This window comes from Variovorax sp. Root473, from assembly GCF_001426505.1.
In the GTDB taxonomy this organism is placed as follows: Bacteria; Pseudomonadota; Gammaproteobacteria; order Burkholderiales; family Burkholderiaceae_C; genus Variovorax.
Window position 1 is genome coordinate 279240 of sequence record NZ_LMEV01000015.1, and the last position, 54718, is coordinate 333957.

At 69.2% G+C, this 54718-nt stretch carries 55 protein-coding genes and 2 pseudogenes (2 of these 57 only partly in view); 21 read left to right on the top strand and 36 right to left on the bottom strand.

Translation table 11 applies throughout. The features are described 5' to 3' along the window. Window positions 1-510: the 5' portion of a Dps family protein gene (locus ASD34_RS11015; RefSeq protein ID WP_056577008.1), read on the bottom strand. 75 nt of this gene lie to the left of the window's left edge; only the first 510 of its 585 coding nucleotides appear in the window; it begins with the start codon at window positions 508-510; the stop codon falls past the left edge of the window. 137 nt (window positions 511-647) lie between these two features. After that, on the bottom strand, window positions 648-1613 hold the full coding sequence (locus ASD34_RS11020) for a LysR substrate-binding domain-containing protein (RefSeq protein ID WP_056577011.1): 966 nt from the start codon (window positions 1611-1613) through the stop codon (window positions 648-650). A 415-nt stretch (window positions 1614-2028) separates the two neighbouring features. On the opposite strand from ASD34_RS11020, the gene ASD34_RS27520 reads away from it, so the two are divergent. Beyond that, window positions 2029-2187, top strand: coding sequence for a hypothetical protein (locus ASD34_RS27520; protein WP_157609677.1), 159 nt, complete (start codon window positions 2029-2031; stop codon window positions 2185-2187). A gap of 13 nt (window positions 2188-2200) precedes the next feature. On the opposite strand, the gene ASD34_RS11025 is transcribed toward ASD34_RS27520, so the two are convergent. The 6 genes from ASD34_RS11025 to ASD34_RS11050 are packed head-to-tail and all read right to left on the bottom strand — an operon-like array spanning window position 2201 to window position 8752. Continuing rightward, entirely contained in the window at window positions 2201-3937 is a 1737-nt protein-coding gene (locus tag ASD34_RS11025; protein WP_056577014.1) for an acetyl/propionyl/methylcrotonyl-CoA carboxylase subunit alpha, read from the bottom strand. A gap of 21 nt (window positions 3938-3958) precedes the next feature. Next, window positions 3959-5545, bottom strand: a complete 1587-nt coding sequence (locus ASD34_RS11030; protein WP_056577018.1) for an urea amidolyase family protein — start codon at window positions 5543-5545, stop codon at window positions 3959-3961. 8 nt (window positions 5546-5553) lie between these two features. Then, the gene (locus tag ASD34_RS11035; RefSeq protein ID WP_056577021.1) at window positions 5554-6324 is read right to left on the bottom strand and encodes a LamB/YcsF family protein; all 771 of its coding nucleotides are present in this window, start codon (window positions 6322-6324) and stop codon (window positions 5554-5556) included. Between the two features lie 34 nt (window positions 6325-6358). Next, window positions 6359-7036, bottom strand: a complete 678-nt coding sequence (pcp, locus tag ASD34_RS11040; protein ID WP_056577023.1) for a pyroglutamyl-peptidase I — start codon at window positions 7034-7036, stop codon at window positions 6359-6361. 10 nt (window positions 7037-7046) lie between these two features. Continuing rightward, window positions 7047-8003: a DUF979 domain-containing protein gene (locus ASD34_RS11045; protein ID WP_056577026.1), complete on the bottom strand. Its 957-nt coding sequence runs from the start codon at window positions 8001-8003 to the stop codon at window positions 7047-7049. A 5-nt stretch (window positions 8004-8008) separates the two neighbouring features. Further along, window positions 8009-8752: a DUF969 domain-containing protein gene (locus ASD34_RS11050; protein ID WP_056577028.1), complete on the bottom strand. Its 744-nt coding sequence runs from the start codon at window positions 8750-8752 to the stop codon at window positions 8009-8011. Between the two features lie 283 nt (window positions 8753-9035). On the opposite strand from ASD34_RS11050, the gene ASD34_RS11055 reads away from it, so the two are divergent. Together ASD34_RS11055 and ASD34_RS11060 are read left to right on the top strand one after the other, a co-directional pair. After that, complete coding sequence (locus tag ASD34_RS11055) at window positions 9036-9740, top strand: GntR family transcriptional regulator (RefSeq protein ID WP_056577031.1); 705 nt, start codon at window positions 9036-9038, stop codon at window positions 9738-9740. A gap of 47 nt (window positions 9741-9787) precedes the next feature. Beyond that, window positions 9788-10414 carry a LysE family translocator gene (locus ASD34_RS11060; protein ID WP_056577034.1) on the top strand — a complete coding sequence of 209 codons (627 nt, stop codon included), beginning with the start codon at window positions 9788-9790 and terminating at the stop codon, window positions 10412-10414. A 6-nt stretch (window positions 10415-10420) separates the two neighbouring features. Here the strand turns inward: ASD34_RS11060 and recG are convergent, their stop codons facing one another. The 3 genes from recG to ASD34_RS11075 are packed head-to-tail and all read right to left on the bottom strand — an operon-like array spanning window position 10421 to window position 14702. Further along, the gene (gene recG, locus ASD34_RS11065; protein WP_235510029.1) at window positions 10421-12529 is read right to left on the bottom strand and encodes an ATP-dependent DNA helicase RecG; all 2109 of its coding nucleotides are present in this window, start codon (window positions 12527-12529) and stop codon (window positions 10421-10423) included. Between the two features lie 11 nt (window positions 12530-12540). Further along, window positions 12541-14031 (bottom strand): TIGR01777 family oxidoreductase, encoded by a 1491-nt coding sequence (locus tag ASD34_RS11070; RefSeq protein ID WP_056577041.1) that lies wholly within the window; start codon window positions 14029-14031, stop codon window positions 12541-12543. Continuing rightward, window positions 14028-14702 (bottom strand): DUF4166 domain-containing protein, encoded by a 675-nt coding sequence (locus tag ASD34_RS11075; RefSeq protein WP_056577044.1) that lies wholly within the window; start codon window positions 14700-14702, stop codon window positions 14028-14030. Before ASD34_RS11075 ends, ASD34_RS11070 begins: the two co-directional genes overlap by 4 nt. Window positions 14703-14838: 136 nt before the next feature. Between ASD34_RS11075 and queA the strand changes: the two genes are divergently transcribed. Genes queA through ASD34_RS11090 form a run of 3 tightly spaced genes read left to right on the top strand, consistent with a single transcriptional unit; the run spans window position 14839 to window position 17884 of the window. Beyond that, window positions 14839-15882: a tRNA preQ1(34) S-adenosylmethionine ribosyltransferase-isomerase QueA gene (gene queA, locus ASD34_RS11080; protein ID WP_056577047.1), complete on the top strand. Its 1044-nt coding sequence runs from the start codon at window positions 14839-14841 to the stop codon at window positions 15880-15882. A 7-nt stretch (window positions 15883-15889) separates the two neighbouring features. Continuing rightward, a complete protein-coding gene (gene tgt / locus ASD34_RS11085) occupies window positions 15890-17062 on the top strand; it encodes a tRNA guanosine(34) transglycosylase Tgt (protein ID WP_056577050.1) in 1173 nt (390 codons plus the stop codon). Between the two features lie 36 nt (window positions 17063-17098). Continuing rightward, complete coding sequence (locus ASD34_RS11090) at window positions 17099-17884, top strand: SDR family NAD(P)-dependent oxidoreductase (protein WP_056577053.1); 786 nt, start codon at window positions 17099-17101, stop codon at window positions 17882-17884. Between the two features lie 73 nt (window positions 17885-17957). On the opposite strand, the gene ASD34_RS11095 is transcribed toward ASD34_RS11090, so the two are convergent. The 5 genes and pseudogenes from ASD34_RS11095 to ASD34_RS11115 all read right to left on the bottom strand — a co-directional run bounded on the left by ASD34_RS11095 (window position 17958) and on the right by ASD34_RS11115 (window position 22805). Continuing rightward, on the bottom strand, window positions 17958-18335 hold the full coding sequence (locus ASD34_RS11095) for a DUF3597 domain-containing protein (protein ID WP_056516779.1): 378 nt from the start codon (window positions 18333-18335) through the stop codon (window positions 17958-17960). 92 nt (window positions 18336-18427) lie between these two features. Then, window positions 18428-19540, bottom strand: coding sequence for a zinc ribbon domain-containing protein (locus ASD34_RS11100; RefSeq protein WP_056577056.1), 1113 nt, complete (start codon window positions 19538-19540; stop codon window positions 18428-18430). Between the two features lie 40 nt (window positions 19541-19580). Beyond that, window positions 19581-19772, bottom strand: a pseudogene (locus tag ASD34_RS11105) (DUF2145 domain-containing protein); the annotation flags it as partial. Between the two features lie 155 nt (window positions 19773-19927). After that, window positions 19928-21883: an MFS transporter gene (locus ASD34_RS11110; RefSeq protein ID WP_056577062.1), complete on the bottom strand. Its 1956-nt coding sequence runs from the start codon at window positions 21881-21883 to the stop codon at window positions 19928-19930. A gap of 64 nt (window positions 21884-21947) precedes the next feature. After that, complete coding sequence (locus ASD34_RS11115; RefSeq protein WP_056577064.1) at window positions 21948-22805, bottom strand: hypothetical protein; 858 nt, start codon at window positions 22803-22805, stop codon at window positions 21948-21950. Between the two features lie 140 nt (window positions 22806-22945). On the opposite strand from ASD34_RS11115, the gene ASD34_RS11120 reads away from it, so the two are divergent. Next, the gene (locus ASD34_RS11120; RefSeq protein ID WP_056577067.1) at window positions 22946-23680 is read left to right on the top strand and encodes a helix-turn-helix domain-containing protein; all 735 of its coding nucleotides are present in this window, start codon (window positions 22946-22948) and stop codon (window positions 23678-23680) included. A gap of 7 nt (window positions 23681-23687) precedes the next feature. On the opposite strand, the gene pyrF is transcribed toward ASD34_RS11120, so the two are convergent. The 6 genes from pyrF to ASD34_RS11150 all read right to left on the bottom strand — a co-directional run bounded on the left by pyrF (window position 23688) and on the right by ASD34_RS11150 (window position 28466). Beyond that, on the bottom strand, window positions 23688-24512 hold the full coding sequence (gene pyrF / locus ASD34_RS11125) for an orotidine-5'-phosphate decarboxylase (RefSeq protein WP_056577070.1): 825 nt from the start codon (window positions 24510-24512) through the stop codon (window positions 23688-23690). 32 nt (window positions 24513-24544) lie between these two features. After that, window positions 24545-25378, bottom strand: coding sequence for a uracil-DNA glycosylase family protein (locus ASD34_RS11130; RefSeq protein ID WP_056577073.1), 834 nt, complete (start codon window positions 25376-25378; stop codon window positions 24545-24547). Then, window positions 25375-25917 (bottom strand): ribosomal protein S18-alanine N-acetyltransferase, encoded by a 543-nt coding sequence (gene rimI, locus ASD34_RS11135; protein ID WP_056577076.1) that lies wholly within the window; start codon window positions 25915-25917, stop codon window positions 25375-25377. Before rimI ends, ASD34_RS11130 begins: the two co-directional genes overlap by 4 nt. Next, window positions 25914-26621: a tRNA (adenosine(37)-N6)-threonylcarbamoyltransferase complex dimerization subunit type 1 TsaB gene (gene tsaB, locus ASD34_RS11140; RefSeq protein WP_056577079.1), complete on the bottom strand. Its 708-nt coding sequence runs from the start codon at window positions 26619-26621 to the stop codon at window positions 25914-25916. Before tsaB ends, rimI begins: the two co-directional genes overlap by 4 nt. Beyond that, window positions 26614-27594, bottom strand: coding sequence for a DMT family transporter (locus tag ASD34_RS11145; RefSeq protein ID WP_235510030.1), 981 nt, complete (start codon window positions 27592-27594; stop codon window positions 26614-26616). Before ASD34_RS11145 ends, tsaB begins: the two co-directional genes overlap by 8 nt. 95 nt (window positions 27595-27689) lie before the next feature. After that, window positions 27690-28466 carry a DeoR/GlpR family DNA-binding transcription regulator gene (locus ASD34_RS11150; protein WP_056577086.1) on the bottom strand — a complete coding sequence of 259 codons (777 nt, stop codon included), beginning with the start codon at window positions 28464-28466 and terminating at the stop codon, window positions 27690-27692. Window positions 28467-28544: 78 nt separating this feature from the next. Here ASD34_RS11150 and ASD34_RS11155 point away from each other — a divergent pair, with 78 nt between their 5' ends. The 3 genes from ASD34_RS11155 (at window position 28545) to ASD34_RS11165 (ending at window position 32286) form a co-directional block, all read left to right on the top strand. Then, on the top strand, window positions 28545-29132 hold the full coding sequence (locus ASD34_RS11155) for a GDP-mannose pyrophosphatase (protein ID WP_056577255.1): 588 nt from the start codon (window positions 28545-28547) through the stop codon (window positions 29130-29132). Between the two features lie 7 nt (window positions 29133-29139). Next, window positions 29140-30561, top strand: coding sequence for a D-alanyl-D-alanine carboxypeptidase/D-alanyl-D-alanine-endopeptidase (dacB, locus tag ASD34_RS11160; protein ID WP_056577089.1), 1422 nt, complete (start codon window positions 29140-29142; stop codon window positions 30559-30561). Between the two features lie 129 nt (window positions 30562-30690). Next, window positions 30691-32286 carry an alpha/beta hydrolase family protein gene (locus tag ASD34_RS11165; protein ID WP_200937570.1) on the top strand — a complete coding sequence of 532 codons (1596 nt, stop codon included), beginning with the start codon at window positions 30691-30693 and terminating at the stop codon, window positions 32284-32286. Between the two features lie 38 nt (window positions 32287-32324). Here the strand turns inward: ASD34_RS11165 and ASD34_RS11170 are convergent, their stop codons facing one another. From ASD34_RS11170 to purE, 4 genes are all read right to left on the bottom strand, one after another. Then, complete coding sequence (locus ASD34_RS11170) at window positions 32325-33164, bottom strand: FkbM family methyltransferase (protein WP_056577092.1); 840 nt, start codon at window positions 33162-33164, stop codon at window positions 32325-32327. Window positions 33165-33252: 88 nt separating this feature from the next. Then, window positions 33253-34254 carry an L-threonylcarbamoyladenylate synthase gene (locus ASD34_RS11175; RefSeq protein WP_056577095.1) on the bottom strand — a complete coding sequence of 334 codons (1002 nt, stop codon included), beginning with the start codon at window positions 34252-34254 and terminating at the stop codon, window positions 33253-33255. Beyond that, a complete protein-coding gene (locus ASD34_RS11180; RefSeq protein WP_056577098.1) occupies window positions 34251-35447 on the bottom strand; it encodes a 5-(carboxyamino)imidazole ribonucleotide synthase in 1197 nt (398 codons plus the stop codon). Before ASD34_RS11180 ends, ASD34_RS11175 begins: the two co-directional genes overlap by 4 nt. Continuing rightward, window positions 35444-35989: a 5-(carboxyamino)imidazole ribonucleotide mutase gene (purE, locus tag ASD34_RS11185; RefSeq protein WP_056577101.1), complete on the bottom strand. Its 546-nt coding sequence runs from the start codon at window positions 35987-35989 to the stop codon at window positions 35444-35446. Before purE ends, ASD34_RS11180 begins: the two co-directional genes overlap by 4 nt. A 36-nt stretch (window positions 35990-36025) precedes the next feature. Here purE and ASD34_RS11190 point away from each other — a divergent pair, with 36 nt between their 5' ends. The 4 genes from ASD34_RS11190 (at window position 36026) to ASD34_RS11205 (ending at window position 39264) form a co-directional block, all read left to right on the top strand. Next, entirely contained in the window at window positions 36026-36946 is a 921-nt protein-coding gene (locus ASD34_RS11190) for a tetratricopeptide repeat protein (RefSeq protein WP_056577103.1), read from the top strand. A 132-nt stretch (window positions 36947-37078) separates the two neighbouring features. Continuing rightward, complete coding sequence (locus ASD34_RS11195) at window positions 37079-37387, top strand: helix-turn-helix domain-containing protein (protein WP_056577106.1); 309 nt, start codon at window positions 37079-37081, stop codon at window positions 37385-37387. 49 nt (window positions 37388-37436) lie between these two features. Beyond that, window positions 37437-38717 carry a type II toxin-antitoxin system HipA family toxin gene (locus tag ASD34_RS11200; protein WP_056577260.1) on the top strand — a complete coding sequence of 427 codons (1281 nt, stop codon included), beginning with the start codon at window positions 37437-37439 and terminating at the stop codon, window positions 38715-38717. Window positions 38718-38829: 112 nt separating this feature from the next. Next, window positions 38830-39264: an META domain-containing protein gene (locus tag ASD34_RS11205; protein ID WP_056577109.1), complete on the top strand. Its 435-nt coding sequence runs from the start codon at window positions 38830-38832 to the stop codon at window positions 39262-39264. Window positions 39265-39270: 6 nt separating this feature from the next. Here ASD34_RS11205 and ASD34_RS11210 read toward each other — a convergent pair whose 3' ends face one another. The 4 genes from ASD34_RS11210 to ASD34_RS11225 form a co-directional block, all read right to left on the bottom strand. After that, window positions 39271-40179, bottom strand: a complete 909-nt coding sequence (locus ASD34_RS11210) for a phosphoribosylaminoimidazolesuccinocarboxamide synthase (protein ID WP_056577112.1) — start codon at window positions 40177-40179, stop codon at window positions 39271-39273. 100 nt (window positions 40180-40279) lie between these two features. Beyond that, on the bottom strand, window positions 40280-41344 hold the full coding sequence (gene fba, locus ASD34_RS11215; protein WP_056577115.1) for a class II fructose-bisphosphate aldolase: 1065 nt from the start codon (window positions 41342-41344) through the stop codon (window positions 40280-40282). 74 nt (window positions 41345-41418) lie between these two features. After that, window positions 41419-42351 (bottom strand): alpha/beta hydrolase, encoded by a 933-nt coding sequence (locus tag ASD34_RS11220; protein ID WP_082548576.1) that lies wholly within the window; start codon window positions 42349-42351, stop codon window positions 41419-41421. Between the two features lie 44 nt (window positions 42352-42395). Continuing rightward, complete coding sequence (locus ASD34_RS11225; protein WP_056577121.1) at window positions 42396-42881, bottom strand: Lrp/AsnC family transcriptional regulator; 486 nt, start codon at window positions 42879-42881, stop codon at window positions 42396-42398. A 150-nt stretch (window positions 42882-43031) separates the two neighbouring features. Between ASD34_RS11225 and ASD34_RS11230 the strand changes: the two genes are divergently transcribed. Then, the gene (locus ASD34_RS11230; RefSeq protein WP_056577124.1) at window positions 43032-44048 is read left to right on the top strand and encodes a 1-aminocyclopropane-1-carboxylate deaminase; all 1017 of its coding nucleotides are present in this window, start codon (window positions 43032-43034) and stop codon (window positions 44046-44048) included. 68 nt (window positions 44049-44116) lie between these two features. On the opposite strand, the gene pyk is transcribed toward ASD34_RS11230, so the two are convergent. From pyk to ASD34_RS11245, 3 genes are all read right to left on the bottom strand, one after another. After that, window positions 44117-45565 carry a pyruvate kinase gene (gene pyk, locus ASD34_RS11235; RefSeq protein ID WP_056577126.1) on the bottom strand — a complete coding sequence of 483 codons (1449 nt, stop codon included), beginning with the start codon at window positions 45563-45565 and terminating at the stop codon, window positions 44117-44119. A 105-nt stretch (window positions 45566-45670) separates the two neighbouring features. Then, window positions 45671-46876, bottom strand: a complete 1206-nt coding sequence (locus tag ASD34_RS11240) for a phosphoglycerate kinase (protein ID WP_056577129.1) — start codon at window positions 46874-46876, stop codon at window positions 45671-45673. A gap of 91 nt (window positions 46877-46967) precedes the next feature. Continuing rightward, window positions 46968-47876, bottom strand: a complete 909-nt coding sequence (locus tag ASD34_RS11245) for a LysR family transcriptional regulator (protein WP_056577132.1) — start codon at window positions 47874-47876, stop codon at window positions 46968-46970. Between the two features lie 89 nt (window positions 47877-47965). Between ASD34_RS11245 and ASD34_RS11250 the strand changes: the two genes are divergently transcribed. From ASD34_RS11250 to ASD34_RS11275, 6 genes and pseudogenes are all read left to right on the top strand, one after another. After that, window positions 47966-48520: a VOC family protein gene (locus tag ASD34_RS11250; protein ID WP_056577135.1), complete on the top strand. Its 555-nt coding sequence runs from the start codon at window positions 47966-47968 to the stop codon at window positions 48518-48520. Further along, window positions 48513-49634 (top strand): alpha/beta hydrolase family protein, encoded by a 1122-nt coding sequence (locus ASD34_RS11255; protein ID WP_056577138.1) that lies wholly within the window; start codon window positions 48513-48515, stop codon window positions 49632-49634. Before ASD34_RS11250 ends, ASD34_RS11255 begins: the two co-directional genes overlap by 8 nt. A 7-nt stretch (window positions 49635-49641) precedes the next feature. Continuing rightward, window positions 49642-51294, top strand: coding sequence for an FAD-dependent oxidoreductase (locus ASD34_RS11260; RefSeq protein WP_056577141.1), 1653 nt, complete (start codon window positions 49642-49644; stop codon window positions 51292-51294). After that, the gene (locus tag ASD34_RS11265) at window positions 51291-51509 is read left to right on the top strand and encodes a DUF2783 domain-containing protein (protein ID WP_056577144.1); all 219 of its coding nucleotides are present in this window, start codon (window positions 51291-51293) and stop codon (window positions 51507-51509) included. Before ASD34_RS11260 ends, ASD34_RS11265 begins: the two co-directional genes overlap by 4 nt. After that, window positions 51506-52394, top strand: a pseudogene (locus ASD34_RS27085) (MBL fold metallo-hydrolase). The gene ASD34_RS11265 and the pseudogene ASD34_RS27085 overlap by 4 nt, the downstream one beginning before the upstream one ends. Window positions 52395-52439: 45 nt before the next feature. Continuing rightward, the gene (locus tag ASD34_RS11275; RefSeq protein WP_056577149.1) at window positions 52440-53414 is read left to right on the top strand and encodes a Bug family tripartite tricarboxylate transporter substrate binding protein; all 975 of its coding nucleotides are present in this window, start codon (window positions 52440-52442) and stop codon (window positions 53412-53414) included. Window positions 53415-53430: 16 nt separating this feature from the next. On the opposite strand, the gene ASD34_RS11280 is transcribed toward ASD34_RS11275, so the two are convergent. The 3 genes in view from ASD34_RS11280 to fmt are tightly spaced (each overlapping or abutting the next) and all read right to left on the bottom strand, a layout consistent with a single transcriptional unit that may run on beyond the window. Continuing rightward, window positions 53431-53769 (bottom strand): AzlD domain-containing protein, encoded by a 339-nt coding sequence (locus ASD34_RS11280; protein WP_082548577.1) that lies wholly within the window; start codon window positions 53767-53769, stop codon window positions 53431-53433. Continuing rightward, window positions 53766-54506: an AzlC family ABC transporter permease gene (locus tag ASD34_RS11285; protein WP_056577152.1), complete on the bottom strand. Its 741-nt coding sequence runs from the start codon at window positions 54504-54506 to the stop codon at window positions 53766-53768. Before ASD34_RS11285 ends, ASD34_RS11280 begins: the two co-directional genes overlap by 4 nt. Next, on the bottom strand, window positions 54506-54718 hold the 3' end of the coding sequence (fmt, locus tag ASD34_RS11290; protein ID WP_082548578.1) for a methionyl-tRNA formyltransferase. It continues 744 nt past the right edge of the window; the window shows 213 of its 957 coding nt (coding positions 745-957); its start codon lies beyond the right edge, outside the window; its stop codon occupies window positions 54506-54508. Before fmt ends, ASD34_RS11285 begins: the two co-directional genes overlap by 1 nt.

Genomic DNA, 54718 nt, shown 5'->3' on the forward strand with positions numbered 1-54718 from the left:
GGTCGGGTCGTCGCCAGCCTCTTCGGCCACCGGGATGAACTCGCGTGCGATGCGCGACACGGTTTCGTGGCCCTTCACGAGGATGCGCACCATCTCCATCGCCTTGGGCGGATTCAGCGGCACGTCGGGCACGGTGGCGATCTTGCTGAACTCGGCGTACGAGCCCGGCGCGTAGTGGCCCAGCGCGCGGATGCGCTCGGCGATCACGTCGGTCGAGTTCCACAGCTCGGTGTACTGCGTCATGAACATCGCATGCAGCGAGTTGAAGTGCGGACCCGTCACGTTCCAGTGGAAGTTGTGGGTCGTGAGGTACAGCGTGTAGGTGTCGGCCAGTACGCGGCTCAGCCCTTCGGCAATCGCCGCGCGGTCCTGGCGCTCGATGCCGATGTTGATCAGCGGCGCATTGCGGCTGCCCGACTCCTGCGCGACGACGGCGCCGCCCTTCTTCGGCACCTTGCCGGCGGAAGCAGCGGGCGACGGGGACTTGGTTTTTTTCGGGGGTTTGGCCATGGCGTAGAGGTCTTTCTTGAAGTTGGGTGAACGACACCGAAATTCTGAAAGCCGGCGGGCGGCTTCGCAACAGCTTCACTCTATCCCAGCGATCGGCGATCCCAAACAGCCCGCGCGTAGGCGAAGGCCCCGAATCGCTAGGAGAGTCGTTTGACACCCGGCAGCTCGCACGCGTAGATCGCGTTGCGCAGCGCCGCAATCGCCTCGTAGCGCGTGAAGGTGCGGCGCCAGGCCAGCACCACGCGGCGCATCGGCGGGTCGCGGTCCTGCGCGTCGCGCACGGGCAGGTAGCGCACCATCTGCTCGGAATCCTTGCGGCCCTTGCCCCTGGGCTTGAGCGCCTCGGCCGGCACCGACAGCCGCGGCACCAGCGTCACGCCCATGCCCGAGGCCACCATGTGCTTGATGGTCTCCAGCGACGAGCCCTCGAAGCTCTTGCGGATGCCCTCGGCGTTGCTCGAGAAGCGCGCGAACTCGGGGCACACCTCCAGCACGTGGTCGCGGAAACAGTGGCCCGTGCCCAGCAGCAGCATCGTCTCGTTCTGCAGCTCTTCCGACGTGATCGACTCGCGGTCGGCGAACTTGTGCTTCACCGGCAGCGCCGCCATGAACGGCTCGTCGTACAGCGGCGCCATCGCCAGCCCCGTGTCGGGAAAGGGCTCGGCCATGATCGCGCAGTCGATCTCGCCGGCACGCAGCATCTCGAGCAGCTTGACCGTGAAGTTCTCCTGCAGCACCAGCGGCATCTGCGGCGTGCGCGCGATCACCTGGCGCACCAGGTCGGGCAGCAGGTACGGCCCGATCGTGTAGATCACGCCCAGGTTCAGCGGGCCGGCCAGCGGGTCTTTTCCGCGCTTGGCAATCTCCTTGATGCTGGCGGCCTGGTCGAGCACGCTCTGCGCCTGCTGGACGATCTGCTCGCCGAGCGGCGTCACGGTCACTTCACCGGCGCTGCGCTCGAAGAGCTTGACCTCGAGTTCGTCCTCGAGCTTCTTGATGGCCACCGAAAGCGTCGGCTGGGACACATAGCAGGCCTCGGCCGCCTTGCCGAAGTGCCGCTCGCGGGCGACTGCGACGATGTATTTGAGTTCGGTGAGAGTCATAGCTTGCGTCAATTATGCGCAAGGGTGTGTGACCCGGCTGGGGCGGGGTTAAAAGTCGCGGGCTGCGATCAGCCAGCGCGGCCCCAGGCCCATTGCACTGGTTGCCCGCCGTTCAAGGGCATCGGCTCCCCTTGATGGACATGTATTTCGAAGCACTGGTTGCGGGCGTTGGATTGCCCAGCAAGGCCGAAATGCCAAACGAAGTCAGCGTCGATTTTGAGGTCCACCCTGCGCTCGACGAGCGCCTTCGGCGACTACGCCGCCTGGACCAGGAGGAGGAAAGACAGAACGTAGTCAAGCCGGCGAAACGGTCCAAACCGGATGCGTTATCACATGGAACTGTGCTGGCGTTGGCGGGCATCGCGTGCGTCCACATCCATCGCGGACGCCAGGCTGAACGAAAGCCTGGCTGTTCGTGCTCGTACTGGCCGGCGCCGCGTTGCTCTACCTCGGTGCGCGTCACCTGCTCATCTACCCACGCGATACAGGCTCACGTCTCGAAACCTACATGGCCGCCGTGACGTTCGCCCCCTGCATCGTTTCAGGACTCGTCGCCCTGTTCCTCAAGCCTTGACGGCTGCTTCCACTCAGCCAATGCGCGCGATCGCCGTCCCCGCCGCCACATAGCCCCCCGCCGCCGCGGCAAAAGCGATGCGCCCCGCGCGATGCGCGACGACCTGCATCTCCATCTTCATCGCCTCCATCACCGCGATCACCGCGCCTTCGACGACCTCGTCACCGTCGGCGACTTTCCATCCTTGCAACGTGCCCGACACCGGCGCCGCCACGGCGGCCGCATCGACCGCTGGTGCGTTCGCAACGCCAGGCGAAGCAGCAACACCAGCACCACCCGCCGCCGCCAACCCACGCAGCAACTCCGCCGGCAGCCCCAGCGACATGCGCCGCCCGTCGATCTCGATGGCCGTGCGGTGCAGCGACGCATCCGGCAGCGGATCGGGCCGCATGCCTGCCGCTTCGTCGTTCGCAAAGTCGGTCTCGATCCAGCGGGTGTGGACCTTGAAGGCGTCTTCCGACACGAAGTCGGGGTGCGCCATCACGGCGCGGTGAAACGGCAGCACGGTCGCCAGGCCTTCGATGCGGAATTCCTTCAGCGCGCGGCGTGCGCGTGCGATCGCCCGGGCGCGCGTGGCGCCGGTGACGATGAGCTTGGCCATCAGCGAGTCGAAGGTGCCGGGCACCTGCGAGCCGGCGTCCACGCCGGTGTCGACCCGCACGCCGGGGCCCGAGGGTGCGTCGAACACATGGACGGGGCCGGGCGTCGGCAGGAAGCCGCGGCCCACGTCTTCGGCGTTGATGCGGAACTCGAAGGAGTGGCCGCGCGGCGCGGGCGTCTCCTTGATGGACAACGGCAGGCCTTGCGCGATGCGCAGCTGTTCGATGACGAGGTCGATGCCGGTGGTTTCCTCGGTCACGGGGTGCTCGACCTGCAGGCGCGTGTTGACCTCGAGGAAGGAAATCGCGCCGCTCGCGCTCAGCATGAACTCGACGGTGCCGGCGCCGGTGTAGCCGGCAGCGGCGCAGATGTCGCGCGCCGATTGGTGGATGCGTTCGCGCTGCGCGTCGCTCAGGAACGGCGCGGGCGCTTCTTCGACCAGCTTCTGGTTGCGTCGTTGCAGCGAGCAGTCGCGCGTGCCGAGTACGACGACATTGCCGTGCGTGTCGGCGATGACCTGCGCCTCGACGTGGCGCGGGCGGTCGAGGAACTGCTCGACGTAGCACTCGCCGCGGCCGAACGCGGTGATGGCTTCGCGCACGGCCGATTCGTAAAGGCCTTCGACCTCGTCGAGCCGCCAAGCGACCTTGATGCCGCGCCCGCCGCCGCCGAAGGCCGCCTTGATGGCGATCGGCAGGCCGTGCTGTTCGGCAAAGGCGAGCACCTCGCCCGCGTTGCTCACCGGGTCGGCCGTGCCCGCGACGAGCGGTGCGCCGACCTTCAGTGCGAGCTTGCGGGCCTGCACCTTGTCGCCCAGCGTGGCGATGGCCGCAGGCGAGGGGCCGATCCATGTGAGGCCGGCGTCGATCACCGCCTGCGCGAAGGCCGCACTTTCCGAGAGGAAGCCGTAGCCGGGGTGCACGGCGTCGGCGCCGCTGCGCTTCGCGATGGCCAGCAGCTTGGGAATGTTCAGGTAGGTGTCGGCCGGGCGGTGGCCGTCCAGCCCGTAGGCCTCGTCGGCCCGGCGCACGTGCAGCGCATTCAGGTCAGGGTCGGCGTAGACGGCGACCGACTGCACACCGTGGTCGGCGCAAGCGCGCGCGATGCGCACGGCGATTTCGCCGCGGTTGGCGATCAGGACTTTTTTCATCGCGGGACTCTCGATCTCAAATCAAAGTTCGATCGGGCCGTGGCCGGCCATCGGTTGGAAGCGGACGCGGGCGTTCACGGGGATCTGCCCCGCACGGTCCAGGTGGTGGGTGGCGACCGACGCGATCACGGGATAACCGCCGGTGAGCGGGTGGTCGGCCAGGAACAGCACGGGCTGGCCGCTGGGCGGCACCTGGATCGAACCGCGCGCCGTGCCCTCGCTGGGCAACTCGGCGGTGTTCGCACGCACGAGCGGCTGTTCGCCATTGAGGCGGATGCCGACGCGGTTCGACTGCGGCGTCACCACCCACGGCTGGCTGCACAGGCGCTCGACGGCGTCGGCGGTGAACCAGTCGGTGCGCGGGCCGAGCACGATGTCGAGCACGACTTCTTCATGCACGGTGGGCAGGTCGGCCGGCGGTGCTTCGGTGGCGCCGACGACAGCGCCAATGGCGACGGCGCGCACGGGCAACACGTCGCCCGCGGCCACGGCCGGCGGGCCGATGCGGGCCAGCGTGTCAGTCGCGCAGCTGCCGAGCACGGGCGCCACGGCAAAGCCGCCGCGCACGGCCAGGTAGCTGCGAATGCCGGCGACGGGCTCGCCGAACGTGACGGTGTCGCCATCGGCCAGCGCAACGGGCTGGTAGCGTGGCAGCGGCCATTGCGCGCCGTCGGCGCGGATCAGCGTGAGCGGGCCGTCGGCGCCGGTGACAGCGATCACCGCGTTGCCGCGGCAGACGAACTGAAAGCCGCCGTAGGCGAGCTCGAGGCACGCGGCATCCGACGCATTGCCGACCAATCGATTCGCAGCTTGCAGCGAGCGATGGTCCATCGCGCCAGAGGCGGACACGCCCTGCCGCGCCTGGCCATGGCGACCACCGTCCTGCCACAGCGCCTGCAAGCCAGCGGCGCGAACTTCGAACGCGCTGCCGCCTTCAACGGCCGCAGGTGCGGGCGCCGCAACCACGGGCTCGGCCACAGGCAACGCCACCTTCAACGACGTGACATCGACAAAGCGCACCGCATCGCCCGGCTGCAGCAGCGCGGGCGTCTCGCGCGACAGGTCCCACATCGGCGTGTCGGTCACGCCGATGATCTGCCAGCCGCCGGGGCTGGCCTGCGGGTACACGCCGCTGAAGCTGCCCGCGAGCCCGACCGCGCCGGCCGGGATGCGGGTGCGCGGCACCGCGCGGCGCGGCACGTTCAGGCTCGGGTGGCCGCCGCTCAGGTAGGCGAAGCCGGGCGCGAAACCGGTGAAGGCGACGGTGTAGTCGCTGCCGGTGTGGCGGCGCACCAGTTCGTCGGGCGTGATGCCGAGCAGGCCCGCCACTTCGGCCATGTCTTCGCCGTCGTAGCGCACGGGAATCTCGATGCGCTTGTCCACGTGCGTCTCGCGGGCGTCGAGCTTCCGCTGGCGCACGGCATGCGCCAGTGCAGCCGCCGACAGCACGGCGGGCCGGAAGGTGATGAGGATGGTGCGCGCGGCGGGCACCAACTCGTCGATGCCGGCGATGGGCTCGGCGCGCAGCGAGGCCAGCAGCGCGAGCGTCTGCGCCAGGTCGTCGAGTTCGACCAGCACGGCATTCAGGTTGACAGGCAGAAAGCGCATCGACGTCGTCATGCGGTCGCAGCCTCGGCGAACGGGCGGACCGTCACGCCGGCCTGCACGAGCCGCTCGCGCACGCGTCGCGCCATCTCGACCGCGCCGGGGCTGTCGCCGTGCACGCAAATCGAATCGGCACGGATGCGCACCACGCTGCCGTCGATGGCGGTGACCGTGCCTTCGTTCGCCAGCCGCAGCATGCGCTCGGCCACGTCGCTCGCGTCGTGCAGCACGGCGCCGGGTTCGCGGCGCGACACCAGCGTGCCTTGCGGCGTGTAGGCCCGATCGGCAAAGGCCTCGGCCACCACGCGCAGGCCTGCGGCCTCGGCCCAGCCCAGCAGCGGCGAACCCGCGAGCGCGACGAGCACGAGACCCGCGTCGATTTCGCGGATAGCGGCGATGACGTCGCGCGCCTGGCGCTCGTCGTGCGCGATGGTGTTGTACAGCGCGCCGTGCGGCTTCACGTAGCGCACCGCGGTGCCGGCCGCGGCGGCCAGGCCTTTCAATGCGCCGATCTGGTAGATCACGTCGGCGCGCAGGTCGGCGCTGTCGACGTCCATGTTGCGGCGGCCGAAGCCGACGAGGTCGCGGTAGGCCACATGGGCACCCACAGCCACGCCACGTTCCTTCGCCTGGCGCAGCGTGCGCAGGATGCCCGCGGGGTCGCCGGCGTGGAAGCCGCAGGCCACGTTGGCGCTGCTGACGATGTCCAGCATGGCGGCGTCGTCGCCCATGCGCCAGACGCCGAGGCTCTCGCCGAGGTCACTGTTCAAGTCGATGTTCATCGGGGGTCTCCGGCGTGCACGCACGCCTCAGGAATCAATGCAGCCGGCCGGCGGTTTCGCGCACGTCGTGGCGCACGGTGAGCGCGGTGCGGATCGCCACGCGGAAGGCTTCCACCTGCGCGGCCAGCGCCATGCTCGCCACGCCGGGTTTCGAGGCGGCCTGCTCGGGCAGGTAGGGCACGTGGACAAAGCCGCCGCGCGTGTGCGCCAGCGCCGGGCGCGTCGCGAGCCGGTGCATCAGCGCGTAGAAGATGTGGTTGCACACGAAGGTGCCGGCGCTGTTCGACACGGCTGCGGGCAGGCCCGCCGCACGCATGTCGCGCACCATGGCCTTGATCGGCAGCGTCGAGAAATAGGCCGCCGGGCCGTTCTTGACCACGGGGAGGTCGATGGGCTGCTGCCCGGCGTTGTCGGGGATACGCGCGTCGTCGATGTTCAGCGCGGCGCGCTCCATCGAGATCTCGGTGCGCCCGCCCGCCGCGCCGACGCACAGCACCAGCTGCAGCGGCGAGCCGGCCAGCGCGGCGTCGAGCGTGTCGATGGCGCGGCCGAACACGCAGGGCAGCTGCACCGCCTGCACCACGGCGCCTTCGCAGGCCCAGCCGTCGAGCGCGCGGGCAATTTCCCACGCCGGGTTGACCGGGTCGTTCTCGAAGGGCTCGAAGCCCGCGACCAGCACGCGGCGTGCCTTCGCATCGGTGAGGGTGGTCATGCGCGGTGCCTCAGCGGAACATCAGGAAATACAGCAGGAAGATGTTGACCACCAGCAGCGCGGCCGCAGTCGGTATCTGCACCTTGATCACCGCGTTCTTGTCGGGCAACTCCAGCAGCGCCGCGGGCACGATGTTGAAGTTGGCCGCCATCGGCGTCATGAGCGTGCCGCAGTAGCCCGAGAACATGCCGATGGCCGCCATCACGGCCGGGTCGCCGTGGTACACGCCCACCAGCACCGGCACGCCGACGCCGCCCGTCATCACCGGGAAGGCCGCGAAGCCGTTGCCCATGATGATGGTGAACAGCGCCATGCCCAGCACGTACACCGCCACGGCGACGAAGCGGATGTCCATGTTGATGTAGCTGGTGGTGATGTGCGCCACCGCCTTGCCCACGCCGGCGTCGGAGAACACCAGGCCCAGCATGCCGAGCATCTGCGGCAGCACCACGGCCCAGCCGAGCGCGTCGGTCAGGCGGCGCGACTCGCGCATGCCCTGCACGGGCGTCTCGCGCGTCAGCCAGCAGGCCAGTGCGAGCGCCACCACGCAGCCGATGCCCAGGCTCACCAGCGTGGTGTTCTTGGGGTCGAGCAGCAGCGTGCCGCCGAGCTTGATGTGGCTCATGCCCACCGTGCCGATCACGGTGACGAGCGGGATCGCCAGTGCCGGAATGAACAGCTTGTTGCCCAGGCGCGTGGCGCTGGCCTGGTACTGCGCGGGCGTGGGTTCGCGGTGCTTGCCCGCGCCGACGCCGCGCAGGCCGGCGATGACGGCCATGCCGATCGCGCCGACGCCGACCAGCGCGGGCGGCAGCTTGTCGCCAACGAGGAAGACCAGTGCATAGATGCCCCAGAAGAGCGCGCTCGTGTAGCGCTTGGGATGCTGGCGGTCGGCCAGCGTCATCACGGCGGTGATGGCGAGGATGACGCCGACCAGGAGGTACAGGTGCTGGATCGAGAGAATCATGGTGATCAGCGTCCTTCCTTGGCGGGCACGACGGTGGCAACGGGTGCGTGGGCATCCGCCGCACCGCCCAACTCACGGGCCAGCGCCTGGTCGAGCCGGCGCAGGCGCCAGGCGTGGATGATGAAAGCGGCAATGGCCGTCGGAATGCCCCACATCGCGACGTGCAGCGGCTCCACGTCGATGCCCGCCTCGTGCAGGAAGGTGGTCATGAGCACGATGGCGCCGAAGGCCACGAAGATGTCTTCGCCGAAGAACAGGCCGACGTTGTCGGTGGCCGCGGCGTAGGCGCGCAGCTTGTGGCGGATGCGGTCGGGCAGCTTGCCGTAGCGCGTTTCGGTGGCGCCTTCGGCCATCGGCGCAAGCAGCGGACGCACCATCTGCGGATGGCCGCCCAGGCTGGTCAGGCCCATGGCCGCCGTGAGTTCGCGCGCGGCGAGGTACACGATCAGCAGGCGGCCGGCGGTGGCCGACTTGATGCGGCTGATCCAGTTCTGCGCGTGCTGGCGCAGGCCGTGGCGCTCCAGCAGCCCGATCACTGCCAGCGGCAGAAGAATGATCAGCGGCAGGTTGCGCGTCTTGATGAAGCCGGTGCCGATGGCCGTGAGGATCGCCATCGGGCTGAAGCCCGCGGCAAACGCGGTCACGATGGCCGTGACTATCACGACCAGCATCGGATTGAAGCGCAGGATGAACCCCGCAATGATCACGGCCACGCCGATCAGCGGCCACAGGGGGACTTCAGGTGTCATGGTGGGTCTTTCGTTGCAATGCAAAACACCGGTGCGGGTCACCGGCGCGGTCGATTTATGCAAATCTCATGCCAATGAATGAGCAATTCATTTCAAATGAATCACTCATAAATAACAAGTTGTTGAACAATTTCACGTAGTGTGCCCAACAACAGTGCCTGAATACCCCCATGAAAACCCTGAAACGGGGCGTCTGGGTGCGTCCGTGCGGCGGGGCGCCGGCGGCCTCTGTTAGAACGCAGGCTCGCTGCGACCCGCTCTTTTTTTCTCTCTACCGACCGGCATGACCCGACTGGATTCCCCCCCTTCCTCCGCTTCGCCGGCCGCCGGCGCGCTCACGCTCAACGACCGCGTGGCCGAGCTGATCCGCCAGAAGATCGTGAAGGGCGAGTTCTCGCCGGGGCAGCGGCTGTCGGAGGCCGCGCTGGCCGAGAGCCTGGAAATTTCGCGCAACACCCTGCGCGAGGTGTTCCGCACGCTGACCAAGGAAGGCCTGCTCAAGCACGCGCCCAACCGCGGCGTGTTCGTGGCGGTGCCGAGCATCGCGTCGATCATCGACATCTACCGCGTGCGCCGGCTCATCGAGTGCCAGGCGCTGGCGCAGGCCTACCCGCGCCACCCCGCCAAGAAGCACATGCGCGAGGCGGTCGAGATGGCGCTGAAATGCCGCGACGCCGGCGACTGGCTCGGCGTGGGCACGGCCAACATGGAGTTCCACAAGGGCATCGTCGAGCTGGCCGACAGCGAGCGGCTCAACGTGCTGTTCGCCCACATCCTGGTCGAGCTGCGGCTGGCCTTCGGGCTGCTGAAAGACCCGGAGTTTTTGCACGCGCCCTACGTGGACATGAACACGAAGCTGCTCGAACTCATCGAGGCCGGCAAGTTCGCCGAAGGCTCGGCGGCGCTGAACGACTACCTCATCCACTCCGAGCGCATCGTGCTCGCGGTGTATGCGCGGCAGATGCCCGAGAGCGGCGTGGACGGCTGAGGTCGCCTGCAGATAATGGCGGCTCCTTTTCGCTCGACGGACACGCCATGACCCTGTCTGCCTACCTGCTGTTCCTGCCCGCCTGCTTCGCCATCAACATGGCGTTCGGCCCCAACAACCTGCTGTCGGTCACCAACGGCGCGAAGCACGGCGTTTCGCCGGCCGTCATTGCGGCCAGCGGCCGGCTCGTGGCCTTCGCGGTCATGATCGCCATCGCGGGCCTGGGCATGGGCGCGGTGCTGGTGGCATCGGAGCTGGCCTTCGACGTGATCAAGTACATCGGCGCGGCGTACCTCGTGTGGATCGGCGTCCGGCTGCTGCGTGCGCCGGCACCGACCGCGCAGGTGCAGGCGCACGAAGTGGCGCCGCCGTCGATGCGCGCACTGGTGCGCCAGGAGTTCACGGTGGCGGCCGGCAACCCGAAGGCGATTTTGGTGTTCACCGCCTTCTTCCCGCAGTTCGTGGTGCCCGGCGCGTATGCGTCGAGCTACCTGCTGCTGGGCCTGACCTTCCTGGTGTTCGAGCTGGTCGCGATCGCGCTCTATGCGCTGCTCGGCGCGCGCATGCGCCGCCTGGCCAACGGCAGCCGCGCGATGCGCTGGTTCAACCGCGTGAGCGGCAGCATGATGGTTGGCTTCGGGCTGATCCTCGCGTTCACGCGCCGGCCGGCCTGATCGACCTCAGGCCTTGAGGTACTCGGCCTTCGTGCCGAGCCAGCGGTCGATGTGGCGCTGCGCGAGTTCGGGGTGTTTCTGCAGCATCACCGGCGCCAACTCGCGCGCCCAGTCGAGCAGCAGCGTGTCGGTCGCAAGGTCGGCAAAGCGCAGCAGCGGCGCGCCCGACTGGCGTGCGCCCAAAAATTCGCCGGGCCCGCGAATCTCCAGGTCGCGCCGCGCGATCTCGAAGCCGTCGCCGGTCTCGGCCATGGCCTTGAGCCGCGCGCGCGCCGCTTCGCCCACGCGCCCGCTGTCGCCCGGCGCATAGAGCAGCACGCAGGCCGAGGCCGCCGCGCCGCGTCCCACGCGCCCGCGCAGCTGGTGCAGCTGCGAGAGCCCGAAGCGCTCGGCATGCTCGATCACCATCAGCGAGGCGTTGGGCACGTCGACGCCCACTTCGATCACCGTGGTGCTCACGAGCACCTGGATCTCGTTCGCGGTGAAGGCCGCCATCACCGCCTGCTTCTCGGCCGTGGGCATGCGCGAATGCAGCAGGCCGACGTGGATGTGTTCGCCCAGCGTGCCGGCGAGCTCGTCGCGCGTCTCGGTGGCGTTGCGCAGGTCGACCGCCTCGCTCTCCTCGATCAGCGGACAGACCCAGTAGACCTGCCGGCCCTGCGCGATCTGCGCCTGGATGCGGTCGATGACCTCGTCGCGCCGGTGGTCGGCCACCAGCTTGGTGACGATGGGCGTGCGGCCGGGCGGCAGCTCGTCGAGCGTCGACACGTCGAGGTCGGCGTAGTAGCTCATCGCGAGCGTGCGCGGGATCGGCGTGGCGCTCATCATCAGCAGGTGCGGTTCGAGATCGCCGCCCGCTTTGCCGCGCAGCGCGAGGCGCTGCGCAACGCCGAAGCGGTGCTGCTCGTCGATGATCGCCAGCGCAAGCTTCTTGAAGCGCACCTTCTCCGAGATGACCGCGTGCGTGCCGATGACCAGCGCGGCCTCGCCGCTTTCGACGGCGGCCGACATCTCGTCGCGCTCTTTCTTTTTCTGGCTGCCCGTGAGCCAGGCCACGCGCAGGCCGCGCGCGGCCAGCAGCGGATCGAGCCAGCCGACCAGCTTGCCGAAGTGCTGGGCCGCGAGGATTTCGGTGGGCGCCATCAGCGCGCACTGGAAACCCGCGTCGATGCACCGCGCCGCGGCCAGTGCCGCGACCACGGTCTTGCCCGAGCCCACGTCGCCTTGCAGCAGGCGGTGCATCGGAATCTGGCGGTGCAGGTCGGCCGTGATCTCTTCGCCCACGCGCTGCTGCGCACCGGTGAGGCCGAAGGGCAGCACGGCGAGCAGCTGCGCATGCAGCGAACTCGCCAACGGCTCGGCGGACGACGGCAGCACGGGCGCACGCTGCGCCGCACGCTCCAGCCGCGCCTGCAACTGCGAGAGCTGCTGGGCCAGCAGCTCCTCGGCCTTGATGCGCTGCCACGCCGGGTGGCTGTGGTCTTCGAGCGCGGCGATTGACACGTCGGGCGTCGGGTAGTGCAAAAAGCTCAGCGCGCTGCGCAGGTCCCATGCGCCGCGCAGGCCGATCTGCACGGGGATGGTTTCGTCGAGCAGCGCGCGCGCCAGGCCCGAACGCACCTCGCGCCGCAGCACCGGCTGCGCGAGCCCGGCGACGGTCGAGTACACCGGCGTGAGCGCATTGGGCAGCGCCGTGCCGGCCGCCTTGACGGTCGGGTGCATGATCTGCCGCCCCACGAAACCGCCGCGCATCTCGCCGCGCACGCGCACGTTGGCGCCCACCGCGAGCTGCTTTTGCTGCGACGGATAGAAGTTGAAGAAGCGCAGCTGGCAGGTGTCGCTGCCGTCGTCGATGGTGGCGATGAGCTGGCGGCGCGGGCGGAACACCACCTCGCATTCGGTGACCACGCCCTCGACCTGCACCATGTCGCCGTCGCGCGTGTCGGCCAGGCGCACGATGCGCGTCTCGTCTTCGTAGCGCATCGGCAGGTAGAGCGCGAAGTCGATGTCGCGCACGAGGCCGAGCTTGCGCAGCGCGCGCTGCACGAGGCTCAGGCCGGTGCCGGGCGGTGACGCCGGCGCGGCGGGGGAAGTCGGTTCTTTCTTGGCGGGCACGGACAAGGCTTCTAGCGTGGACGGCAAAGGTCCGTCAAGGCGCTGCGGGCATCGGGGAACATGAACTGGAAGCCGGTGCGCAGCAGCTGCGCCGGCACCACGCGCTGGCCTTCGAGCAGCAGGTCGGCCTGCTCGCCGAGCAGCAGCTTCACGGGCGCGGCGGGCGTGGGCATCCAGCAGGGGCGGTGCAGCACGCCGGCGGCGACGCGGGTGAAGGCCTCCTGGCTGACCGCACCGGGCGCGGTGACGTTGAAGGCCTGCGCGGTGGCCGGACCTGTGGCCGGCTCCGTCACGGTCCACACATGCGCGATGGCGCGAACCAGGTCATGCACATGCACCCACGACAGCCACTGCCGCCCGCTGCCCAGGCGCCCGCCCATGCCCAGCTGCACGGGCATCAGCAGCTGCGGCAACGAACCCTGGTGGCCCAGCACGAAGCCGAAGCGCAAGCAGGCCACGCGCACACCATGCGCCACAGCCGCGTGCGCGGCCTGCTCCCAGCGCTGGCACAGCGTCGACATGAAGATGTCCTGCGGCGGCGCGTCTTCGGCGAGCTCGGTGGCGTCGCCCTGCGGCTGCACGCCGTAGTAGCCGATGGCCGAGCCCGAGAGCAACAGCCATGGCTTGCGCGGGCGCGCCGCGATCCATGCGACGAGCTGTTGCGTCAGGCCTTCGCGGCTTTGCAGAAGTTGCCGCTGGCGCCGCGCGCTCCAGCGCTGGCCGAGGATGCGCGCGCCCGCGAGGTTGACGACCACGTCGATGGCGTCCGCGGCGGGAATCTGGTCGAGCGACTGCACGCAGCGCACCGCGCCGCCGAAGCCCCAGGCGGCGGCGCGCGCGTCGCGCGTCCACACCGTCACTGCATGGCCGTCGGCCAGCAGGTGGCGCACGAGGATCTGGCCAATGAAGCCGGTGCCACCCGTCACCAGCACCTGCTGCGGTTTGATGCCGAAGCGTACCGGTGCCTCGGCGTCGCGCACCTGCATCTGCTTGTGTTGTTTGAACAGCGCGCGCGCCGCGAAGCCGTCGCGCAGGCCCGAGATGCCGACGCCCACACCGCACAGCGCGAGGAAGGCACTGAGCCAGCCGTGCGGCTGCCACAGCATCGCCGTCGGTTGGTCTGCCCAGCCGACCGCGCTCATCGCCAGCAGCGCGATGAACGCGCCGGCATTGATGGCCAGCACCGTGTGCGTCACGCGTTCGGTGGGCGGCAGCAGGCGGCTGCCGTCTTCGACCACGAAGTCCCACAGCGTGAGCACGATCTCGATGCCGAATACCACGAGCAGCACCCACGCCCACGCGCCATGCCACGCCCACGCCGACAGGCCGAGAAACAGCGCGCAATAGATCGACGAGCGCGTGGCGTGGATCGCCAGCTCGCGCCCGGCCGTGCCGCGGCGCGGCAGGGCCTCGGTGCCTTCGTGGTGGTAGAGCGTGTCGAAGGCGCCCAGCGCACCCTGCGCCGCCATGAGCTGCAGGGCCAGCAGGTGCGTGTCGATCATGCGGACGCGGCCTGCGGCTGCGGCACTTCCTCGAACACGCCGACCTGCGTGAAGGTGGTGCCCATCAGGCAGTGGCGGATTTCGATGCGGATGTTGAAGCGCTCGGGCGTCTCGTTGTGGTGCCAGAGAAAGGTCTTGCCCGGCGTGAACAGGCCCGGCAGCGGAATGCGCCAGCCGAACACCTCCCAGAAATAGCCGTCGCTCTGGAAATGCAGGCTGCCGTTCTCCACGCTCAGCATCAGCTTCATGCCCAGTCCCATGCCCACGTACTCCAGCACCTCGCCGCGTTCGCTCTCGCGCATGAAGCTGGTGAACTGGATCGGCTGGCGCCCGTGCAGGCGGTAGATGCGCTGCTTGTAGATGGCCGGGTCGTCGGGCCGGGCGTAGACCTGGATCTCCACCGGGAAGTGGCTATCGCTGTAGGGAATCAGCGCGCCCTGGATCATCGGCTGCGTGAGGTGCCCCAAGAGCTTGCCGAAGCGCGAGCAGCGCAGCTCGCTGAGCGCGCCCAGGTAGTGCAGCGCCTTGCCCGGCAGAGGGTTCTTGTCGAAGCGCCGGCGGATGTCGGGGTGCAGCCCCATCCAGGCGCCGCCCAGGATCTTCTTGAAGAGCTCGCCTTCGGAAGGAGGGGCTGGGGGCGGCGTGACACGCGCGACGGAAGAATCGACCATGCGTCGATTCTGCCTCGGCAACCCCGGGCCAACCCTCACGCGGCGCCGTGATTCCGGGCCATGGGACAATCGCCGCTCCCCGCTTTTTCTCTTTCCCATGCCTCCTTGGCACGGGCCCGTCCGGCCCTCAAGCACCATGCGCGCCTTCACGCTTTCCGATTTCGATTTCCATCTGCCGCCCCAGCTGGTGGCACAACACCCCGCCACCGAACGCACCGCCTCCCGTCTGCTCGACGGCACCGGCGATGCCCCGGCCGACCGCATCTTCAAGGAACTGCCCTCGCTGCTTCGTGCGGGCGACCTGCTGGTCTTCAACGACACGCGCGTGGTCAAGGCGCGCCTGTTCGGCGAGAAGCCGACCGGCGGCAAGCTCGAACTGCTGGTCGAACGCGTGCTGCAGGGGCAGGAGGTGGTGGCCCACATGAAGGTCAGCAAGAAGCCGCCGGTGGGCACCACGCTGGAGATGGTGGGTGGGTTCCGTGCCACGCTGCTGGGCCGCTGGCCCGAGGAAGACGGCGCGCTGTTCCGCTTCGCCTTCGAGAGCGACACGGGCGAGAACCCCTACATGCTGATGGAGCGCTGCGGTCACGTGCCGCTGCCGCCCTACATCACGCACACCGACTCGGCCGACGATGAAAGCCGCTACCAGACCGTGTTCGCGCGCGTGCCCGGCGCGGTGGCCGCGCCCACGGCCGCGCTGCATTTCGACGAGGGCCTGCTGGCCGAACTCGAAGCGCGCGGCGTGCAGCGCGCCAGCGTCACGCTGCACGTGGGCGCCGGCACTTTCCAGCCGGTGAAGACCGAGAACATCGCCGAGCACACGATGCACGCCGAGCGCTACGAAGTGCCCGAGGCCACGCAGCGCGCGATTGCCGAATGCAAGGCGCGCGGCGGCCGCGTCGTGGCCGTGGGCACGACCACTGTGCGCACGCTCGAGTCGTGGGCGAAGAGCGGCGAGGCCACCGGCGACACACGCATCTTCATCACGCCGGGCTTCGCCTTCGCGCATGTCGACGTGCTGGTGACCAACTTCCATTTGCCCAAGAGCACGCTGATGATGCTGGTCTCGGCCTTCGCCGGCTACGAGCGCGTGATGGCGCTGTACGCTCACGCCATCGCCAACGGCTACCGCTTCTTCAGCTATGGCGACGCCATGCTGCTGCAGCGTCAACAAGACTGAGACGACCATGCTGAACTTCGAACTCCTCAAGACCGACCCCGACAGCCACGCGCGCCGCGCCACGCTCACACTCAACCACGGCAAGGTCCAGACGCCGATCTTCATGCCCGTGGGCACCTACGGCACCGTCAAGGGCGTGATGCCGCGCAGCCTGGAAGAGATGGGCGCGCAGATCATCTTGGGCAACACCTTCCACCTGTGGATGCGCCCGGGGCTGGACGTGATGGCAAGCTTCGGTGGGCTGCACCAGTTCGAGAAATGGGACAAGCCCATCCTCACCGACTCGGGCGGCTTCCAGGTGTGGTCGCTGGGCGCGATGCGCAAGATCAGCGAAGAGGGCGTGAAGTTCGCGTCGCCCGTCAACGGCGACAAGCTGTTCCTCACGCCCGAGGTCTCGATGCAGATCCAGACCATCCTGAACAGCGACATCGTGATGCAGTTCGACGAGTGCACGCCCTACGACACCAAGGGCCACATCACGACCGAGGCTGAAGCCCGCATCTCGATGGCGCTGAGCCTGCGCTGGGCCAAGCGCTGCCAGAGCGAATTCGCGCGGCTCGAAAACCCCAATGCGCTCTTCGGCATCGTGCAGGGCGGCATGTTCGAGAACCTGCGCGAGGAGTCGCTCGCGGCGCTGGTCGACATGGATTTCCCCGGCTACGCCATCGGCGGCGTGAGCGTGGGCGAGCCCAAGGAAGAGATGCTGCACATCATGGGCCACACGCCGCACCGGCTGCCCGCGAACAAGCCGCGCTACCTGATGGGCGTGGGCACGCCCGAAGACCTGGTGCAGGGCGTGGCCGACGGCGTCGACATGTTCGACTGCGTCATGCCTACGCGCAATGCGCGCAACGGCACCATGTTCACGCGCTTCGGCGACCTGAAGATGCGCAATGCGCGCCACAAGAGCGACCCGCAGCCGGTCGACCCGAGCTGCACCTGCCATGCGTGCGCGGGCACCTCGGGTGTGAGCTGGAACGACGGCGGGCGCGAAGGCTTCAGCCGCGCCTACCTGCACCACCTGGACCGCTGCGGCGAAATGCTCGGGCCGATGCTGTGCACGATCCACAACCTGCACTACTACCTGAACCTGATGACGGAGATCCGCGCGGCGCTCGACGCGGGCACCTTCACGGCGTTCCGCGCGCAGTTCAAGGCCGACCGCGCACGCGGCGTCTGACAGCCGGCGCGGCCGTGTTGGGGTAGGCTTGCGGCCATGACATCCGCCGCTGTTTCTGCTTCTGTCTACACCGCCCGCTACCCCTCGCTGGCCGGCCGCACCGTGTTCATCTCGGGCGGCGCCAGCGGCATCGGCGAATCGCTGGTGCGGGCTTTTCATGCGCAGGGCGCCAAGGTCGGCTTCTGCGACCTCGACACCGCCGTCGGTAGTGCGCTTGCCGCGCAGCTGCAGGGTGAACATCCCGCACTCTTCGTCCCCTGCGACGTGACCGACACGCAAGCGCTCGGCGCAGCCATCGACGCGGTGCGCCAGCGCTTCGGGCCGGTGTCGGTGCTGCTGAACAACGCGGCCAACGACCGCCGCCACGAACTGGCCGACGTGAGCAGCGACGACTTCGACCGCCTCGTGGCCGTGAACCTCAAGCACCAGTTCTTCGCCGCGCAGGCGGTGGCCGACGACATGCGCGCGCTGGGCGGCGGCTCGATCGTCAACTTCGGCTCGATCAGCTGGATGATGAAGGGCCGCGGCTACCCGGTCTACCAGGCCTGCAAGGCGGGCGTGCGCGGCCTCACGCGCTCGCTGGCGCGCGACCTGGGCAAACAGAACATCCGCGTCAACACGATCATGCCGGGCTGGGTGATGACCGAGCGGCAGATCCAGCTGTGGGTGAAGCCCGAGTCGGGCGCCGAGATCGATGCGGCGCAATGCCTGCCGGGGCGCGTGATGGCGGAAGACATCGCCGCGATGGCGCTGTTTCTTGCGGCCGACGACTCGCGCATGTGCACCGCGCAAGATTACGTGGTGGATGCAGGCTGGACCTGAAACGCTTCAACCGTCGCCCCAAAGAAAAAGCCCGGCATGCCGGGCTTTTTGCTGCGTGGGTGGCGGGACCGGATCAGTCGCGCAGTTCGGCCGGCAGCGTGCCGCCATTGGCGGCGATGCGGGTCATCACCTGCTTGTGCAGGCCGATGTTCCATTCGGCCGAACCCGGCTCGCCGTTGCTGTAGAGGATTTCGCTGGCCAGTTCCTTGCGCGCGGCAAGGCTGCTGTCCAGGCCCAGCAACTTGAGCAGGTCGACGATCGAGGTGCGCCAGTTCAGGCCGGCGGCGCCGGGCATCGCGTCGAGCACGGCGGGCACGTCGCCCAGCGGGATTGCAGGCGGCGGTGCGGCAGCGGCCGGGGCGCCGGGTGCAGCCGCCGGCGGTGCGGCGACGACTTCAGCGGCGTTGGCCGACGGAAAAATCTTGGAAAAAATCTTGCCGAAAATGCTCATGGGTGTGCTCCGTCAATGTGAATGGGAAAACCCGCGGCACGGTTTTGCGTGCCGCAGCCTTGAGGTTGTAGCACGCCGGTGCGGCGCTTCCGCTACGTGGCCGGCTGAACCGGCGCGCCCGACGTGACCGATTGCGCAGCGCCGCTCACAGGTGTGTACGGCGCTTGCGTGGCGGCCGCGGCGGTCCCGCAGGCATGGCAGAACTTGGAAAACGCGCTCTTGCGTGTGCTGCAGTGGCCGCAGTGGTCGAACAGGCCGATGCCGCAGTGCGGGCAGAAGTCGATCTCGTTGTTCTTCAGGTCGACCGGCCGTTCGCAACCGGGGCACACGCTCTTGCCCAGGCGGGCCAGCGCGACGTCGTAGCTCAGCTCTTCGCGGCGCACCTGGTCGGGCTGCTGCTCGGCGAGTTTCTGTCGCGCCAGGTAGCGGTTGAGCGCAATGATCGCGTAGCGCCCCACCAGCACCGTGAGCACGATGCCCACCACGTAGCGCACATAGCCGCCGTAGCTCGGCAGGTAAGGCACCAGCTCGACGAAGAACGCGAACAGCGCGAAGAAGATGAAGCCCCACACGAAAGGCCAGTAGGTGCTCTTGCGCTTCTTCACGAACAGCCAGCCGGCCGCCAGCAGCAGCGGCAGGGTCAGCGCGAGCCTGTAGGCGAACACGCGCAACTCGACGCGGCGGTACTCGGCATTCAGCCGTTCCTGCGCATCGTGCTCCAGCACCGACAACGCCTCGCGTGCACGCTGCTCGGCCTGGCGCGCGTCGAGCGCAATCTGGCGCTGTGCATCGGCCTTGCGCTGCGCCGCGTCTTCCTTCTGCTTGAAGGCGTCGAGCGCCTTGGTGCGCGCGATGAGCTCGGTGTCCTGGTCGGGCTGCGCGGTGGCGCGGCGCGTGGCGATCCAGTTGCCGAAGGTCTCGCGCGCGTTGGCACTGGCCTGCTGCGCCACGTTGAGCTGCAGCTGTGCCTGGTCGAGGTCGCGCGCGGCCTGCTCCTCGGCCTTTTCAGAGGCCTTGATGGTGGCGCGCAGCGGCTCGGCCGCCGGCTTGTCGATGAAGTCGTCGAGCACGCGCACGCGCTCGACCTGCGGCAGGTCGCCCACGATCGTGCTGCCCAGCCCGATCAGGAAGCTCGCGAACACGAACGCCACCAGCCAGAGGCCGCGGCGGAACCACTTCTCGGACAGGCGCAGGGATTTGCTCATGGTCTTTCCTTTTCCTTCTTTCTTCGTTGCGGCTCTTCGCTCAGGGCTTGAGTGTGACCGGCGCCGTGCCCAGCCCCGCGCGCGACAGCCAGACGAACACCGAGTCGACGGTCACGGTCTCGATGCAGTCCGAAAAACGCTTCTCGTTCGGATGGTCGTCGAACGCGATGTTGGCCGAGCCCACGCGCTCGCCCCGGGGGGTCAGCGGACCGAGGTTCAGCGTGGTCGACTCGCAGAGGGGTTGCATGAAGGCCTCGCGGCGCGGTGAAAGTGAGCGAATGATGGTCCGCCTTCACGCCGCGAGGCTCGGACACTTCAACCAGTTGCAGCGCTGGCGTCCTGCGGTATCCCGACGAGATACTGGAGGGCACCGAGGCGCCGCGCGCCTCAAGAGGCCAGCAGGCCGGCCACGCGCTGGCGCAGCGCCTCGGGCTGCACCTCCTGCGGCGCCACGGGGGCGCCGACACGCAGACCCACGCGGCTGAAGAAGCCGCGGCGGAAGGGCTTGGCCATGGCGACCTGCTGGCCGCCGCGCAGTTCGATGCGGCTGAAGTACGAACCCCAGAGGTTGGTCAGCGCCATCGGGATCACCGGGGGCTCGATGCCTTCGGCGCGCGCGCCTTCGAGGATCTTCATCACGCCGCCCTTGAAGGGCTGCAGCTCGCCGTCGCGCGTGATCGCGCCTTCGGGGAAGATCGCGAGCAGGTCGCCTTCGCGCAGCACGCCGATGGCCTTCGCGAAGGCCGCCTCGTACGCGGCCGGGTCTTCCTTCTGCGGCGCGATCGGAATGGCCTTGGCCAGCTTGAACAGCCAGCCGAGCACCGGCACCTTGAAGATGCGGTGGTCCATGATGAAGCGGATGGGACGCGGGCTCGCGGCCATCAGCAGCACCGCGTCGATGAAGCTCACGTGGTTGCACACCAGCACGGCGGCGCCTTCGGTGGGAATGTGCTGGTCGTCCTTGATGTCGAAGCGGTACACGAAGCGCGACAGCACCCAGGCCACGAAGCGCAGCAGGTACTCCGGCACCAGCATGAAGATGTAGAACGCCACCACCGCGTTGGCGATGCCGGTGAGCAGGAAGATCTGCGGAATGCTGAAGCCCGCGCCCAGCAGCGCGCCCGCCAGCACCGAGCTGCCGATCATGAAGAGCGCGTTGAGGATGTTGTTCGCCGCGATGATCCGCGCGCGGTGCGTGGGCTGGCTGCGCAGCTGGATCAGCGCGTACATCGGCACGCTGTACAGGCCCGCGAAAAGCGACAGCAGCGCGAGGTCGGCCATCACGCGCCAGTGCGCAGCCTGGTGCACGAAGGCGCCCAGTCCCATGCCGGCCGAAGGCGGCAGGGCGCGCGAGGCAAAGTACAGGTCGATCGCGAACACGCTCATGCCGATGGCGCCCAGCGGCACGAGGCCGATCTCCACCTGCCGGCGGCTCAGCGTCTCGCACAGCAGCGAGCCCACGCCGATGCCCACCGAGAACACCACCAGCAGCAGCGAGGCCACCTGCTCGTCGCCGTGCAGCACTTCTTTCGCGAAGCTCGGGAACTGGCTCAGGAACACGGCGCCGAAGAACCACATCCACGAGATCCCGAGCAGCGAGCGGAACACCACGATGTTCTCGCGCGCCAGCATCAGGTTGCGCCAGGTTTCGCTGAAGGGATTCCAGTTGATCGACAGGCCCGGGTCGGTGGCCGGCGCGGGCGGAATGGCCTGCGCCACGCCGCGCCCCACCAGCGCGAGCAGCAGGCAGGCCACGGCCACCGTGGTGTGGCCGATCTGCGGCATCGCCACCAGCAGCCCGCCCGCCACCTGGCCCAGCAGGATGGCGACGAAGGTGCCCATCTCGACCATGCCGTTGCCGCCCGTGAGCTCGCGCGAGTCGAGCACCTGTGGCAGGTAGGCGAACTTGACCGGCCCGAACAGCGTGGAGTGCAGCCCCATGAGGAACACGCAGCCCAGCAGCACCACCGCGTCGGCGCGCACGAAGCCCCAGGCGGCGATCACCATGATCGCGATCTCCAGGTTCTTGACGAAGCGGATCATCTTCGTCTTGTCGAACTTGTCGGTCAGCTGCCCGGCCGTGGCCGAGAACAGCAGGAACGGCAGGATGAACAGCGCACCGATCACCAGCCCCGCCATCGCGGGCGGCATCCAGCTGAGCTGCAGCTGGTAGGTCACCATGACGGTGAAGGCGAACTTGAAGAGGTTGTCGTTCGCGGCACCCGCGAACTGGGTCCAGAAGAAGGGCGCGAAGCGCCGCTGGCCGAGCAGCGCGAACTGGTTCGCGTGGGCGTTGGCTTCATGAACCACGGGCGCGGGCGCGGCGGCGGCGGGGGTTGTCATGCGATGCAATCTCCTCTTTGTCTTCTACCGCTGCGCCACGGGGCGTTCCGGTGGCCAGGCCGCGTCATGCAGCGATGGCGGCTGGGTCGGGATTGTGCCGCAGCAGGGTGGCGCGCCAGCCCTTTTCGAGGCGGTTCAGCGCCATCAGCACGGGCAGGCCGGCCAGCGACGCCACCAGGTGCTTGAGCGTGTGGCCCGACACGAGATGGCCGGTGGCTTCGTAGATGGCGTGATCGCCCAGTTCGAAGGCCTTGGCTACCACGTAGAACGCGATCACCCAGCCCAGCTTGAGCCCGACGGCGCCGCGCATCGGCGTGCTCAATGCCAGTGTGAGCACCAGCGCCATGCCGCCGAACTGCACCAGCGCCCAGGGCAGCACGTTGCCGGTTTCCTGGCAGACCTCGGCGGCCAGCAGGCCGGCCGTGAGCACGAACCAGGCGGCCGGCCAGCCGGCGCGCTGGCTGACGCGCTCGCAGACGGCGATGCCGATCAGGCCCGCAAAGGCCACGGCCATGCCGGCGCGGTCGGCGGCGAGGCGGGGCGCGTCGGGCATCAGGTGATAGAAGGCCGAGCCGGCGGCGGTGGCGATCAGGCCGGCGAAGAACAGCCAGGCGCAGTCCAGCGTGTTGTCGGGCGGGTCGTTGGCGGGCGGTGCCAGGGGGAAACCGGCGAGTGCTTCTTGGTGCGAGCGGTCGATGCGGTTGAGCCGGTACAGCCCCAGGCAGCCGATCACCAGGAACGGCAGGTTGCTCAGCACGTCCATCGCGTTGGGCAGGTGCAGCAGCGGCCGGTTGTCGGCAAACACCGCGGCGATCGCCACGTCGGCGGCCGGCAGCGCCGGGCCGAAGAAGGCGATCAGCAACAGCAGCGCGAAGGTGAACAACAGTCCGCGTTCGCGGCGTGTCAGGGTGGGCAAGAGCATGGCGTTCCTCGGTGGGGGTGGTGTCTGGCGGGTGGAATTTAGTTGCCAGCCCTCCCCCAGGCATCGAGAATCGATACGAGGCACTATTTCACACCCTTCGGTATCCTTTTTCTATACCTTCAACCCGCACTGCCCCCTCCATGAGCACCACCGTCGATCTGGTCCAGGCCCTCAAGAACGAACTCAAAAGCGCCCGCATGACATACGCCGACCTGGCCCGGTCGCTGGACATGGCGGAGTCCAGCGTCAAGCGCATGCTGGCCAAGAGCGACATGCCGCTGTCGCGCGTCGATGCCATCTGCCGCGCCCTGAAGATCGATTTCGCCGAGCTGGCGCGGCGCGTGGCCGACGCCCAGCCGCTGCTGAAGGAGCTGACGCACGAGCAGGAAAAGGCCGTGGTCAAGGACAAGAAGCTGCTGCTGGTGGCAATCAGCGTGCTGAGCCAGTGGACGCTGGAGCAGATCGTGGCCTCGTACCGGATCACCGAAGCCGAGTGCATCGGCTGCCTGGCGCAGTTGGACCGCATCGGCATCATCGAGCTGCGCCCGCTCAACCGGTATCGCCTGAAGCTCGCCAAGACCTTCCGCTGGCGCCCGCACGGCCCGGTGATGGAGTTCTTTCGCGAGAACGTGGTGCTCGACTACTACAAGGGCGGTTTCGACGGCCCGGCCGAGGGGCTGCTGCTGGTGCACGGCTCGATCAGCCGGTCGCTGGCACCGGCCTTCCTGGAGCGGCTGCAACGCGTGGCGCAAGACTTTGCGCAGCAGCACCAGACCGATCAGAAGCTGTCGGCCAAGGACCGCGAGGGCTATACCCTGCTGCTGGGCATGCGCAATTGGGAGTTCGAGCTCTTCACCCGCCTGCGCAGAAACTGAAGGCCCGTCAGGGCTTCGCTGCTTCCAGGGCGTCGCGCGTGGTGCGCGCCGCGTTCTTCGCCGCGTCGGCGAAGTCTTCGCCCGACGAGGCGTAGATGATCGCCCGCGACGAGTTCACGATGATCGGCGCGTCGGCGCGCCAGCCGGCGCGCACGGTGGCGACCGCGTCGCCGCCCTGGGCACCGACACCCGGGATCAGGAGCGGCACCGTCGGCGCGAGTTCGCGCACGCGCTCGATCTCCGCCGGATAGGTCGCGCCCACCACGAGACCGAGCTGGCCGTTGAGGTTCCACGGGCCCTGCGCCAGGCGGGCGACGTGCTCGTACAGGAAGGGCTGGCCCTCGACGCTGGCCAGGCGCTGGCCCTGCAGGTCGGAACCGCCGGGGTTGCTGGTGCGGCACAGCAGGAAGGCGCCCTTGCCTTCGTGCTTGAGGTAGGGCGCGACCGAGTCGAAGCCCATGAAAGGCGACAGCGTCACCGCGTCGGCGCCGTAGCGCTCGAAGGCTTCGAGCGCGTACTGCTCGGCGGTGGAGCCGATGTCGCCGCGCTTGGCGTCCAGGATGGTGGGCACATGGGGCGCGTTGCGGCGCATGTGCTCCATCAGGCGTTCGAGCTGGTCTTCGGCGCGGTGGGCCGCGAAGTAGGCGATCTGTGGCTTGAAGGCGATGACCAGGTCGGCCGTCGCGTCGACGATGCGCGCGCAGAAGTCATAGATGCGGCTGGCGTCGCCCTTGTACGCCCCCGGGAATTTGGCTGGCTCCGGGTCGAGGCCCACGCACAGCAGCGAACCGTTGGTTTGCTGTGCCGCGGCCAGCTTGTCGAGGAAAGTCATGGGGGACGATTTTACGGACCCCGTCCGACGGCTCAGGTCGAAGAGGCTGCCTGCTCGGCCGCCAGGCACAGGTCGGCCCAGGCGCGGGCCTTGTCGGTCGGGTTGCGCAGCAGGTAGGCGGGGTGGTACGTGGCGACCACCGGCACGCCGTTCGCCGATGCCAGCGGGACCGCACGACCGCGCAGCTTGCCCAGCGGATCGCGGCTTTGCATCAGGCTCTGCGCGGCCAGCGGGCCCATCGCCAGCACGATGCAGGGCGCCAATGCTGCCGCGTGGGCGTCGAACGCCGCGTCGATCGGCTGCGGGCTGCCGGGCTGGCCGGCAGCCACGCCGCGGTGCGTGCGCATCAGGTGCACGGGCGTGCGGCCGTCGTGCAGCTTCAGCGCGCGCAGCATGTTGTCGAGCAGGCGGCCGGCGTCGCCCGCGAAGGGCTCGCCGTGGCGGCCGTCGGCCTCGGGGGGCATGTCGGCCACGACCAGCCAGCCGCCCTGCACCGGCGCCGCGGCATCGGCCTTGTCGGCGTACAGGCGGCAGGGTGCCTCGACCAGCACGGCGGCGCCTTGCGCGACGGGCGGCGCTGCCACGGGACGCGGGGCCGGAGCGGCCACGGCGCGGGCGACGGGCGCGGGTGCCGGGCGCGGCGAGGGCGGCGCATCGTACGACTGGTCGCGATCGTCGAGCTCCAGCGGCGGGCCTTCGGGCATGTCGGGCATGCCGGAATCAGCGGCCTCGGGGGCCTGCGGCTCGGCTTCGACTTCGATCTCGGGTTCCGGCGGCACGGGCCACCAGACCTTCACGCCCATCTCGTCGAGCATGGCGCGCTGTCGCGCGTCCAGGCGCAGGGTGTGGACCGCGGTGTCCGTCATCGCAAAGCTCCCCAGGCGGAGCCTGTTTCGTTGAGGCGCATGCTCATGACGACCGCGTCTTCGCGCTTGCCGTCGAACGCCGGGTAGTAGCCCTTGCGCACGCCGACGCTGCGAAAGCCTTGCCGCAGGTAGATGTCGAGCGCGCGCCGGTTGCTTTCGCGCACCTCGAGCCAGAGCCACAGCGCGCCCTCGCCGCGCGACCAGCCGGCCAGCGCTTCGAGCATGAGCGGCGCCCAGCCCTGGCGCTGGAAGGCCGGCGCCACGGTGATGTTGAGCAGGTGCACCTCGTCCACGCCCTTCATGGCGACGAAGTAGCCGATCAGCGTTTCGCCCAGGCTCGTGCAGGGCGATTCGACACCCGACGCCACGCCGGGCGCCAGCAGGCACTGGCAGTGGTAGCCCACGGCCATCGAGTCGGTGAAGTTGGCGCGCGTCCAGGGGTGCGTGTAGGCCGTCTGCTCGACCGCGCACACGGCATCGATCCGTTCAATGGTGAGCGGTTCAAGGCGGGCTTCGACGGACTGGAGGACAGCGCTCATGCGGGGTTCTGCGAAACGGCAGCGGCCTTGATGGCGGCGCGTTCCTCGGTGGTTTGCGCCACTTTATCGCGAACATACAGCGGCCAGGCCTGCGCGGCGGGCACGGTGCGTCCGGCCGCGAGCAGCGCGGGCGCCAGCCGCAGCATGGCGGTGGCCATCGGCAGCACTTCGTGGTGGGCCGTGGCGCTCGCCAGGCGCGGGCCGTAGGCGGTGAAGGCGTTGCCGGCGAGCGCCCAGCCGGCCGGCACGTCGAGCGCCTCGGGGGCCAGCAGCAGCGGCTCGGGGTCGCCGCCGAATGGGCCGGCGGTGTCGAAGTCATAGTGCGCGGCATAGAGCTGGTCCATGCGCGCATCGAGCACGGCCACCACGCGCTGCGCGCCGAAGGCATGGCGCGCCTCGTCGGCCACGGCCAGCAGGGTGTCGACCGGCAGCAGCGGCACCTTGGCGCCGAAGGCCAGGCCCTGCGCCACCGAGCAGGCGGTGCGCAGGCCGGTGAAGGAGCCCGGGCCGCGCCCGAAGACGATGGCGTCGAGCTCGGCCAGCACGAGCCCCGCGTCGGCGAGCAACTGGCGGATCAGCGGCAGCAGCGTGCTCGACGCCTGCGCGCCGCCCACGCCGCTGTGCGCCAGCACGCGGTCGCCGTGGCGCACCGCGACCGACAGGTGCTCGGTGCTCGTGTCGAAGGCCAGCAGCTTGTCAGACATTCGGACGCCCCACTCCCGCCGCGCACGGCGTCGGGCAGACCGGCGCCGGCGCCACGCGCACGGCTGCGGCCTTGCGCACGCCGAACAGAATGCCGGCCGTCACCAGCGCGAGCCCGGCGATGAGGCTCCAGTGCATCGGTTCACCGAGCCACAGCACCGCGCCGAAAGCCGACAGGCCCGGCACCAGCGCCGTGATCATGGTGGTGCGCACGGGCCCGAAGTGCTGGACCATCTTCGTGAAGGTGATACCGGAGATCACCACCGAGCCGAGACCCTGGAACGCCATCTGGAATGCGACCTCGCCCCACGGCGCGGAGCCGATGTGGCTCACGACCGCGCCCGAAGCCACGAGCAATGTGTAGACCGGCACATAGGTCATGAGCGCGAACACGGTGATGGCGATGGTCGCGCGCACCGCGTCCAGGCCGTGGCGGCGCGCCACGACGCTGTAGCAGGCCCAGCAGAAGGCAGCGCCCATGAACATCAGGTCGCCCTTCCAGACCTCGCCGCCCTCGAAGGCGTGCAGCAGGCTGCGCCCGCCGACCACGAGGTCGCCCGCGACGATCATCGCCAGGCCGATGGCGCGCGTGGGTGTGATGCGGTCGCGCAGCACCAGCGCGGCCAGCAGCGTGGTCCACAGCGGCAGGCTGCCGGGCATCAGCACGGCGGCGTGGCCGGCGGGCGCGAAGAAGAAGCCGCTGTAGGCGATGAGCGCGTAGGCCACGCCGCCGAAGATGCCGGCCGTGGCCGTCACGCGCAGCGACAGCGGCGACAGGCCGAAGAACGACGACACCGCGCCGCGGTGCTTCGTCGCCAGCCACGCGCCCCACGGCACCAGCACCAGGCTGGCACCGCAGACGCGCGCAAAGGCGAGGTCGAAGGGCGTGAGCGAACGCGCGGCCGAGGCGCGCGCGATGAGGATGAAGGCGGTCCAGACCACGACGGTGACCACGGCCGCGCCGATGCCGAGCATGCGGGGAGACAGGAGGGGCGGGGAGGTCTGCGGGGGCGCGACGGGCATCCCGCCATTATCGAGGGCGGACCTCGGCCGCGCAGGGGCGGGGCGAATCAGCCGGCCCCGTGAGCGTCGCTGGCGCGCAGGATCGCCAGCCCGGCCGCGCGCAAAGGCGCCAGCGCCTGCTCGGGCGCCTGCGGCGCCACCACCAGCTGCGCCGCGTCCGCCAACGGGTTGATCACCCAGGCCGACGCGGCCCCGAGCTTTTCGGACGAGGCCAGCACGACGGTCTCGGCCGCCGCGGCCATCAGCGCCCGCTTGATCTCGGCCTCTTCCGCGTCGCCCGTGGTCAGGCCGGCTTCGGCGTGCACGCCGGTGACGCCCATGAAGTACGTGTCGGCATGGATGCGCGAAATGGCTGCCATGGCCGCCGCGCCGACCGCCACCATCGAGTGCCGGAACAGCCGCCCACCGATCAGCACCACCTCGATGCCGGTGTGCGCCGCCAGCTCGACCGCCACCGACGGGCTGTGCGTGACCACCGTGGCCTGCAGCGTGGTCGGCAGGTGGCGCGCCAGCTGCACGGCCGTGGTGCCTCCGTCGATGAACACCACCTGCCCTGGCTTCACGAGGCGCGCGGCGGCGCGGCCGATGGCCACTTTTTCGTCGGGCGCGAGCTGCTGGCGCCCGCTGAAGTCGGCCTCGGCCGCCGCCACCGGCAGTGCGCCGCCGTGCACGCGCTGCAGCAGCCCTTCGGCCGCGAGCTCGCGCAGGTCGCGGCGGATGGTGTCCTCGGACAGGGCCAGTTCCTCGCTGAGCGCCTTGGCGACGACCTGGCCGTCGCGCCGCAGGACCGCGAGGATGTGTTGCTTGCGCGGTCGGGTGAGCATGGCCCGATGATAACGACTTTGCACGTTATTGCACGAATCTTCTTGATATTGCACGAACTCGCTTTTATGCTCGCCGCCATGACCCTCCACGACCGCGTCCGGGTGCACGAAGTCACCCTCCTGTCCGACAACTGGTACGCGCTGCGCACCACCGCCTTCGACTGGCGGCGCAACGACGGTCAGTGGCAGCGCATGCACCGCGAGACCTACGACCGCGGCAACGGCGCCACGCTGCTGCCCTATCACCTGGGCCAGCGCACGGTGCTGCTCACGCGGCAGTTCCGCTACCCGGCTTTCGTCAACGGCCACGACGACCTGCTGATCGAGGCGGCCGCGGGCCTGCTGGACAACGCCGCGCCCGAGGAACGCATCCGCGCCGAGGTGGAAGAAGAACTGGGCTACCGGCTCGGCACCGTGCAGAAGGTGTTCGAGAGCTTCATGAGCCCGGGCTCGGTGACCGAGAAGCTGCACTTCTTCGTCGCGCCCTACGAGGCCTCGATGCGCGTGGGCGCGGGCGGCGGGCTGGCGGAGGAGGGCGAGGACATCGAGGTGCTCGAGCTGGGCATCGACGAGGCGCTGGCCATGGTGGCCGACGGCCGCATCGCCGACGCCAAGACGATCATGCTGCTCTACCACGCGAAGCTGCACGTTTTCGCGCCGGGATAATCCGCGGATGCCTCTTGCCTTCCGCCCTGCGCCCCTCGCACTGACCCTCGCCCTGCTGGCTCCGGCCGGCGCCTTCGCCCAGCAAGCCCTTCCGCCCCAGGTCGATGCCGCCCTCGCGCGCGCCAAGGTGTCGCGCGAGGCCGTGACCTTGCTGGTGGCCGATGCCGACGCGGGCCGCGCGCCGCGCCTGGCCTGGCGCTCGCAGGTGCCGGTGAACCCGGCCTCGATCATGAAGCTGGTGACCACCTACGCGGCGCTCGACCTGCTCGGCCCGGCCTACAGCTGGAACACGCCGGTCTACGTCGAGGGCTCGGTGGCGAACGGCGTGCTCAACGGCAACCTCTACATCAAGGGCCAGGGCGATCCCAAGCTGGTGCTGGAGCGCGTGTGGCTGCTGCTGCGCCACGTGCAGGGCCTGGGCATCACCACCGTGAGCGGCGACATCGTGATCGACCGCAGCGCCTTCGAGACCACGGTCGAGAACGACCCGGCCGCCTTCGACGGCGAGCCGCTGCGCCCCTACAACGCCTCGCCCGATGCGCTGCTGGTGAACTTCAAGTCGGTCAACATGAGCTTCGCGCCCGACCGCGCCGGCCAGTTCGCGCGCGTGAGCTACGAGCCCCCGCTGGCCAGCGTGGCGATGCCGCCCACGGTGCCGCTGGCGCCCGGCGAATGCGGCGACTGGCGCGGCGCGCTCAAGCCCGACTTCAGCGACGTGAACCGCATCCGCTTCAACGGGGGCTTTCCCACCGGCTGCGGCGAGAAAAGCTGGGCCGTGGCCTATGCCGACCCGCGCACCTACAGCCTGCGCGCCATCGGCGGCATGTGGGCCGAGATGGGCGGGCGCGTCGGCGGCCAGATGCGCGAGGGCCGCGTGCCCGCGGGCCTGAAGCCGGCCTTCGATTTCGAGTCGCCGCCGCTGGCCGAGGTGGTGCGCGACATCAACAAGTACAGCAACAACGTGATGGCGCAGCAGCTGTTCCTCACGATCGGCCTCACGCAGAAGCAGCGCGGCACCTTCGAGGCCTCGCGCACCGCGCTGGGCCAGTGGTGGCGCGAGCGCATCGGCACGGGCGAGGCGTCGCCGGTGTTCGAGAACGGCTCGGGCCTGTCGCGCGACGAGCGCATCAGCGCCGCCGCGCTCGGCAAGATGCTGCAGGTGGCGTGGCGCTCGCCCGTGATGCCCGAACTGGTGGCCTCGCTGCCCGCGATGGGCGTGGACGGCACGCTGAAGCGGCGCACGCTGCGCTCGGGCGGCGCGGCGCACCTGAAGACCGGCACGCTGCGCGACGCCTCGGGCGTGGCTGGCTACGTGCACGGTGCCAGCGGCCGGCGCTATGTGCTGGTGGCCATCGCCAACGGCGAGAACGCCGGCGCCGCGCGCGCCGCCTTCGACGCGCTGATCGACTGGACCGCGCAAGACCAGTGACGCCCCGGGCCGACCGGCCCTGATACTGAAAAGGTTCTCCACGGAAACGCGGCTTGCGCACCGCCAGGGCGCCGCCCAGAATCGAACGCCCGTTCGTTTCGATACCTCCCCAGGAGACGCATCTTGACCTTGCAGCATCCACGGCCCTCGTCCCTCTCGGCTCGCCGAATCACCGCCACGGCAACGCTCGCCGGCGCCACGTTGCTGCTCGCCGCCTGCGGCGGGGGCGGTGGTGGGGGGGGCGGCATCGGCGTCGTATTTCCACCTCCGGGCGGCGGCAGCGACACCGGGCGCGGCTCGGTCGTCACCAGCCCGCCCGAGCAGGGCACCAAGCTCACGGCCGACCAGTTCAAGGCCAGCCTGCAGGCCTCCGACCAGGGCAAGGCGCTGCTGCAGGTCGCTGGCGCGCCCAAGTGCGGTGTCGACATGCGCTACCTCGAATACCGCACCGTCGGCGGCAAGAACGAAGCCACCAACGCCACCGCCGCGATCATGGTGCCCTCGGGCTCGGACGTCGCCTGCAGCGGCGCGCGCCCGGTGGTGCTGTATGCGCACGGCACCACGCCGGCGCGCAACTACAACCTCGCCAAGTGGACCGACACCACCCAGCCGGCCGCCGGCGAGGGCCTGATGGTGGCCGCCATGTTCGCGGCGCAGGGCTACATCGTGGTGGCGCCCAACTACGCGGGCTACGACAAGTCGACGCTGCCCTACCACCCGTACCTCAACGGCGAGCAGCAGGGCAAGGACATGGTCGATGCGCTCACCGCGGCGCGCAAGACCTTCTCGGACATCGGCGCGAACGACGCCGGCTCGCTGTTCATCACCGGCTACTCGCAGGGCGGCTACGTGGCGATGGCCGCGCACCGCGAGATGCAGGCCACCGGCAAGGCCGTGACAGCCTCGGCCCCGCTGGCCGCGCCCTCGGCCATCAGCCTCCTGACCGACTACACCTACCTGGGCTGGCCCGCGCTGGGCGCCACGCTGTTCGTGCCGCTGCTGTCGACCAGCTGGCAGCAGCAGTTCGGCAACGTCTACACCAGCACCAGCGACGTCTACGAAGCGCAGTACGCCACCGGCATCGACACCCTGCTGCCCACCCTCTCGCCGGGCACGCTGTTCTCCAGCGGCAAGCTGCCGCAGCTGGCGCTGTTTCCGGCCGACGGCAAGCCGGGCCCGGTGAGCCCCGAGCTGTCGATCTTCTACGGCGCCAACAACCTCATCAAGCAGAGCTTCCTCACGCAGGCGGCCACCGACATCCAGTCGGCTCCCTGCCCCGGCAACGCGCTGCCGGCCACGGCCGCGTCGCTCGGCTCGGCCTCGCCGCTGGACTGCAAGCCCGCCACGGGCTTTCGCAAGGCGGCCATCGCCAACGACCTGCGCAACTGGGTGCCGACCAGGCCGATGCTGCTGTGCAGCGGCGCGAACGACCCGACCGTGAACTTCCTGAGCACCCGCGCCACGGCCGGCTACTTCCGCGCCAAGGGCATGCCGGCCGCCGCGCTCGCGGTGGTCGACCTGGAAGACCGCGGCGCCACCGACAGCTATGCGGCGGCACGCGCCGGCTTCGCGCAGGCCAAGGACCTGCTGGCACAGAGCACGCCGGGCAGCGCCGCCGACAAGGCGCGCGCCGTGACCGCGGCCTACCACGGCACGCTGGCGCCGCCGTTCTGCCTGGCGGCAGCGCGCGGGTTCTTCCAGGGGGTGCTGGCGGCCGGGGGCTGAGGCAACCGAGCCTCGCACTGCCTCGGCGCTTCAGTGCCTCAGAGGCGCCGCATGACTTCCGCGCGGCGCCACAGATCGGGGTCGTGGCATTCGGCCGGATGCGTCGTCGCATCGTCGAGGCCGCGGACCTCGGCCTTTTCTTCCGGCACGCACAGCATGTCGAAGGACCAGCGTCCCGGAAACACGTCGACCGCCAGGCCATTGAAATTCTGTGCGTTGTAGATCGGCGTGATGTAGTGCCAGCAGCGATAGCCCAGCGGCAGGAAGTAGTCCTTGAACGCGCCGGAAAGATCACCCGTGAAGTGGTTGAGCGATTCGAGGAATGCAATGGGCCGGTGGCGCTCGATCGTGGCGCGCGCGCCGGCCAGCAGCTCGGGCTCATAGCCTTCGATGTCGGCCTTGAGGAAGTCCAGGCGCGAAAGCTCCAGGCTGTCCACCGTCTCGACGCGGACCTTGCGGCTGGGCGTGTCGTGCATGTGCATGCTGGCCCCACCGAAATTGCTGGCGCCGTCGGCCGGCAGGTCGGGGAACGACGTGTCGTGCAGCGTGGCGCCGAGCGCGGATTGCGACGTGCACACGTTGGCGCAATCGTTCGCGATCAGGTTGGCGCACAGCAACTGGTGCACATGGTTCTGGGGCTCGAAGGCATGGACCCGCCCCGTCGGACCTGCGAGCCGGGCCAGCGGCACCGTGTGCGAGCCGATGTTGGAGCCGGCCTCGAGCACCACGTCGCCCGGCCTCACGATCTGGCGAAACAGGTGGACTTCCGACTCGGCCCACTCGCCGTACAAGTGCAGGGACCGTCCCACATAGTCGTCGTTCAGGTTGTAGAAGAACCGGCCGTTGCGACAGGTCTGTTCCCGCAAGAAACGCTTCACGCTGGTCTCCTCATTTTTTGGGGTGCTTCTTCTTTTTCGTTCGGGACCCCGCTGACCGCCGAACGCGCCACCGCGCGCACCGGGCCGATCAGGCGGCCGACGCTCGCTGCAGCCGGTCGCGCACGCCCTCCCACTCGGGCGTGTCGGGCGGCGTCTCGACCCAGATCAGTTTCACGCCCTGCGCGTCGAACTCGCGCAGCACCGCGAACAGCTGCTGCGCGGTGGCCGCCGCGTCGTCGGGCATGCGCCGCAGCAGCACGCGCTGCGAGCGGCTGCGCACATTGCTGCGCGTCCACACGGCGATGTGCGCAGCGTTGGCGCCGAGCACGTCCAGGCCGGTCTGGATCGCCTTGGTGTCCATGAGCCGCACCTTGGCGTCGGGCGCGTAGTGCGCCTCCAGCGTGCCCGAGGCGCGCGGATCGGGCGTGTCGAGCACCTCGCGGTCGCGCAGCGGTTCGCCGGCGGCGGCCTCGATCTGCGCGCGCGTGATGAGGCCGGGCCGCAGCAGCACGGGCGCGCCGCGGCTGCAGTCGACGATGGTCGATTCGATGCCCACTTCGCAGGCGCCGCCGTCGATGACGAGCAACGCGTCGCCGAACTCGTCGTGCACGTGCTGCGCCGTGGTCGGGCTGACGCGGCCGAAGCGGTTGGCGCTGGGCCCCGCCAGGCCAGGCACGCCCTGCTCGGCGCAGGCTTCGAGCAGCGCCTGCGCGACGGGGTGCGCGGGACAGCGCAAGCCGATGGTGTCCTGCCCGCCGGCCGCCGCCGTGCCCACGCCGGGCTGGCGCGTGACGATCAGCGTGAGCGGGCCGGGCCAGAAGGCCTGCACGAGCTTCTGCGCGAAAGGCGGCAGCGGCTGGGCGAAGCGCGACAGCGCCTGCGCGCCCTTGGCGCCCGCCGCCACGTGGACGATCAACGGATGGTCGGCCGGCCGGCCCTTGGCCGCGAAGATGCCGGCGACGGCGGTATCGCTGCTGGCGTCGGCGCCCAGGCCGTAGACGGTCTCGGTCGGGAAGGCGACCAGCCCGCCCGCGCGCAGCACGCGCGCGGCCTCGGCGATGGCGTCGGGCGCTTGGCCGTCGAGGATCATGCGAGCGCCGGCAGGCCCAGCAGCAGCGCGGCCTGCGAGGCATTGGCGCGCACGCTCTCGAGCGTGGCGCCGGTGAGGGTCAGGTGGCCCATCTTGCGGCCGCGGCGCGGCGCCATCTTGCCGTACAGGTGCAGGTGCGTGCCGGGCACGGCGAGCACTTCGCTCCAGCGCGGCGCGACCGGCTTGATGCCGTCGCCTTCGCCGTCCGGAAACCACAGGTCGCCCAAGAGGTTGAGCATGATCGCGGGGCTGTGCTGGCGCGGCGCGGTCAGCGGCAGGCCGGCGAGGGTGCGCACCTGCAGCTCGAACTGCGACACGTCGCAGGCTTCCATCGTGTAGTGGCCGCTGTTGTGCGGGCGCGGCGCCATTTCGTTGACGACCAGCGAGCCGTCGGCCAGCGCGAAGAACTCCACGCACAGCACGCCCACGTAGTCCAGGCCGCTGGCAATGCTCTTGGCGGAATTGACCGCGCCCTGCGCCACGGTCTTGGGCATGTTCTGCGGGTGCACCTCGGTCACGGCGAGGATGCCGTCGCGGTGCAGGTTGCGTTGCGGCGGGAAATGCACGATCTGGCCGTCGCGGCCACGCGCCAGGATCACCGAGCACTCGAACTCGAGCGGCAGCATCTTTTCGAGCACGCAGGGCACGCAGTGGGCGCCCTGCCAGGCCTCGACCAGCTCGGCGCGCGTCTTCACGCGCTGCTGGCCCTTGCCGTCATAGCCCAGGCGGGCGGTCTTGAGGATGCCGGGCAGCAGCTGCTCGTCGATGGCGGCGAGTTGCTCCGCCGTCTCGATGACCGCATAGGGCGCGCAGGGCACGCCGCAGCGCGTGAAGTGCGCTTTCTCGGCGATGCGGTCCTGCGCGATGGCGATGGCCGAGGCGGCGGGCGACACCGGCCGCGCCACCGCCAGGTGCTCCAGCGAGGGCGCGGGCACGTTCTCGAACTCGGTCGTCACCGCGTCGGCCAGGCCGGCGAGGCGGGCCAGGCCGTCGACGTCGTCGTAGTCTGTGTGGATGTGGTGGTGGCTCACGCGGCCGGCGGGACTGTCGGTGTCGGGGTCGAGCACCGCCGTGAAGTAGCCCATGCGCTGGGCCGCGTGCACGAACATGCGCCCCAGCTGGCCGCCGCCGAGCACGCCGAGCGTGGCGCCCGGAAGGATGGGCAGGTCGCCTGAGTGGCCGCCGGCGCTCACAGTGCGCCTCCGCCTTGCGGCGAGAAGGGCGACACCGCCGCGCCCGCTTCGGGCGGCGGCAGCACCATGGCCTGGGCAGCGGCGGTCTGGGCCGTGCGGAAGGCGTCGAGTTGGGCGCGCAGCGCGGGGTTGTTCACCGCCAGCATCGCCACCGCGAACAGCGCCGCGTTGGCCGCGCCGGCGGTGCCGATGGCAAAGGTGGCCACGGGCACGCCCTTGGGCATCTGCACGATGCTGTAGAGGGAATCGACGCCCTGCAGGTGGCGGCTGGCCACCGGCACGCCGAGCACCGGCACCGTGGTTTTCGAGGCCAGCATGCCCGGCAGGTGGGCCGCGCCGCCCGCCCCGGCGACGATCGCCGCGAGCCCGCGCCCGGCGGCGCTTTCGGCGTACGCGAACAGCGCATCGGGCATCCGGTGGGCCGAGACCACCTTCGCTTCGTGGCTGATTCCGAATTGCTGGAGAATCTCGACCGCGTGGCGCATCGTCTCCCAATCGGAGTTCGAGCCCATCACTACACCGACCTGAATGGTTTCGTTCATGGTTTCAATTTTACGTTTCACCCCCAGCTGTTCCCGATGATCGACATCACTCTCGAAAATTTCCAGTCCGAGCTGATCGAAGGCTCGGTCGCCACGCCGGTGCTGCTGGACATCTGGGCCGAATGGTGCGGCCCCTGCAAGCAGCTCGGTCCGGTGCTCGAAAAACTCGAGGTCGAGTACGCCGGCCGCTTCACGCTGGCCAAGCTCGACGCCGACAAGGTGCCCCAGATTTCGTCGCAGCTGTCCGAAATGTTCGGCGTGCGCAGCATCCCGTTCTGCGTGATGTTCAAGGACGGCCAGCCGGTCGACGGTTTCGTCGGCGCCATTCCGGCCGAGAAGATCCGCGAATTCCTCGACAAGCATGTGCCGGGTGCCGATGAGGCCGAAGCTGCCTCGGAAGAAGCCGCCGCGCAGGAAGCGCTGGCCGAGGGCGACACCCTGGGCGCACTCGAGAAGCTGCAGCACGCCGTGGCCACCGACCCGGCCAACGACGACGCGCGCTTCGACTACATCAAGCTGCTGCTGCAGGAAGGCCGCGTCGACGACGCCAAGGTCGCCTTTGCGCCGGTGATCGCCAAGACCGCGCTGGTGCGCCGCTTCGATTCGCTGCAGCGCTGGATGGACGCCATCGATTTCGCCGCACCGGTCACCGGATCGGCGCCGACGCTGGGCGACTTCGACGACAAGATCGCCGCCAACAAGCGCGACTTCGACGCCCGCTTCAACCGCGCCCGCCTGCTGATGGCCACCCGGCGCTGGACCGACGCGATGGACGAGCTGCTCGACATCCTCATGCGCGACAAGACCTGGAGCGAAGACCTCGCGCGCAAGACCTACATCGCGATCCTCGATGTGATCGAGCCGCCGAAGGTGAAGGTCGCCGACGGGCAGATTCCGCCGGACGATCCGGTCGTCGCCACTTATCGCCGCCGCCTCAGCAGCGTGGTGCTGAGTTGAACAACTGAACGACACATTGCGCCTTTCGATGCGCAATTGAACAAAAAAGCGACCTGTGGGTCGCTTTTTTATTGCCGTCGTCGCCCCATATAGATAGCATTGCTACTCAATTTCCTATAAAAGCGCATTGCAATGCTCCAGCTCACCGAAGAACTCGAAAAAGCCCGCAAGGCCGGCGGTCTGAGCCAGGAGGCGCTGGCCACGCGCGCCGGACTGTCGCGCATGACGGTGCAGCGCATCGAAAGCGGCCAGATCGATCCGCGCCTGTCCACGTTGCTCGAAATGGCGCGCGTGCTGGGGCTCGAGCTGATGCCCGTGCCCGCCAGCCTGCGCCCGCAGCTCGAAGGCTTCGTGCGCTCGGGCGGCCGCCTGCTCGGCCAGCCGGCGGGCGTGGGCGCGCCGCCGTCCATCGCCCAGAGCCTGGCGGACGAGAACCGGTGAGGCAGTGAGCACGCGTGCCGCCTTCAACACCGGCATCCGCTACCTGCGGATGCACCTGCACCTGCCCAGTGGCGGGCGGCGCGCCATCGGTTACCTCTCGCAGTACGGCGACATCCTGCGCGTGTCCTTCGACGAGGCGTACATCGCCGACGCGGGCCGTCCCACGCTGTCGCTGGCCTACCGCGGCGCCGACGAGGCAGCCACGCGCGCCATCCTTGCGTCGGCGCGCGACGCCCGCGTGTCGCGCAGCGATGGCCGCTGGCCCAGCTACTTCCAGAACCTGCTGCCCGAGGGCCACAACCGCGAGCGCCTGGCGCAGCAGCGCGGCTGCGCGGCCGACGACGAGTTCGAGCTCCTGGCCGCCGCCGGCCACGACCTCATGGGCGCGCTCGAGGTCGAGCCCGTGCCCACGTCCGAGGGCATTCCCGACACCGTGCGCCACTGGCACACGGCGCTGGGGCTCGACGTGCTCGAGCCCGGCTTCGTCCAGATGCCGGTCGAAGACGCCGCCGCCCTCCCGGGCGTGGTGACCAAGTTCTCGGCGGTGCAGGACGGGCGGCGCTACGTGGTCAAGCGCCACGGCGCGGCGGGCTCGTTCATCCTCAAGCTGCCGAGCACGCGCCATCCCGACCTCGTCGCCAACGAATACACCGGCTACCGCCTGTGCGGCGCGCTCGGCCTGGACTGCGCACAGGCCCACGTGATCGGCCGCGCCGACGCCGACCTGCCCGAGCAGGTGCCGTTCGAGCAGATTCTTGCAGTGCGCCGCTTCGACCGCACGCCGGAGGGCGGGCGCATCCACATGGAAGAGTTCGCGCAGGTGCTGCAGTACGAGCCGCGCCAGAAGTACGGCCGCGGGCTGGTCACCGACTGGCCCGCCATGCTGCGCGTGCTCGACCGCCTGTCACCGAACCCGGTGGCCGACGTGCGCGAGTGCGTGCGCCGCCTCGTGGCCTTCATCCTGCTGGGCAACAGCGACGCGCACCTGAAGAACTGGGCCCTGCGCTACCCCGATGGCGTGGCGCCGGTGCTCGCGCCGCTGTACGACCCGGTCTGCGTGGCCGCCTTCTTCGAGGACGTGCCCGCGCGCGACTACGGCGTCAACCGCGCCATCGACACCACGCTGCGCGCTTTCGACGGGGCAGCGCTGGAGGCGTTGCTGCGCGCGGCCGGGCTGCTGCGGCCGGCGCGTTTGATGGCCATCGCGCGCGACACCGTGCGCCAGGCTCAGGCCGACTGGCCCGCGCTGCTGGTCCAAGACGGCACGCCCGCCAGCGTGCGCCGCTGCGTCGAAGCGCGCCTCGCGGGCGGCGTGGCGCTCGCGGCGTGAAGCAACCGACGAAGCCCGGACACGCCATCGGGCCTGTCTTCGCACCGGTCACGGCGTCGCATACGATGGCGCCGGTTTGAAATTGTTGCCGTTTGAAAAAGGAAATCTGGCCATGCGTTCCTTCGCCCTCCGTACCGTGCTCCCCGTCGTCGCCACGGCCGTCTTGCTGCTGACCGGTTGCGGCAGCGGCATCAGCCTCGACGAGCCGATCGAAGGGCCGGTGTGGCGCCTGGTGCAGCTGGGCGACGAGCCCATCGCGCCGGGTGGGGATGCCCAGCTGCAGTTCGACCGCAACAGCGGACGGGTGAGCGGTTCAGGCGGCTGCAACCGCGTCACGGGATCGTTCACGCGCGCGGGCGTGTCGCTCAAGCTCGGCCAGATGGCCGCGACCCGCATGGCCTGCGCCGACCCGGTGCGCGGCGCCAACGAGGCGCAGTTCCTGTCGGCGCTGCAGAACACGGCCAGCTACCGGCTGGCGCCGGGGCGGCTCGCGCTGCTCGATGCAAGCGGCCGCACGGTGGCGCTGCTCAGCAGTGGCAACCGCTAAGGAAAATCAGCCGTTGGTGAGGCGGTCCAGCGCCTCGCGGTACTTGGCGGCCGTCTTCTCGATGACTTCGGCTGGCAGGCGCGGCGCCGGGGGCGTCTTGTCCCAGGGCTTGCCGTTGATCTTGGTGGCCTCGAGCCAGTCGCGCACGAACTGCTTGTCGTAGCTCGGCGGGTTGGTGCCGGCGGCCAGCGCGGCCTCGTAGCCCTCGACCGGCCAGTAGCGCGAGCTGTCGGGCGTGAGCACCTCGTCCATGAGCACCAGCGTGTCGTTCTCGTCCAGGCCGAACTCGAACTTGGTGTCGGCAATGATCATGCCCTTGGCGAGCGCGATCTGGGCCGCTGCCTCATAGATGGCGATGCTGATCTCGCGGATCTGCTGGGCCAGCTTGGGGCCGACGATCTCGACCACGCGCTCGTAGCTGATGTTCTCGTCGTGCTCGCCGGCCGCGGCCTTGGCGGCGGGCGTGAAGATCGGGCGCGGCAGCTTGCTCGCGTTGGTCAGGCCCTCGGGCAGCGGCACGCCGCAGACGGCACGGTTGTCCTGGTATTCCTTCCAGCCGCTGCCGGCCAGGTAGCCGCGCACCACGGCCTCGACCGGGATCGGACGCAGGCGCTTGACCAGCATCGAGCGGCCCGTGACCTGCGCCACCTCGCCCGGCTGCACCACGCTCTCGGGCGCTTCGCCGGTCAGGTGGTTGGGGCACAGCGCGCCCAGGCGGTCGAACCACCACAGTGCCATCTTGGTGAGGATCTCGCCCTTGCCGGGAATGGGCTCGCCCATGATCACGTCGAACGCGCTGAGCCGGTCGCTCGCGACCATCAGGATGCGGTCTTCGCCGACGGCGTAGTTGTCGCGCACCTTGCCGCGCGCAAGCAGGGGCAGGCTCTGGATGGAGGAGGTGTGAACGGTGGTCATGGACGGATGCTCGGCTGGGAAACGGTGACGGGAAAAGCGGATTGTGCGCGCAGAAAAAAGCCACCGCGAGCGGTGGCCTGCGGCGCGCAGTCGGTCTTCGTTAGATGACTTGCTGCGCCAGGTCGCCCTTGGCGTACTTGGCGGCGACGACCTGCAGCGTGTCGCCCTTGATCTTGGCGCCCTGGCCTTCGCAGCCGAACTCGATGTAGCGCTGCTTGCAGATCTGCTTGGCGGCTTCGCGCGCGGGCTTGAGCCATTCGCGGGCGTCGAACTTCTCGGGGTTCTCGGCCAGGAACTTGCGCACCGCGCCGGTCATCGCCAGGCGGATGTCGGTGTCGATGTTGATCTTGCGCACACCGTACTTGATGGCTTCCTGGATTTCCTCGACGGGCACGCCGTAGGTTTCCTTCATGTTGCCGCCGTACTGGCGAATGATTTCCAGCAGGTCTTGCGGCACCGACGATGAGCCGTGCATCACCAGGTGGGTGTTGGGCAGGCGGGCGTGGATTTCCTTCACGCGCTGGATCGACAGGATGTCGCCCGTGGGCTTGCGCGTGAACTTGTAGGCGCCGTGGCTGGTGCCGATGGCGATGGCCAGTGCGTCCAGCTGCGTGGCCTTCACGAACTGGGCGGCTTCTTCCGGGTCGGTGAGCAGCGAGGCGTGGTCGAGCACGCCTTCGGCGCCGATGCCGTCTTCTTCACCGGCCAGGCCGGTTTCGAGCGAGCCCAGGCAGCCCAGCTCGCCTTCGACGGTGACGCCGACCTTGTGGGCCAGCTCGACCACCTTGCGGGTCACCTCGACGTTGTAGTCGAACGAAGCGGGCGTCTTGCCGTCTTCATGCAGCGAGCCGTCCATCATCACGGACGAGAAGCCCAGGTCGATCGCGCCCTGGCAGATGGCCGGGCTCTGGCCGTGGTCCTGGTGCATCACCAGCGGAATGTTCGGGTACTGCTCGATGGCGGCCTGGATCAGGTGCTTGATGAAGGCTTCACCTGCGTACTTGCGCGCGCCGGCGCTGGCTTGCAGGATGACGGGCGCGCCGGTTTCCTTGGCGGCCTCCATGACGGCCTGGACCTGTTCGAGGTTGTTGACGTTGAAGGCCGGAATGCCGTAGCCGTTGGCGGCGGCGTGGTCCAGCAGTTCGCGCATCGAGACGAGTGCCATGGGAAATACCTCGTGGGAATAGAAAAAGACGGGGAAAAGAGAAGGCGGAAAGTCGGGAGAAAACTACCCCGATTCTACCGAGCCCCCTTGTGGGACGGCACTGACGCCAATCCGAGGAAATCCACGACAGGCGGCAGCACGGGCCCGCCCAGCCACTGGAGGGGCCTGGCAAAGGCGCCGACCAGCGTGACATGGCTCAGGTTGTCGAACAGCCTCACCTGCACCGGAACGCCGGCGGCGCGCAGCGCGGCCGCCATCCGGCCGGTGTTGCGGTCGGGATAGACCAGGTCGTCCTTCGCCGCCGCGAGCAGCAGCGCCCGCGGCGCGGCGGGCGTCACGTGCGACAGCGGCTGCGAATCGCGCGGCGTGCCTGGCCAATTGAAGGCCGCCTGCGCCTGCGGGTCGCCAATGGGCAAGAAGTCGTACGGGCCGGCCAGGCCGATCCAGCCGGCAAGCTGCTTCGGGCTGGCGCCCAGTTCACCGAGCCAGCGATCGTCGAGCGCCACCATCGCCGCGTTGTAGCCGCCCGAGCTGTGGCCCATCACGTAGACCTGCCGGGGGTCGGCGCCCCACTGCGCGGCGTTGTCGAGCGCCCATTTGACGGCCCGTGCGCTGTCCTGCACGAACACCGGGTAGGTGAACCCGGGCGACAGCCCGTAGTCGGGCACCACCACCACGGCGCCGCGCGCGGCCAGCGCTTCGCCCATGAACCGGTAGCTGGCGCGGTCGCCGCTCGTCCAGGTGCCACCGAAGAAGAACACCACGAGGGGGCGGGCATCCGCGGCCGGCTGGGCGGACGGCAGCGGCTGGTACACGTCGAGCCGCTGGCGCGGCGCGGGGCCATAGGCGATGCCGCCCTGGAACTGGTAGGTGTCGGTGGGCACCAGCCGGTCGAGCAGCCTGATCGGCGAACACGCCGACAGCAGGGCGGCACCCGCAACGGCGAGAGAGACGAGGGGGGCGCCACGGCGCAGGCGGAACGTCAAGGCAGAGGATGGCAAGGTCATCGACGGTGTACGCGGCCGGAGCGGCCGCGGTTTCGCGCGCTCGCTCAGATCGGCAACTGCGTGGTCGACAGCACCTGCTTCAGGACGACGAAGGTCCGGATCTGCCGCACGCCCGGCAGGTACAGCAACTGTTCGGCATGCAGGCGGTTGAAGCTGTCGTTGTCGCGGGTGCGCACGAGCATGAAGTAGTCGAACTCGCCGGTGACCACGTGGCATTCGAGGCAGCCCGACACCTTCTGCGCCGCCTTCTCGAAATCGGCGAAGGAGTCGGGCGTGGAGCGGTCGAGCACCACGCCGATCATCACGAGCATGCCGACCTCGAGCGCGTCGGGGTCCAGCAGGGCGACCACGCCCTTGATGAAGCCGGCGGCCCTGAGCCGCTCGACCCGCCGCAGGCAGGCCGGCGCGCTGAGGTTCACCTTGGCGGCCAGCGCCACGTTCGACACCGAGGCGTCGCGCTGCAGGGCGCGCAGGATCGCGCGGTCGGTGCGATCGAGCTCCGTCGGGGTGCGCAACTTTGTTGTGCTCATGGCTTCTTTGGCGGATGAAAAAATTTGATTCTGTCCATCCTGCCTTCTTTTGAGCGACGAAGCCAGACAACTTCGCAAGCACATTGCAAACCCTTCTTCCTACGATCAACAGCTTCACCCATCACCCCATCACCCCTTGGAGCTGCGTCGATGAACCTGAAGAAATTCCCCCGGCATGCCCTGACCTTCGGCCCCACGCCGATCCAGCCGCTGAAGCGCCTGAGCGCCCACCTCGGCGGCAAGGTCGAGCTCTATGCCAAGCGCGAGGACTGCAACAGCGGCCTGGCTTTCGGCGGCAACAAGACGCGCAAGCTGGAGTACCTGATTCCCGAGGCGCTCGAAGGCGGCTACGACACGCTGGTGTCGATCGGCGGCATCCAGTCGAACCAGACGCGGCAGGTGGCGGCCGTGGCCGCGCACCTGGGCCTGAAGTGCGTGCTGGTGCAGGAGAACTGGGTCAACTACTCCGACGCGGTGTACGACCGGGTCGGCAACATCGAGATGTCTCGCATCATGGGCGCCGACGTGCGGCTGGACGCGGCGGGCTTCGACATCGGCATCCGCCAGAGCTGGGAACAGGCCATGGCCGACGTGCGTGCGGCCGGCGGCAAGCCTTTCCCAATTCCGGCCGGCTGCTCCGAGCACCCGCGTGGCGGCCTGGGTTTCGTCGGCTTTGCCGAGGAAGTGCGCCAGCAGGAGACCGAGCTCGGCTTCAGATTCGACTACATCGTGGTCTGCTCGGTCACTGGCAGCACGCAGGCCGGCATGGTGGTCGGCTTCGCGGCCGATGGCCGCGCCGACCGCGTGATCGGCATCGACGCCTCGGCCAAGCCGCAGCAGACCTTCGAGCAGATCCTGCGCATCGCAAAGAACACGGCCGAACTGGTCGAGCTGGGCCGCGACATCACCGAGAAGGACGTGGTGCTCGATCGCCGCTTCGGCGGGCCCGAGTACGGGCTGCCGAACGAAGGCACGCTGGAGGCGATCCGCCTGAGCGCGCGCTTCGAGGGCATGCTGACCGACCCGGTGTACGAGGGCAAGTCGATGCACGGGATGATCGAGAAGGTGCGGCTGGGCGAATTCCCGGCCGGCTCGAAGGTGCTCTACGCCCACCTGGGCGGGGTGCCCGCGCTGAACGCCTACAGCTTCCTGTTCCGCAACGGCTGAGTCCGCGGGGGCGCACAACGAAAAAGGCCGGCATGTGCCGGCCTTTGTCTTGCTGCGAATGAACGGACTCAGCTCGCCCTGCAGATCTTCAGCATGTTGGTGCCGCCGGGCGCGCCCATCGGTTCGCCACAGGTGATGGCGTACACGTCGCCGCTTTGCACGATGCCGCGCTTCTTCAGGTGGTTCTCGGCCTGCTGCAGCGCGGTGTCGCGGTCGCTTTCCGAATCCATGAGCAGCGGGCGCACGTTGCGGTACAGCGCGAGCTTGCGCTGCGTGGACAGGCGCGAGGTCAGTGCGTACATGGGAATGTGCGCGCGGTGGCGGCTCATCCACAGGATGGTGGAGCCCGATTCGGTCAGCGCCACGATGGCCTTGGCGCCCAGATGGTGCGCCGTGAACAGCGCACCCATGGCGATCGACTGGTCGATGCGGCTGTAGGTCTTGCCGCTGAAGTCGGCGTCGAGCGTCTTGTCTTCGGCGCCTTCGGCGGCTTCGCAGATGCGGCTCATTTCCTGCACGGTCTCGAGCGGGTAGCGGCCCGAGGCGGTCTCGGCCGAGAGCATCACGGCGTCGGTGCCGTCGAGCACGGCGTTGGCCACGTCGCTCACCTCGGCGCGGGTGGGCACGGGGTTGGTGATCATCGACTCCATCATCTGGGTCGCGGTGATGACCACCTTGTCCATGTCACGCGCCATGCGGATCATTTTCTTCTGCAGCGCCGGCACGGCGGCGTTGCCGACTTCCACCGCGAGGTCGCCGCGGGCGACCATGATGCCGTCGCTGGCGCGCAGAATTTCTTCCAGCTTCGGGATGGCTTCGGCGCGCTCGATCTTGGCGATCATGCCGGGCTTGTGGCCGTACTCGGCGGCCGCCACGTTGCACAGCTGGCGGGCCATTTCCATGTCGGTGGCGTTCTTCGGGAAGCTCACGGCCACGTAGTCGGCCTGGAAGCTCATCGCGGTCTTGATGTCCTCCATGTCCTTGGCCGTCAGCGCGGGCGCCGTGAGGCCACCGCCCTGCTTGTTGATGCCCTTGTTGTTCGACAGCTCGCCGCCGAGCTTGACGGTGGTGTACACCGCTTCGCCCTTGACGCCGTCGACCGTCAGCACGATCAGGCCGTCGTTCAGCAGCAGCTTGTCGCCGGGCTTCACGTCGCGCGGCAGGTCCTTGTAGTCAAGGCCCACGGCATCGACGTCGCCCAGCTCGGTGCGCGAGGCGTCGAGCACGAACTTGGCGCCGGGTTCCAGCCAGACCTTGCCCTGCGCAAACTTGCCGACGCGGATCTTGGGACCCTGCAGGTCGGCCATGATGGCCACTTCGCGGCCGGCCTTGCGGGCGGCTTCGCGCACCATGGTGGCGCGGTCGATGTGGTCCTGCGCCGTGCCGTGGCTGAAGTTCAGCCGCACCACGCTGACCTTGGCCAGGATCATCTGTTCCAGCAATTCCGGCGTGCTGGAGGCGGGGCCGAGGGTGGCGACGATCTTGGTGGCGTGGCGGGGGATGCGGTCCGTGCTCATGAAGGGGGTCTCCGTTTTGTATTCGCTACTGTATACACTTTGTGTGTCGAACGGAAGTCAGTCGCCCCGGGGACTTTCCCTCCCGGGGCCGGACCGCCGCCGGAATCAGCCGGCCGCGCGCTTGGCCAGGATCTCGAAAGCCGGCAGGGTCTTGCCCTCCAGCACCTCGAGGAAGGCGCCGCCGCCGGTCGAGATGTAGCCGACCTGCTTCTCGATGCCGTACTTGGCGATGGCCGCCAGGGTGTCGCCGCCGCCGGCGATCGAGAAGGCACTGCTTTCGGCAATGGCTTGCGCGATGGCCTTCGTGCCGCCCGCGAAGGCGTCGAACTCGAACACGCCCACGGGGCCGTTCCAGACGATGGTGCCGGCTTCGCGCAGCTGCGCGGCCAGGATGGCGGCCGTCTTCGGGCCGATGTCCAGGATCAGGTCGTCGTCGGCCACGTCGGTGGCGGCCTTGACGGTGGCGGGCGCGTCGGCCGCGAAGGTCTTGGCCGTGACCACGTCGACCGGAATCGGCACGTCGGCGCCGCGCGCGCGCATGGCATCGATCACGGCCTTGGCCTGGTCGAGCAGGTCGGGCTCGGCCAGCGACTTGCCGATCGACAGGCCCGCGGCCAGCATGAAGGTGTTGGCGATGCCGCCGCCGACGATCAGCTGATCGACGTTGGCCGACAGGCTCTTGAGGATGGTGAGCTTGGTGCTGACCTTCGAGCCCGCCACGATGGCGACCAGCGGGCGCTTGGGCTGGGCCAGCGCCTTGGTGATGGCGTCCATTTCGGCTGCCAGCAGCGGGCCGGCCGCCGCCACCTTGGCGAACTGGGCGATGCCGTAGGTGGTGGCTTCGGCGCGGTGGGCGGTGCCGAAGGCGTCGTTCACGTAGATGTCGGTGAGCGCGGCCAGCTTGCGGGCCAGCGCTTCGTCGTTCTTCTTCTCGCCCTTGTTGACGCGGCAGTTCTCGAGCAGCACGACCTGGCCGGGCTTGACGTCGACGCCGTCGACCCAGTTGGAAACCAGCGGCACCCCATTCTCATAAGGGTGGCCGAGCAGCTCGCCCAGGCGCTGGGCGACAGGCGCCAGCGAGTCTTCGGGCTTGAACTCGCCTTCGGTCGGGCGGCCCAGGTGCGAGGTGACCATCACGGCCGCGCCGGCGTCGAGCGCCAGCTGGATGCAGGGCACCGAGGCGCGGATGCGCGTGTCTTCGGTGATGTGGCCGGCATCGTCCTGCGGGACGTTGAGGTCGGCACGGATGAAGACGCGCTGGCCGGCGGCCTTGCCTTGCGCACAGAGGTCGGTGAATCGAATGACGTTCATGGGTCTGAGGATGGTGAAAGACGGGACTGCCCGCATTGTAGTTTTCACCCTCCGGCGCCCTCTGTACCGCTCTTGCGGGGCGTCGACGCTTTCAGGCCTTCGGCTGCGCGGTCGCGAACTGCTCCAGGATGCCGACGAAGCTCGCCGCCGCGGGCGACAGTGAGCGCCGCGCCGCGCTGTACACGCAGACCTCGCGGTGGAAGTCGGGCGACTCGAGCCGCACCATCTGCAGCCCGTGCGCGCGCACCAGCGACGCCGAGTAGGTCGGGCACACGGTCAGCCCCAGCCCCGAGGCCACCATGCCCAGCGCGGTGGTCATGTACGACACCTCCTGCGTGCCGGACCTCAGCATGTACGCGCGCTCCTCGGGCCCCAGCTCGGGCAGTACGCGCTGGCGAAAGTCGCGCGTGGGCGCAATGAAGGTGTAGGGCGCCAGTTCGTGCCAGCGCACCTTGCGCCGCTTCGCAAAGGCGTGGCCGGGCGGGCAGATCAGCCAGTGGCGGTCGCGGAACAGCGTGCGGCGTTCGATGGCGGCGGCGTCCACTGCCACGTCCTGGCCGACGGCCAGCTCGACGTCGCCGGCCGCCACGCCCAGCAGCAGGTGCTCGGGCAGCGTGTCGGCCAGGCGCACGTCCACGTCGGGGTACGCCTCGCGGTAGGCGGCGATCACGCGCGGCATCAGCGTGCAGGCCATGAGCTGCGGCGCTGCAAGCCGCAACAGCCCTTTCTTCTTGTCACGCAGGTCGGTCACGCCGGCGACTGCACTCGTGAGGTCGCCGAGCAGCCGGTGCACCGACGGCAGGAACTCGCGCCCCGCCTCCGACAGCTGCACGCGGCGCGTGTTGCGGTCGAGCAGCTGCACGCCCATCTCGCGCTCGAGCTCCCGCACCAGCACGCTGAGCGCCGACTGCGTGAGGTACAGCTGCCCCGCGGCGGTGGTGAAGCTGCCGGTTTCGGCCACGGCGGCGAAGGCGCGCAGCTGGCGCAGGGTGAGGTTCATATATATGGTTATTTCATCAATCGATGAATTAATTTCGATTGCATCATAAGACGCGGCATTGCCCAATCGCGGCCTCAACGGAGACACGCATGCCGACGACGACCGCCCCCACGTCCGCGCCCCCCATTCGCGGGCTGCACCATTTCGCCTGGCGCTGCCGCGACAGCGAGGAAACCCGCCACTTCTACGAAGACCTGCTGGGCCTGCCGCTGGCCCACGTCATCAAGAACGACCACGTGCCGAGCACGGGCGAGTACTGCCCCTACGTGCACATCTTTTTCCAGATGCGCGACGGCGCGTACATCGCCTTCTTCGACCTGGGCGACGACACCGCCGCCCTGCCCTCGCCCAACACGCCTTCGTGGGTGAACCACATCGCGCTGCGTGTCGATTCGGTGGCCGACCTGCTGGCCGCCAAGGCGCGGCTCGAAGCCGATGGTGTCGAGGTGCTGGGCGTGACCGACCACCACATCATCGAGTCGATCTACTTCTTCGACCCCAACGGCATCCGCGTGGAACTGACCACGCCGACCGTGCCGCAGGCCGAGATGGACGCGCATGCGCGCCATGCCCATGCCGACCTCGACGCGTGGACCGCGCACAAGGCGGCGCTTCGCGCAGCGAAAGGTGCCTCGCATGTCTGAGCTGCAACTCGCCGTCATCGATGTGAAGCCCGGCGCGGCCATGGACAGCCAGTCGGGCCTGCAGCTGCTGCGCCCGCGCATCTACGGCGCCTTCCGCGCGCCGCCGGGGCCGAAGAAGATCGCGGCCATCGTGATGCACCCGACCAGCAACTTCATGGGCCACTACCTCATCGGTCCGCTGGCCGAGCGCGGCATCTGCTGCATGGGCCTGAACTCGCGCTTCGTCGGCAACGACACGGTGCTGCTGATGGAGCGCGCCATTCAAGACCTGGGCGCCGGCGTGCAGTACCTGCGCGCGGCCGGCTACGAGAAGGTGTTCCTGGTCGGCAACTCGGGCGGCGCGGCGCTCTCGGCCTTCTACCAGGCACAGGCCGAGCAGCTCACCGCCACGCACCTGCCCGACGGCGACCCGACGCACCTGCACCAAAGCGACCTGCCGCCCGTGGACGGCCTTGCGCTGTGCGCCGCGCACCTGGGCCGCACGCGGCTCATGCGCGACTGGATCGACCCCTCGGTCATCGACGAGCACGACCCGCTGTCGGTCGACCCCGCGCTCGACATGTACGACCCGCGCCACCGCGTGCCCTACGAGGCCGACTTTCTCGCACGCTTCAGCGCGGCGCAGAAGGCGCGGCTGGACCGCATCGAGCAGTGGTGCCTCGAGCGCCTCGCGCTGCTGCGCGGCACGCCCGGCGCGCCGCGCGACCAGACCTTCGTCGTCTACCGCACGCACGCCGACCCGCGCTGCGTCGATCTGTCACTCGATGCGAACGCGCGCCTGCCCGGCAGCGTGTGGGGCGATGCGCGGCAGGTGAATTACTCGGCCAACGCGATGGGCCGCACCACCTCGCTGACCGCCTTCCTCTCGCAGTGGTCGTCGCGCTCGCAGGCCGACGGGCCCACCAACCTCGCGCGCACCACGGTGCCCCAACTGCTGCTGACCTACACCGGCGACCAGTCGACCTTCCCGAGTACGCGCGACGCGTGGATGGCCGCGGGCGGCGCGCGCATCCGCAATGTCGACATCGTCGGCGGCAACCACTACCTGGCGGGCCAGCCCGAACTGATCCCGCAGGCGGCCGATGCCATCGCCGAGTTCGCGCACGCGCTGTAGAAGAGCCATGGAAAACTTTGCATTCGCACCGGCCTACGAGTTGCCGGTCTGGCCTTTCACGCCGCCGCCCGAACTCGGCAGCGCGCAGGTGGTGCGCCACCCGGTCGTGATCGTCGGCGCCGGCCCCTCGGGCCTCACGCTGGCCTGCGACCTCGCGCAACGCGGCGTGCGCGCCGTGCTGCTCGACGAAGACGACACCGTGGGCGTGCGCGGCGCCTCGTCGCGCGGCATCTGCTATGCGCAAAAGAGCCTGGAGATCTTCGAACGCCTGGGCATCTACGCGCGCATCGCGGCCAAGGGCATCACGTGGTCGTTCGGGCGCACCTTCTCGGGCGACGAAGAGGTCTACAACTTCAACCTGCAGGCCACGAGCGTCTCGAAGCAGCCGCCCTTCGTGAACCTGCAGCAGTTCTACATCGAGTGGTTCCTGGTCGAGCGCATTCTCGAACTCGGCGTGACCGACCTGCGCTGGAAGAGCCGCGTGACGCGCGTCGAGCCGCTGGCCGATGGCGTGCGCATCGACATCGAGACGCCCGCCGGCAGCTACACGATCGAGGCCGACCACCTGATCGACGCGACGGGCGCGAACAGCCCGATCCGCACGCAGCTGGGCGTCGAATCACATGCCTCGCGCAGCACCGACCGCTGGTGCATCTCCGACGTGCGCTTCGAGAAGCCGCTGCCCACCGAGCGCTGGACCTGGGTCGACGCGCCCTTCAACGAAGGCCGCGGCGTGTGGCAGCACCTGATGGCCGACGGCGTGTGGCGCATCGACTACCAGATGCCCGAAGACTGCGACCCCACCGAGATCAGCCGCCCCGAAGTGGCCGGCGCACGGCTGCGCGAACAGCTCGGGCCCGACGTGGCGTTCGAGTTCGTGTGGATCGGCCCGTACGGCTACCGCGACCACCTGCTGGAGCGCTTTCGCCACGGCCGCGTGTGCTTCATCGGCGACGCCGCGCATGTGGTGAGCCCCTTCGGCGCGCGCGGCGGCAACACCGGCATCCAGGACGCGGCCAACCTCGGCTGGAAGCTCGCGCTGGTTGCGCAGGGGAAAGCCGGCGATGCGCTGCTCGACAGCTACGACGCCGAGCGCCGCCCCGCCGCACAGGAGAACCTGACCGTCACGAGCCGTTCGGCGCGCTTCCTCGCGCCGCGTTCGCCGGCCGAGCACACGCTGCGCCGCGCCGTGGTGGCGCTGGCCAAGCGGCACGCCTTTGCGCGCGCGCTGGTCAACACGGGCCGCATGTCGGTCGCGAACGATTACCCCGTCGCGCCGCTGCTGCCCGAGGGCGCACGCACGGTGCAGAACCTGCCGCTGCAGTGGGCCGACGAGCGCGAGACCACGCTGATGCAGCTGCTGGCCGAAGGCACGCAATGCCTGGGCCTGTGGTTCGCACCGACGCGCGCGCAGGCGCAAGCCGCGTGCGATGCCGCGGCCGCACTGCCGCTGCGCCTGTTGGCAGTAGGCGGCGACAGCGGCCTGCCGACCCTGCAGGCCAGCGAGACGCTGGCCCGCCACCTCGGCATCGACAAGGCGGGTGGCTTCGTGCTGGTGCGTCCCGACGCCTACCGCGCGGCAACGCTGCTGCACGCCGCACCCGACACGATCGCCGCCGCCGTCCGCACGGCACTCGCACTCACCGCTTCATCTCCATGATCACCGAGCCCCGCATTCCCGATCCCGACGGCTTCTACGCCGCGCTGCTGGCCGCGCACGAAGGCCGCACCGAAGCGCAGAGCGCCGACCTCAACGCCCGCCTCGTGCTGCTGCTGGCCAACCAGTGCGCCGACCCGGCCGTGCTGCTCGCGTGCATCCGCGCGGCAGCCGAGGCCGAAGACGACATCCCCACGACCACGACACCCACCCCATGACCGCCACCGTCTCTTTCGCTTCCGCCTCCGACACCCGGGAGCAGAAGCCCCGGCTGCAGGAACTCGCACCCGGTGCCTATGGCTACATCAGCGACTTCGATCCCAACTGCGGCTTCGTCGTCGGCGACGAGCAGGTGGTGCTGATCGACACCCGCCCCACGCCACGCATGGCGCGCGACTTCCTCGCGGCGATCCGCAGCGTCACCGACAAGCCGATCCGCACCATCGTGCTCACCCACTACCACGCCGTGCGCGTGATGGGCGCGAGCGCCTTCGACGAGGTGCAGGAGATCATCGCCAGCCACGGCACGCTCGACTGGATCCGCACGCGCGGCCAGGCCGATTTCGAATCGGAGGTGGACCGCTTCCCGCGCCTGTTCGCGGGCGTGGAAGAGATCCCGGGCCTGACCTTCCCGACGACGGTCTTCGAGCGCGAGATGACGCTGCCGCTCGGCGGCGGTCGCGAACTGCGGCTCATGGCGCTGGGGCGCGGCCATTCGAGCGGCGACACCGTGGCCTGGCTGCCCGACAGCGGCGTGCTGTTTGCGGGCGACGTGGTCGAGAACCACTGCGGCGTGTACGCGGGCGACGCCTACATCGGCGACTGGGCCGGCACGCTCGACGCGGTGCGCGCGCTGCAACCGCGCGTGCTGGTGCCCGGGCGCGGCGCGGTGCTGCAGGGCGAAGCCGCCTGCGCCGAGGCGATCGGGCTCACGAAGGACTTTCTCTCGACGCTGCTCGACAGCGTGCGCGCGGGCATTGCCGCGGGAGAGACGCTCAAGGGCTGCTTCGCGCGCGTACGACGAATTGCGCGGCGTCGAGCACCCGGTCGTGTGGACCGCCGAGCGCGACCGCGAGCTCTGGCAGGTCCTGCGCGGCACCTGAGCCGACCCCTCACCGATTTTCAACAAAGCAACGGAGACAAAAACGATGAAACGCCTTCTTCCCCTGCTGGCCGCGACCCTCGCGCTCGCCGCCGCACCCTTCGCGTCGGCGCAACCAGCGGCCTACCCGAGCCAGCCCGTGAAATGGATCGTGCCCTACGTGGCCGGCGGCGGCACCGACAACCTCGCGCGCTCGCTGGCCGAGGCGATGCAACCGTCGCTCGGCCAGCCGCTGATCATCGACAACCGCCCCGGCGCGTCGACCAACATCGGCGTGTCGGTGATGATGCAGGCCAAGCCCGACGGCTACACGATCATGCAGGCCGAGAACGCGGCGCTGCTGTTCAATGAGCACATGTTCGCCAAGCTGCCCTACAAGCCGGCGACCGACTTCACCTACCTCGGCACCATCGGGCGCTTCCCGGTGGCGCTGGTCGTGCACCCCGACTTTCCCGCGAAGAACGTGGCGGAGTTCGTGCGCTACGTGAAGGCCAACCCCGAGAAGGTCAGCTACGCCTCGCCCGGCAACGGCTCGCCGCACCACATGGCGATGGAGCTGTTCAAGCAGAAGGCGGGCCTGACGATCACCCACGTGCCGTACAAGGGCGCCGCGCCCGCCATGACCGACGTGATGGGCGGCCAGGTGCCGACGATGATGCTCGACCTGGCCTCGGGCCTGCCGATCATCAAGTCGGGCAAGGTGCGCGTGCTGGCCATCGCGCTGCCGCAGCGCGCCAGTGCGTTGCCCGAGGTGCCGACCTTCGTCGAAGCCGGCTTCAGCGACGTCAACGCCTACGCCTTCCACGGCCTGATCGGCCCGGCCGGCATGCCGCCCGAGGCCGTGGCCCGCATCAACACCGAGCTGCACAAGGCGATGAAGGCACCGAAGGTGGTGAAGCTGTTCTCGGAGTTCGGCTTCGAGGCGCTGCCCGGCACGCCGCAGGACTTCTACAAGCTCTCGCGCGCGGAGAGCGAGCGCTGGGGGAACATCATCAGGACGGCCGGCGTGAAGCTGGACTGATCCCGTCGCTTGGCGGCTACCAGCCCAGGCCGAGGTGCAGGGGCAGGTAGACCGCCATGCCGGCCAGCATCGTGCCGAGCACACCGCGCCGCCAGAAGTAGTAGGCGCCGCCGACGACGGTCGCATACAGGCGGGCGTCGTGCAGCGTGGTGATCAGGTGGCCCTGCGTCATCACGATCTCGGGCGCGATCACGCCGGCCAGCGCGGCGGCTGGCGCGTAGTGCAGCGCGCGGTGCGCCCACTCGGGCAGGCCCCAGGGCCGGTCGAGGATGAAGAAGAAGCAGCGCGTGAGCATGGTGACGGCGGCAAGGCCGGCGATCACACCCAAAGACCACCCATCGGTGCCGCCGCTCACTTGTCGTCCTCCGCATCGGGGTCGAGCCCGAACTGCTTTTCGAGCCAGAAGCACAGCAGCACCGCCACGCCGATCGCGACCACGATGTTGAGCTTGAGCGGCAGCGCGTAGGCCGCGACGGCCGTGGCGCCCGCGATGAGCGCGGCCAGCACGCGCAGCCGCGTCGTCGCCATCGAACAGACGATGGCCACCAGGCTCAGCACGCCGGCAAAGCCCAGGCCCCAGGTCTGCGGAATGAGGTTGGCCAGCGCGATGCCCAGCAGGCTCATGCCCATCCACGCGCACCACGTCACGAAGTAGTTGCCGGTGAGATACGCCTCTTGCGCCAGCTGCTCGGCGGGTGTCGTCGGCGGGGCCGTGTACTGCTTGGTGAAGAGCGCGTAGCTCAGGTCCGCCGTCAGGTAGCCGTGCAGCAGGCGGCGCCAGCGCGGCATGTGCATGAGGTAGGGCCGCAGGTGCAGGCTGAACACCACGAAGCGCAGGTTGACGCAAAAGCCCGTCGCCAAAATCACCCAGGCCGGCGCGCCCGCGGCCAGCAGCGGGATGGCGGCCAGCTGCGAGCTGCCGGCGTAGACGAACAGGGTCATCGCCACGGCCTCGAGCACGCTCATGTCCGACTTGACCATGGCCACGCCGGTCATCAGGCCCCAGGCGCCGATGCCGAGCGCGGCCGACGCCATGTCGCGCATGCCGGCGCGGAACTCGGGCTGGCGGCGCAGCGTGGGCGAGAGGAACATCAGCCGAAGACCTGGCCGGTCTTCAGGTCGAAGCCGCGCAGGAAATCGGCCGCGGGCAGGCGCTTGCCGCCCGGGCGTTGAAGCTCGGTGAGCACCACGGTCGCATCGGCAGCCGCGACGGCGACACCGCCAGCATCGGCCGAGACGACGGTGCCGGGCGCGGCGCCTGCAGGGCCGGGCGCCACGTGCGCGGCCCAGAGCTTGACGGTCTC

Bases quoted from the DNA above. Each gene is read 5' to 3' on its own strand.
- ASD34_RS11020 (WP_056577011.1), bottom strand. From the start codon at position 1,613: ATGACTCTCACCGAACTCAAATACATCGTCGCAGTCGCCCGCGAGCGG.
- ASD34_RS11025 (WP_056577014.1), bottom strand. From the start codon at position 3,937: ATGAAAAAAGTCCTGATCGCCAACCGCGGCGAAATCGCCGTGCGCATC.
- ASD34_RS11030 (WP_056577018.1), bottom strand. From the start codon at position 5,545: ATGCGCTTTCTGCCTGTCAACCTGAATGCCGTGCTGGTCGAACTCGAC.
- ASD34_RS11035 (WP_056577021.1), bottom strand. From the start codon at position 6,324: ATGAACATCGACTTGAACAGTGACCTCGGCGAGAGCCTCGGCGTCTGG.
- pcp (WP_056577023.1), bottom strand. From the start codon at position 7,036: ATGACCACCCTCACCGATGCGAAGGCACGCCGCGTGCTGGTCGCGGGC.
- ASD34_RS11045 (WP_056577026.1), bottom strand. From the start codon at position 8,003: ATGATTCTCTCGATCCAGCACCTGTACCTCCTGGTCGGCGTCATCCTC.
- ASD34_RS11050 (WP_056577028.1), bottom strand. From the start codon at position 8,752: ATGACACCTGAAGTCCCCCTGTGGCCGCTGATCGGCGTGGCCGTGATC.
- ASD34_RS11055 (WP_056577031.1), top strand. From the start codon at position 9,036: ATGACCCGACTGGATTCCCCCCCTTCCTCCGCTTCGCCGGCCGCCGGC.
- ASD34_RS11060 (WP_056577034.1), top strand. From the start codon at position 9,788: ATGACCCTGTCTGCCTACCTGCTGTTCCTGCCCGCCTGCTTCGCCATC.
- ASD34_RS11070 (WP_056577041.1), bottom strand. From the start codon at position 14,031: ATGATCGACACGCACCTGCTGGCCCTGCAGCTCATGGCGGCGCAGGGT.
- ASD34_RS11075 (WP_056577044.1), bottom strand. From the start codon at position 14,702: ATGGTCGATTCTTCCGTCGCGCGTGTCACGCCGCCCCCAGCCCCTCCT.
- queA (WP_056577047.1), top strand. From the start codon at position 14,839: ATGCGCGCCTTCACGCTTTCCGATTTCGATTTCCATCTGCCGCCCCAG.
- tgt (WP_056577050.1), top strand. From the start codon at position 15,890: ATGCTGAACTTCGAACTCCTCAAGACCGACCCCGACAGCCACGCGCGC.
- ASD34_RS11090 (WP_056577053.1), top strand. From the start codon at position 17,099: ATGACATCCGCCGCTGTTTCTGCTTCTGTCTACACCGCCCGCTACCCC.
- ASD34_RS11095 (WP_056516779.1), bottom strand. From the start codon at position 18,335: ATGAGCATTTTCGGCAAGATTTTTTCCAAGATTTTTCCGTCGGCCAAC.
- ASD34_RS11100 (WP_056577056.1), bottom strand. From the start codon at position 19,540: ATGAGCAAATCCCTGCGCCTGTCCGAGAAGTGGTTCCGCCGCGGCCTC.
- ASD34_RS11110 (WP_056577062.1), bottom strand. From the start codon at position 21,883: ATGACAACCCCCGCCGCCGCCGCGCCCGCGCCCGTGGTTCATGAAGCC.
- ASD34_RS11115 (WP_056577064.1), bottom strand. From the start codon at position 22,805: ATGCTCTTGCCCACCCTGACACGCCGCGAACGCGGACTGTTGTTCACC.
- ASD34_RS11120 (WP_056577067.1), top strand. From the start codon at position 22,946: ATGAGCACCACCGTCGATCTGGTCCAGGCCCTCAAGAACGAACTCAAA.
- pyrF (WP_056577070.1), bottom strand. From the start codon at position 24,512: ATGACTTTCCTCGACAAGCTGGCCGCGGCACAGCAAACCAACGGTTCG.
- ASD34_RS11130 (WP_056577073.1), bottom strand. From the start codon at position 25,378: ATGACGGACACCGCGGTCCACACCCTGCGCCTGGACGCGCGACAGCGC.
- rimI (WP_056577076.1), bottom strand. From the start codon at position 25,917: ATGAGCGCTGTCCTCCAGTCCGTCGAAGCCCGCCTTGAACCGCTCACC.
- tsaB (WP_056577079.1), bottom strand. From the start codon at position 26,621: ATGTCTGACAAGCTGCTGGCCTTCGACACGAGCACCGAGCACCTGTCG.
- ASD34_RS11145 (WP_235510030.1), bottom strand. From the start codon at position 27,594: ATGCTCGGCATCGGCGCGGCCGTGGTCACCGTCGTGGTCTGGACCGCC.
- ASD34_RS11150 (WP_056577086.1), bottom strand. From the start codon at position 28,466: ATGCTCACCCGACCGCGCAAGCAACACATCCTCGCGGTCCTGCGGCGC.
- ASD34_RS11155 (WP_056577255.1), top strand. From the start codon at position 28,545: ATGACCCTCCACGACCGCGTCCGGGTGCACGAAGTCACCCTCCTGTCC.
- dacB (WP_056577089.1), top strand. From the start codon at position 29,140: ATGCCTCTTGCCTTCCGCCCTGCGCCCCTCGCACTGACCCTCGCCCTG.
- ASD34_RS11175 (WP_056577095.1), bottom strand. From the start codon at position 34,254: ATGATCCTCGACGGCCAAGCGCCCGACGCCATCGCCGAGGCCGCGCGC.
- purE (WP_056577101.1), bottom strand. From the start codon at position 35,989: ATGAACGAAACCATTCAGGTCGGTGTAGTGATGGGCTCGAACTCCGAT.
- ASD34_RS11190 (WP_056577103.1), top strand. From the start codon at position 36,026: ATGATCGACATCACTCTCGAAAATTTCCAGTCCGAGCTGATCGAAGGC.
- ASD34_RS11195 (WP_056577106.1), top strand. From the start codon at position 37,079: ATGCTCCAGCTCACCGAAGAACTCGAAAAAGCCCGCAAGGCCGGCGGT.
- ASD34_RS11200 (WP_056577260.1), top strand. From the start codon at position 37,437: ATGCACCTGCACCTGCCCAGTGGCGGGCGGCGCGCCATCGGTTACCTC.
- ASD34_RS11205 (WP_056577109.1), top strand. From the start codon at position 38,830: ATGCGTTCCTTCGCCCTCCGTACCGTGCTCCCCGTCGTCGCCACGGCC.
- ASD34_RS11210 (WP_056577112.1), bottom strand. From the start codon at position 40,179: ATGACCACCGTTCACACCTCCTCCATCCAGAGCCTGCCCCTGCTTGCG.
- fba (WP_056577115.1), bottom strand. From the start codon at position 41,344: ATGGCACTCGTCTCGATGCGCGAACTGCTGGACCACGCCGCCGCCAAC.
- ASD34_RS11220 (WP_082548576.1), bottom strand. From the start codon at position 42,351: ATGACCTTGCCATCCTCTGCCTTGACGTTCCGCCTGCGCCGTGGCGCC.
- ASD34_RS11225 (WP_056577121.1), bottom strand. From the start codon at position 42,881: ATGAGCACAACAAAGTTGCGCACCCCGACGGAGCTCGATCGCACCGAC.
- ASD34_RS11230 (WP_056577124.1), top strand. From the start codon at position 43,032: ATGAACCTGAAGAAATTCCCCCGGCATGCCCTGACCTTCGGCCCCACG.
- pyk (WP_056577126.1), bottom strand. From the start codon at position 45,565: ATGAGCACGGACCGCATCCCCCGCCACGCCACCAAGATCGTCGCCACC.
- ASD34_RS11240 (WP_056577129.1), bottom strand. From the start codon at position 46,876: ATGAACGTCATTCGATTCACCGACCTCTGTGCGCAAGGCAAGGCCGCC.
- ASD34_RS11245 (WP_056577132.1), bottom strand. From the start codon at position 47,876: ATGAACCTCACCCTGCGCCAGCTGCGCGCCTTCGCCGCCGTGGCCGAA.
- ASD34_RS11250 (WP_056577135.1), top strand. From the start codon at position 47,966: ATGCCGACGACGACCGCCCCCACGTCCGCGCCCCCCATTCGCGGGCTG.
- ASD34_RS11255 (WP_056577138.1), top strand. From the start codon at position 48,513: ATGTCTGAGCTGCAACTCGCCGTCATCGATGTGAAGCCCGGCGCGGCC.
- ASD34_RS11260 (WP_056577141.1), top strand. From the start codon at position 49,642: ATGGAAAACTTTGCATTCGCACCGGCCTACGAGTTGCCGGTCTGGCCT.
- ASD34_RS11265 (WP_056577144.1), top strand. From the start codon at position 51,291: ATGATCACCGAGCCCCGCATTCCCGATCCCGACGGCTTCTACGCCGCG.
- ASD34_RS11275 (WP_056577149.1), top strand. From the start codon at position 52,440: ATGAAACGCCTTCTTCCCCTGCTGGCCGCGACCCTCGCGCTCGCCGCC.
- ASD34_RS11285 (WP_056577152.1), bottom strand. From the start codon at position 54,506: ATGTTCCTCTCGCCCACGCTGCGCCGCCAGCCCGAGTTCCGCGCCGGC.